Origin of the sequence: Amycolatopsis cynarae (assembly GCF_026802195.1) — a bacterium.
Classification (GTDB): Bacteria; Actinomycetota; Actinomycetes; order Mycobacteriales; family Pseudonocardiaceae; genus Amycolatopsis_E; species Amycolatopsis_E rhizosphaerae.
Window position 1 is genome coordinate 3724540 of sequence record NZ_CP113836.1, and the last position, 57671, is coordinate 3782210.

34 protein-coding genes and 1 pseudogene (2 of these 35 only partly in view) are annotated in these 57671 nt (G+C 70.4%); 25 read left to right on the plus strand and 10 right to left on the minus strand.

The window, feature by feature from the left end; all coding sequences use genetic code 11:
* The 4 genes in view from ORV05_RS17925 to nrfD are tightly spaced (at most 49 nt apart) and all read left to right on the plus strand, a layout consistent with a single transcriptional unit that may run on beyond the window.
* Positions 1-184 carry the 3' portion of a hypothetical protein gene (locus ORV05_RS17925; RefSeq protein ID WP_268759654.1) on the plus strand. Its footprint begins 116 nt before the window's first position, so 184 of the gene's 300 nt are visible here — the last part of the coding sequence; its start codon lies beyond the left edge, outside the window; its stop codon occupies positions 182-184.
* Positions 185-233: 49 nt separating this feature from the next.
* Positions 234-3515 carry a formate dehydrogenase gene (gene fdh / locus ORV05_RS17930; protein WP_268759655.1) on the plus strand — a complete coding sequence of 1094 codons (3282 nt, stop codon included), beginning with the start codon at positions 234-236 and terminating at the stop codon, positions 3513-3515.
* Position 3516: 1 nt separating this feature from the next.
* Positions 3517-4422, plus strand: coding sequence for a 4Fe-4S dicluster domain-containing protein (locus ORV05_RS17935; protein ID WP_268759656.1), 906 nt, complete (start codon positions 3517-3519; stop codon positions 4420-4422).
* A gap of 38 nt (positions 4423-4460) precedes the next feature.
* The gene (gene nrfD, locus ORV05_RS17940) at positions 4461-5402 is read left to right on the plus strand and encodes an NrfD/PsrC family molybdoenzyme membrane anchor subunit (protein ID WP_268759801.1); all 942 of its coding nucleotides are present in this window, start codon (positions 4461-4463) and stop codon (positions 5400-5402) included.
* A gap of 8 nt (positions 5403-5410) precedes the next feature.
* On the opposite strand, the gene ORV05_RS17945 is transcribed toward nrfD, so the two are convergent.
* The 5 genes from ORV05_RS17945 to ORV05_RS17965 all read right to left on the minus strand — a co-directional run bounded on the left by ORV05_RS17945 (position 5411) and on the right by ORV05_RS17965 (position 12149).
* Positions 5411-5926, minus strand: coding sequence for a MarR family winged helix-turn-helix transcriptional regulator (locus tag ORV05_RS17945; RefSeq protein ID WP_268759657.1), 516 nt, complete (start codon positions 5924-5926; stop codon positions 5411-5413).
* Positions 5927-6121: 195 nt separating this feature from the next.
* A complete protein-coding gene (locus ORV05_RS17950; protein ID WP_268759658.1) occupies positions 6122-6520 on the minus strand; it encodes a phage holin family protein in 399 nt (132 codons plus the stop codon).
* Between the two features lie 177 nt (positions 6521-6697).
* Entirely contained in the window at positions 6698-7330 is a 633-nt protein-coding gene (locus ORV05_RS17955; protein ID WP_268759659.1) for a hypothetical protein, read from the minus strand.
* Positions 7331-7350: 20 nt separating this feature from the next.
* Positions 7351-11829 carry an RHS repeat-associated core domain-containing protein gene (locus ORV05_RS17960; protein WP_268759660.1) on the minus strand — a complete coding sequence of 1493 codons (4479 nt, stop codon included), beginning with the start codon at positions 11827-11829 and terminating at the stop codon, positions 7351-7353.
* Positions 11826-12149, minus strand: coding sequence for a type VII secretion target (locus ORV05_RS17965; RefSeq protein ID WP_268759661.1), 324 nt, complete (start codon positions 12147-12149; stop codon positions 11826-11828). Before ORV05_RS17965 ends, ORV05_RS17960 begins: the two co-directional genes overlap by 4 nt.
* Before the next feature lie 209 nt (positions 12150-12358).
* On the opposite strand from ORV05_RS17965, the gene ORV05_RS17970 reads away from it, so the two are divergent.
* The 3 genes from ORV05_RS17970 (at position 12359) to ORV05_RS17980 (ending at position 15634) form a co-directional block, all read left to right on the plus strand.
* Entirely contained in the window at positions 12359-13060 is a 702-nt protein-coding gene (locus ORV05_RS17970; RefSeq protein ID WP_268759662.1) for a hypothetical protein, read from the plus strand.
* 63 nt (positions 13061-13123) lie between these two features.
* Positions 13124-14422 (plus strand): DUF1800 domain-containing protein, encoded by a 1299-nt coding sequence (locus ORV05_RS17975; RefSeq protein WP_268440576.1) that lies wholly within the window; start codon positions 13124-13126, stop codon positions 14420-14422.
* 3 nt (positions 14423-14425) lie between these two features.
* Positions 14426-15634, plus strand: a complete 1209-nt coding sequence (locus ORV05_RS17980; protein ID WP_268440578.1) for a DUF1501 domain-containing protein — start codon at positions 14426-14428, stop codon at positions 15632-15634.
* Between the two features lie 40 nt (positions 15635-15674).
* Here the strand turns inward: ORV05_RS17980 and ORV05_RS17985 are convergent, their stop codons facing one another.
* Positions 15675-17006, minus strand: a complete 1332-nt coding sequence (locus tag ORV05_RS17985; RefSeq protein WP_268440580.1) for a sensor histidine kinase — start codon at positions 17004-17006, stop codon at positions 15675-15677.
* Entirely contained in the window at positions 17003-17695 is a 693-nt protein-coding gene (locus ORV05_RS17990) for a response regulator transcription factor (RefSeq protein ID WP_268440582.1), read from the minus strand. Before ORV05_RS17990 ends, ORV05_RS17985 begins: the two co-directional genes overlap by 4 nt.
* A 104-nt stretch (positions 17696-17799) precedes the next feature.
* Here ORV05_RS17990 and ORV05_RS17995 point away from each other — a divergent pair, with 104 nt between their 5' ends.
* Both ORV05_RS17995 and ORV05_RS18000 read left to right on the plus strand, forming a co-directional pair.
* Positions 17800-18831: an LLM class flavin-dependent oxidoreductase gene (locus ORV05_RS17995; RefSeq protein WP_268759802.1), complete on the plus strand. Its 1032-nt coding sequence runs from the start codon at positions 17800-17802 to the stop codon at positions 18829-18831.
* A gap of 68 nt (positions 18832-18899) precedes the next feature.
* A pseudogene (locus ORV05_RS18000) lies at positions 18900-19168 on the plus strand (IS30 family transposase); the annotation flags it as partial.
* A gap of 270 nt (positions 19169-19438) precedes the next feature.
* On the opposite strand, the gene ORV05_RS18005 reads toward ORV05_RS18000, so the two are convergent.
* On the minus strand, positions 19439-21259 hold the full coding sequence (locus tag ORV05_RS18005) for a hypothetical protein (protein WP_268440584.1): 1821 nt from the start codon (positions 21257-21259) through the stop codon (positions 19439-19441).
* 134 nt (positions 21260-21393) lie between these two features.
* Between ORV05_RS18005 and ORV05_RS18010 the strand changes: the two genes are divergently transcribed.
* From ORV05_RS18010 to ORV05_RS18055, 10 genes are all read left to right on the plus strand, one after another.
* Complete coding sequence (locus ORV05_RS18010; protein ID WP_268440586.1) at positions 21394-21558, plus strand: hypothetical protein; 165 nt, start codon at positions 21394-21396, stop codon at positions 21556-21558.
* 170 nt (positions 21559-21728) lie between these two features.
* A complete protein-coding gene (locus ORV05_RS18015; RefSeq protein ID WP_326938063.1) occupies positions 21729-21950 on the plus strand; it encodes an MbtH family protein in 222 nt (73 codons plus the stop codon).
* A 19-nt stretch (positions 21951-21969) separates the two neighbouring features.
* Positions 21970-22308 carry a phosphopantetheine-binding protein gene (locus ORV05_RS18020; protein WP_268440590.1) on the plus strand — a complete coding sequence of 113 codons (339 nt, stop codon included), beginning with the start codon at positions 21970-21972 and terminating at the stop codon, positions 22306-22308.
* Entirely contained in the window at positions 22305-34472 is a 12168-nt protein-coding gene (locus ORV05_RS18025) for a non-ribosomal peptide synthetase (RefSeq protein WP_268440591.1), read from the plus strand. The genes ORV05_RS18020 and ORV05_RS18025 overlap by 4 nt, the downstream gene beginning before the upstream one ends.
* Positions 34469-37732 (plus strand): amino acid adenylation domain-containing protein, encoded by a 3264-nt coding sequence (locus tag ORV05_RS18030; protein ID WP_268440593.1) that lies wholly within the window; start codon positions 34469-34471, stop codon positions 37730-37732. The genes ORV05_RS18025 and ORV05_RS18030 overlap by 4 nt, the downstream gene beginning before the upstream one ends.
* The gene (locus tag ORV05_RS18035) at positions 37729-43317 is read left to right on the plus strand and encodes a non-ribosomal peptide synthetase (protein ID WP_268440594.1); all 5589 of its coding nucleotides are present in this window, start codon (positions 37729-37731) and stop codon (positions 43315-43317) included. The genes ORV05_RS18030 and ORV05_RS18035 overlap by 4 nt, the downstream gene beginning before the upstream one ends.
* A gap of 32 nt (positions 43318-43349) precedes the next feature.
* On the plus strand, positions 43350-44729 hold the full coding sequence (locus ORV05_RS18040; protein ID WP_268440595.1) for a cytochrome P450: 1380 nt from the start codon (positions 43350-43352) through the stop codon (positions 44727-44729).
* Positions 44726-45751, plus strand: coding sequence for an ATP-binding cassette domain-containing protein (locus ORV05_RS18045; RefSeq protein WP_268440596.1), 1026 nt, complete (start codon positions 44726-44728; stop codon positions 45749-45751). The genes ORV05_RS18040 and ORV05_RS18045 overlap by 4 nt, the downstream gene beginning before the upstream one ends.
* 70 nt (positions 45752-45821) lie before the next feature.
* Positions 45822-46511 carry an ABC transporter permease gene (locus tag ORV05_RS18050; protein WP_268440597.1) on the plus strand — a complete coding sequence of 230 codons (690 nt, stop codon included), beginning with the start codon at positions 45822-45824 and terminating at the stop codon, positions 46509-46511.
* Positions 46512-46568: 57 nt separating this feature from the next.
* Positions 46569-47726: a nucleotide disphospho-sugar-binding domain-containing protein gene (locus ORV05_RS18055; RefSeq protein ID WP_268440598.1), complete on the plus strand. Its 1158-nt coding sequence runs from the start codon at positions 46569-46571 to the stop codon at positions 47724-47726.
* 226 nt (positions 47727-47952) lie between these two features.
* Here the strand turns inward: ORV05_RS18055 and ORV05_RS18060 are convergent, their stop codons facing one another.
* The gene (locus tag ORV05_RS18060) at positions 47953-49176 is read right to left on the minus strand and encodes a sulfotransferase family protein (protein WP_268440600.1); all 1224 of its coding nucleotides are present in this window, start codon (positions 49174-49176) and stop codon (positions 47953-47955) included.
* 219 nt (positions 49177-49395) lie between these two features.
* Here ORV05_RS18060 and ORV05_RS18065 point away from each other — a divergent pair, with 219 nt between their 5' ends.
* The 6 genes from ORV05_RS18065 (at position 49396) to sbnA (ending at position 55945) form a co-directional block, all read left to right on the plus strand.
* Complete coding sequence (locus tag ORV05_RS18065; RefSeq protein WP_268440601.1) at positions 49396-50163, plus strand: thioesterase II family protein; 768 nt, start codon at positions 49396-49398, stop codon at positions 50161-50163.
* Positions 50164-50312: 149 nt separating this feature from the next.
* A complete protein-coding gene (locus tag ORV05_RS18070) occupies positions 50313-50441 on the plus strand; it encodes a hypothetical protein (protein WP_326938064.1) in 129 nt (42 codons plus the stop codon).
* A gap of 7 nt (positions 50442-50448) precedes the next feature.
* Positions 50449-52851, plus strand: coding sequence for a non-ribosomal peptide synthetase (locus ORV05_RS18075; RefSeq protein WP_268440603.1), 2403 nt, complete (start codon positions 50449-50451; stop codon positions 52849-52851).
* Positions 52851-53813 carry a TauD/TfdA family dioxygenase gene (locus ORV05_RS18080; protein ID WP_268440604.1) on the plus strand — a complete coding sequence of 321 codons (963 nt, stop codon included), beginning with the start codon at positions 52851-52853 and terminating at the stop codon, positions 53811-53813. Before ORV05_RS18075 ends, ORV05_RS18080 begins: the two co-directional genes overlap by 1 nt.
* Before the next feature lie 13 nt (positions 53814-53826).
* A complete protein-coding gene (gene sbnB, locus ORV05_RS18085) occupies positions 53827-54858 on the plus strand; it encodes a 2,3-diaminopropionate biosynthesis protein SbnB (protein WP_268440606.1) in 1032 nt (343 codons plus the stop codon).
* A gap of 100 nt (positions 54859-54958) precedes the next feature.
* Positions 54959-55945, plus strand: coding sequence for a 2,3-diaminopropionate biosynthesis protein SbnA (gene sbnA / locus ORV05_RS18090; protein ID WP_268440608.1), 987 nt, complete (start codon positions 54959-54961; stop codon positions 55943-55945).
* A 337-nt stretch (positions 55946-56282) separates the two neighbouring features.
* Here sbnA and ORV05_RS18095 read toward each other — a convergent pair whose 3' ends face one another.
* Positions 56283-57671, minus strand: the 3' portion of a protein-coding gene (locus tag ORV05_RS18095) for a non-ribosomal peptide synthetase (protein ID WP_268440609.1). 3597 nt of this gene lie beyond the right edge of the window; 1389 of the gene's 4986 nt are visible here — the last part of the coding sequence; its start codon lies off the right edge, out of view; its stop codon occupies positions 56283-56285.

Below are 57671 nucleotides of genomic sequence, written 5' to 3' on the forward strand. Positions count from 1 at the left end.
CGCCGACGGAAGCGACGCCCCCTCGCCAGAGGAACGGCGGCGGCGCGGGCTGCGGCTGCGAAGCCAGGATCTGGCGAACCCGCCGCACGAGAACCCGGCGAGCAGCGCCAAGGTGCACGACTGGATCGCCGAACGGGTACGCGCCGACACCCAGATGCGGGCGGCGGCCGAAGTGGACGGTTGACGGCGGCGGATCCGGGTAGACGGCGACGGGTGAAACGGAGGTGTCACGAATGGCCGTACCGCGGTGGATCGAGGGCTGGCCGGTGTACCGGCAGTTCCGGGACGGGGACGCGACCGGCCGCGGCGCCGCCGCCAAGAGCGAGCACAGCAGGACCCTCGCTCCGCGCACCGTCGAGGCCGACAAGGTCGTCAAGTCGGTCTGTCCCTACTGTGCCGTGGGCTGCGGCCAGAACGTCTACGTCCGGCAGGGCAAGGTCACCCAGATCGAGGGCGACCCGTCGTCGCCGGTCAGTCGCGGAAGGTTGTGCCCGAAGGGGGCCGCGAGCCTGCAGCTGACCACCGGCGCGGCCCGCGAGCACCGGGTGCTCTACCGCCGTCCACACGGCACGGACTGGGAGCCGCTCGATCTCGCCACGGCGATGGACATGATCGCGGAACGGACCATCGCCGCCCGCGCCAAGGGCTGGGAATGGGACGCCGGGGGCGTCCGCACCCGGCGCACGCTGGGGATCGCCAGCCTCGGCGGCGCCACCCTGGACAACGAAGAGAACTACCTGCTGAAAAAGCTGTTCACCGCACTGGGCGCGATCCAGATCGAGAACCAGGCCCGCGTTTGACACTCCTCCACGGTTCCCAGTCTGTGGACCTCCTTCGGCCGCGGTGGCGCGACGACCTTCCAGCAGGACCTGGCCAATGCCGACTGCATCGTCATCGAGGGCTCCAACATGGCCGAATGCCATCCGGTGGGATTCCAGTGGGTGATGGAGGCCAAGGCCCGCGGCGCGAAGCTCATCCACGTCGACCCCCGCTTCACGCGCACCAGCGCGCTGGCCGACCTCCACGTCCCGTTGCGGGCCGGCACCGACATCGTCTTCCTGGGCGGGCTCGTCCGCCACGTGCTCGAGGAGGAGAAGTACTTCCGCGAATACGTCGTCGCTTACACCAACGCGGCCACCATCATCGGTGAGGAGTTCGCCGACACCGAGGACCTCGACGGGGTCTTCTCCGGGCTGGACCGCGAGAACCGGACCTACGACCACCGCACCTGGCGCTACGAGGGGGCGGAAGTGCAGGCCGCGTCCGGCCACCGCGACCAGGAATGGCAGGAGCGCACCCGCGGCGGCGCGTCCGTGCGCGAGGCCGCCCGGGGCGAGGCGCACGGTTCCGGCGGCGCCGAGGTCGGCGCCGAACCGCGGACCGACGAGACCCTGCAACACCCGCGCTGCGTGTTCCAGATCCTCAAACGGCACTACGCGCGCTACACGCCGGAGATGGTCGAGGAGATCTGCGGCGTGCCGCAGGACACCTTCCGCCAGGTCTGCCGCCTGGTCACCGAGAACTCGGGCCGCGACCGGACCACCGCCTTCGCCTACGCGGTCGGCTGGACCCAGCACAGCGTGGGCGTGCAGTACATCCGCACCGCGGCGATCCTGCAGGCCCTGCTCGGCAACATCGGCCGTCCCGGCGGGGGCATCCTCGCGCTGCGCGGCCACGCCAGCATCCAGGGCTCCACCGACATCCCGACCCTGTTCAACCTGCTGCCCGGCTACCTCCCGATGCCGCACGCGCACGCCAACGAGGGCCTGGACGCCTTCGTCGAAGCCGAGGGCACGAAGAAGGGCTACTGGGGCAACATGCGCTCCTACCTGATCAGCCTGCTCAAGGCCTGGTGGGGTCCGGCGGCCCGCCCCGACAACGACTTCTGCTTCGACTACCTGCCCCGGCTCACCGGGAGCCACAGCACCTACGAAACGGTGCTCGCGCAACTCGAGGGCCGGTGCAGCGGATACTTCCTGCTGGGCGAGAACCCCGCGGTCGGCTCGGCGAACGCGAAGATGCAGCGCCTGGGGATGGCGAACCTGGACTGGCTGGTCGTACGCGACTTCTCCCTGATCGAAAGCGCGACCTGGTGGAAGGACGGGCCCGAAATCGAAACGGGCGAACTGCGCACCGAGGACATCGCCACCGAGGTGTTCTTCCTCCCCGCCGCCGCGCACACCGAAAAGGACGGCAGTTTCACCAACACCCAGCGAATGCTCCAGTGGCACCACCAAGCCGTCGAACCGCCCGGCGACGCGCGCAGCGACCTGTGGTTCGCCTTCCATCTGGGCAGGAAGATCCGGGAGAAGCTGTTCGCGGCCGCCCTGAAGGAGTCCACTTCGGACCGTCAGCGCGAGCGCGACCGGCCGGTGCTGGAGCTGACCTGGGACTACCCCACCAAGGGTGAGATCGCCGAGCCCGACGCCGAAGCCGTGCTCGCCGAGATCAACGGCTGGAACGCCGAGGCCGAACCGCTGAGCAGCTACGAACAGCTGAAACCGGACGGCTCCACCGCCTGCGGATGCTGGATCTACTGCGGGGTCTACTCGGGCGGTGTGAACCAGTCCGCCCGGCGCAAGCCCGGCAACGAACAGAACTGGGTGGCGCCCGAATGGGGCTGGGCGTGGCCGGCGAACCGCCGCATCCTCTACAACCGGGCCTCCGCCGACCCCGGCGGCGAACCCTGGAGCGAGCGCAAGGCACTGGTGTGGTGGGACGCCGAAAAGGGCAAGTGGACCGGCCACGACGTGCCCGACTTCAAGGTGACGAAACCGCCGGACTTCCGGCCGCCCGAGGGCAGCACCGGCCCGGAGGCGCTCTCCGGCACCGACGCCTTCGTCATGCAGGCCGACGGCAAGGCCTGGCTGTTCGCCCCCGCCGGGCTGGTCGACGGGCCCCTGCCCACGCACTACGAACCGCAGGAATCGCCGTTCACCAACCTGCTCTACCCGCAGCAGCGCAACCCGGTCCGGCAGATGCTCAGGCACCGGGACAACCGGTTCCAGCCCAGCGGCCGGGAACCGGGGGCGGAGGTGTTCCCGTACCCGCTGACCACCTACCGGCTCACCGAGCACCACACCGCGGGCGGGATGAGCCGCTGGCTGCCCTACCTCTCGGAGCTCCAGCCCGAACTGTTCTGCGAGGTCTCCCCGGAACTCGCGGCCGAGCGCGGGCTGACGCACCTGGGCTGGGCGACCATCGTCACCGCGCGGACCGCGATCGAGGCGAGGGTGCTGGTCACCGACCGGATCACCCCGCTGACCGTGCAGGGCCGCACGGTGCACCAGGTCGGCGTCCCCTACCACTGGGGGCCCAACGGGCTTTCCCGGGGCGACGCGGCCAACGAGCTGACCTCGCTGGCCCTGGACCCCAACGTGCACATCCAGGAGGTCAAGGCCCTGACCTGCGATATCCGCCCGGGACGGCGTCCGCGCGGGCCTGCGCGGGTGGAGCTGGTGCGGGAGTACCAGCGGCGGGCGGGCATCACCGACGAGACCGGACGGGAGAGTTGACATGAGCGCCGAACCGGATCTGGGCTACTCCGACCGCCCGCCCCGCCTGGGTTTCTTCACCGACACCACCGTCTGCATCGGCTGCAAGGCGTGCGAGGTGGCGTGCAAGGAGTGGAACGCCATTCCGGACGACGGGCTCACGCTCACCGGGATGTCCTACGACAACACCGGCGGGCTCGGCGCGGACACCTGGCGGCACGTGGCCTTCATCGAGCAGCGCAAGCCGATCGCGCGGCAGGATCCCGGCCTGCACCACGACATCGACGTGCTGGCGATGGCCGGGAACGGCTCCGCCGCCCCGCCCGCCCAGGCGGCCGGCCCCGGCGACCGGTTCCGCTGGCTGATGGCCTCCGACGTGTGCAAGCACTGCACGCACGCGGCCTGCCTCGACGTCTGCCCGACCGGTTCGCTGTTCCGCACCGAGTTCGGGACGGTGGTGGTGCAGGAGGACATCTGCAACGGCTGCGGCTACTGCGTGCCCGCGTGCCCGTACGGCGTGATCGACCAGCGCGAGGGCGACGGCCGGGTGTGGAAGTGCACGCTGTGCTACGACCGGCTGGGCGTGGGCATGGAACCGGCGTGCGCGAAGGCCTGCCCCACCGACTCCATCCAGTTCGGACCGCTGGACGAGCTCCGCGAGCGCGCCCGCGACCGGCTCGGGCTGCTGCACGAGGCCGGTGTCGCGGACGCGCGCCTCTACGGCGAGGACCCCGGCGACGGGGTCGGAGGCGACGGGGCGTTCTTCCTCCTGCTCGACGAGCCGGAGGTCTACGGACTGCCGCCCGACCCCGTGGTCACCACGCGCGACCTGCCCGCGATGTGGCGGCACGTGGCCGGGGCGGCGGTGTCGCTGGCGGCCGGGGCGCTCGCGGCCTTCGCCGGCACGATGCTCGGGAGGCGACGGTGACCCGCGACCAGGACAACCCCCGGCCCGGCCGGGAAGCCATGACCGGGGTGGCGGCCGGACGGCGACGGCGCCGCGGCGAGTTGCCGATGGTGCCCGACGCCCGTTTCACCTCCTACTACGGCAAACCCGTGCTCAAGGCCCCGGTCTGGCATTCCCCGGACATTCCCGGTTACCTCTTCCTCGGCGGCCTCGCCGGGGCCTCCTCGGTGCTCGCCGCCGGGGCGCAGGCCACCGGCCGCCACCGCCTGGCGCTGGTGGCCAAGACCGGCGCGTTCGGCGGCATCGCGCTCTCACTCGCCGGGCTCGTCCACGACCTGGGGCGGCCCGCCCGGTTCCTGCACATGCTGCGGGTGGTCAAACCGAGTTCCCCGATGAACGTCGGATCGTGGCTGCTGGCCGCCTACGCGCCGCTGGCGGGCGCGTCGGCGTTGTCCGCGGTGACCGGCAGGATGCCTCGCACCGGCGCCGCCGCCACGGCCGGTTCCGCGTTGCTGGGCCCCGCCGTCGCCGCCTACACCGGTGCCCTGGTCAGCGACACCGCCGTCCCGGCCTGGCACGACGGCTATCGGGAGATGCCCTACGTGTTCGTCGGCTCGGGCGCCGCGGCCGCCGGCGGGCTGAGCCTGATCGCCGCGCCGGAAGGCGAACACCAGCCCGCGCGCAACCTCGCCGTGCTCGGCGCCGCGCTCGAACTGGCCGCGTTCACCCGGATGGAGAAGCGGCTCGGCATGGTGGCCGAGCCCTACCGGTCCGGCCGGTCCGGCCGCTACCTGCGGACGGGCGAGATCCTGTCCGTGGCCGGGATGCTCGGCGCACTGTGCGGCAGGCGCCGACGGGTCGTCCGGGTGCTCTCCGGTGCCGCGCTGCTGGCCTCCTCGGCCGCCACCCGCTGGGGAATCTTCCACGCCGGCAAGGCCTCGGCGAACGATCCGAAGTACACGGTGGTCCCGCAGCGCGAACGGCTGCGGGAACGGACGTGAACCCGGCCTCACAGCCACCGCGTCCCGGCCTGCCCCCCGATCGAGAGGTCACCGCTCGCCTCGGCGAACGCGGTGAGCGCGCGCACCAGGCCCCGGCGCGTCCCGCCCGGCATCCGGTCAACGATCCGGGCGACCTCGGTGCGCCGCCGCCGCATCACCTCCCGTACCGCCCGCGTCCCGTCGCCGGTCAGCTTCACCACCAGTTCCCGCCGTGAGTCCGGGTTGGCCTCGCGCGTCACCAAGTTCGCCGCGACCAGCCGGTCCACCATGCGCGTCGTCGTCGACGGGTTCACCCCGAGCGCCTCGGCGAGCGCCGTGGGCTTCAGCGGCCCGCGCGCGAAGAGCACCACCAGCAGGCGGAACTGCGAGAGGGTGATCGACTCGTCCACCGACGCGATCGACCGCGCCGATATCGCCACCAGCAGCCGTGACGCGGTCAGCACGGCATCGGTCATCGCGTCGACGTCGTCGGGTGCCGGGATTGCGGGCTCCCGGGGCGGCAGGCGGGTGCGGCGGGAAGACACCTACCCCTACTACCCGCCCCGCGGGCGATACATGCTTCTCACAACGATTGCCCTGACCAAGGTTAGGCGGTGTATCGAAGTCGACGGCGTTGGTCAACCGGATTTCGCGTCATTCAATAGGAGGAGATCCCGCAACCAGGGACCGCCTGAGGTTCCGCCACCCGCACCGCTACCCAAGCCAGGTTGATACAGGCCTTAGCGGCGCTCGCCGGTATTGCGGGCCTCGAGGGCCGCGCCGAGCGCCTCGGCGGTCTCCGCCGTGGCCTGCTCAGGCACGGGCGGGACCGCCGAACGCATCCGGGCGAGCCCGAGCATCCCCGCCCCGGCGGCGGCGAGGGAAACGACCATGCCCACGACCAGGGTGGCCAGCCACTCCGGCAGCACCTTCGCCAGCAGCAGCACCGCGCCCCGCAGCATCAGTCCGCCCCCGTAGAGCGCCAGCACCACGGCCATCGCGGCGAGACCGGTGGCCACGCCGCCCTCCTTCATCTTCCGTTTCGTCTCGCCCAGCGCGATCCGCAACTCCCGGCGCGCCAGCTCGCCGATCCGCCCGCCCAGTTCGGCGGCCACCTCGTCACCGCTACCCGCCGTCATGCCCGCTCTCCTCACCTCGTGCCGTCCCCTCCCGGGGTCCGGGTACCCGGACCCGCGCCCGGCACTCCCCCGCCGGGACCCCGCGGGCACTTCCCCTGAGGGGACCCTGAACAGGGCCGGGGCGAGCCGTGAAGGGGCCTTCACGGCCAACGCCGAACGGTGGGGAGCCCGGGAGTGTCAGGCAGCCAGGCGGCCCAGCACGTGCGCGTATCGCCGGAAGCCTGCCTTGATCTCCGCGGGCGACGGGGAATCGGGGCGCAGGACGCCCGGGAGCAGGGCCGCGCGCCACAGGCGCAGGGTCTGCGACGGCGCCGTCACGTGATCCGGCCCGGCCAGCACACCCGCCAGCCGGACGACCTCCACGATGGCCGGTGCCAACTCGCCGGTCAGCTCCGCGGCCTGCGTGACCGCGGCACCCACCAGGGCATGAAGCAGGCTCGCCAGCTGCAAGTCCCCGCCCACCGCCACGACACGCCCGAGCACCTCCGGATCCGCCAGGTCCGGCGGGAAGTCCTCGATGTAGCCCGAGTGGATCGCCAGGTATCCGACGATATCGGCCACCGTCGTGTCCGCGGCGCTCACCCAGATGGCCCGGTTCCGGAAGATGTCGAGCACGGCCGGGGACAGGCCGCCGATCCGCGCCACGAGACCGAGAATGCGATCGAGTTCACCGCCGCGGGAACGCGCGAAGTCGGCCACCCTGAACTCGCCCGGTCCGCCCGGCGGCATGCTCGCGGCCGCACCCAGGTGCACGAGACCCCACAACGGCCCGAATATCTCGTAAGCCAGTGCTTCCTCGGAGACCCTCATCCTACCCTTTCCCGACCGCGTCAGAAGTTTCCGGAGAAGAAACGCATGATCGCTTCGTTCGTCGGAACGACGTCAGTTATACCCTCGTTGATCAGCTGAATTCCTTCCGGGGTGTTGACGAAGTATTCCGGCTGGTTCCGGCCCGGTCCGCCGAGCTGCCGGACCGAATCGGCGAAGTCCTCGGGCACCTCGACCCTGACGATCTTGCCGCCGACCCCGTACTGGGTGGCCGCGCGCTGGAAGTCGTCGGTCAGGTAGACCCCGCCTTCCGGCGTGTACTCCCGCTTGCCGTCGACCGCCTTGTTCAGCGAGAACTGGTCACCCTCGAAGTCCTTGGAACCGTGGTAGAGAACCTTCTTGCCGGGCGGGGCGTCCGGATTGTTCTGCGGATAGAGCCCGAACGGGTCGATCTGCCAGATCGGGTTGGACACGTAGGCGTACGGATTCGGCGACGGGGCCAGCCCGAGCGGATCACTGCTCTGATATCGCGCCGTGGCGGGTTCGTAGTAACGATGGAAATTGTAGTGAAGCCCGGTCTCGGAATCGTGGTACTGGCCAGGAAACCGAAGGTCGCATTCCGCCGGACCGACCGCGGACCGGACACCCCACAGACTGGCCGTCGCGCGTCCGGCCAGGATTCCGTCGGGGGTGACCAGTTCCGCGGGAGAGCCGCTCAGGTCGGCGACGATCGCGTAGAAGGCTTCGTCGACGCGATCCCGCTCGCCGTCGCCCGCGAACTTCCGCTCGAACTGGAGCATCGGGGTGAAACTCCCCGGTTCCAGCTCCCAGGTGGTCGTCCCGCCCTCGCGCAGCTGCTCGGCGAGCACGTTGCCATCCCAGGTGAACTCGACCCGTTCCAGCACCGTGACCCGGTCCTGCGCCAGCCTTTCCTTGGCGATCCGGCGGCCCAGCGCGTCGTACCGGTAGCGCCAGTGCTGCCCCTCCGGAGTGTCCGCCGCGGTCATCCGGCCCTTCGGATCCCAGGTGTAGTGCCAGGCCCGCCCCTCGCCGTCCGGCCGCGCGACCTCGCGGCACACGACTCTGCCTTCACGGTCGTGCCGGTAACTCACCTTCCCCGCGCGCCGGAGCAGGGCACCCGCGTATTCGCGTTCGCCCTGGGCGGCGGCGTCCGGATCGTCCCCCAGCGCGGGCCAGCTGGCCAGCACGAGGTTTCCCGCCGCGTCGTAGGCATAGCGTTCCTCCCAGCCGTCGCCCAGTACGGAGGCGACGCGGCCGTTCGCGTCCAGACCGTACTCGCGGGCACCCGCCAGCTGGTCGACGCTCCGGGTGACCCGTCCATCGGCGCGATACCGGTACGACCGGCGCTGCAGAACCCGCTCGCCTCGCTCCCGGCCACCGGGTGCGCCGGAGGTGGTGACCGATTGCGCGCGCAGCCGGTGGTTGGCATCCCAGATCTGGGTCAGTGCGACCGAACCGAGCAGGCGACGGGTTTCACGGCCGGCCCTGTCGTAGCCGAAGCGCATCCGCCGCCCGGCGGCGACCAGGCTCGACGGCCTGCCGTTCGAGCCGTATTCCCAGGTGCTCTCGGTGCCGGAAGGCGTGCGGCGGCGGATCCGGCGGCCGAGCACGTCGTAGGCCGACTCGACGGTGCGGCCGTTGACCGTCTCGGCCACCACGCGTCCCAGCACGTCCCGTTGCAGCAGGACGTCGGCGTCGGCGTTCGCCGCCCGAACCAGGCGGCCGTCCGCGTCGTAGGCGAAGGTGGTGACCGAACCCTCGCAGTGTTCCTCACGAACGTTTCCGAGGGCATCGCGCCGGAAGACGGTGACCTCGCCGTTGCCGTTCGTGTATTCGGCGATCCGGCGCGCGGCGTCGTAGCCGTAGCGGAGCTTCCTGCCGTTGAAGTCGGTTTGCTCGACCAGGTTCCCGGCCGCGTCGTAGCGGTAGCGCCAGGTCAGCCCGCGGGAATCGACCACGGCGACCCTGCGCAACTCGGTGTCGTAACGGAACTCCAGCCGCGAACCGTCGGGGCCGGTCTCCGCGACGGGGAGGTCGAAATGATTGACCTCGACGCGAGTGGTGTTTCCCAGCGGGTCGATGTGGCTGAGCGTGTTGCCCTCACCGTCATACGACCAGCGTTCCGTCGCGCCGTCGGGGAGCGTGCGGGACAGCGGCTTGCCCTCGACCGTCCACCCGAACCGCGTCATTCCGCCGAGCGGGTCGATGATCGCGGTCACCCGCCCGAACACGTCGCGGCGATACCGCGTCACGGCACCGTCGGGTGCGGTCACGGCAACCGGGAGCCCGGCGCGGTCGTTGTCGATCCGGGTGGTCTGCCCCAGCGCGTTCGTGGACGAAACGAGGCAGCCGCGCTCGTCGTAGGCGTAGCGGGTGACCGCTCCGGCCGGATCCACGGCGGCGGTGCGGTTGCCGCGGTCGTCGTATTCCTGGCGCCACCGCGCCCCGCCCGGCGCCACGATGCCGACCGGCAGGCCCTGTCCGTTGTATTCGGCGTGGGCGCGCGTGCCGTCAGGCCGCTCGATGGCGGTGAGGTTGCCGTCCTCGTCATAACGGTAACGGAAGGTGTTCCCCAGCGGGTCGGTTCTGGACAGCAGCCGGTTGTGCCGGTCCCAATCCGAAACCGTCTCCGCGCCGAGCGGATCGATTTCCCGGACTATCTGGAACTGTTCGTTCAGCTGATAAGTGGTGGTGTGGCCGAGGGAATCGGTTCGCCGGGTGGTGCGGTTCCGCTCGTCGAACTCCAGCGTGCAGTCCAGGAATCCCCCCGCACCGCGGGCCTCGATGCATCTGCCGAGCCCGTCGTAGCGGTAGCGGTACCACATTCCGTTCGTGTCTTCCCAGCCGGTGAGCCTGCCCGCCGGGTCGTAGTCGAAACGGACCGGCCTGCCCGAGGAATTGACGACCTCGACGAGCCTGCGGCCGGCGTCGTACCGGTATCGCTTGAGGCGGATGTCCCGGCCTTCCGGGTTCGCCAGACGGAGTTCGCTGATCAGGCCGTCCTCGGTCGTCACGAGAACGCGGTAGCCCGCGGAGTGCGTGATTTCGGCAAGCAGGCCGCTCGCTTCGTACCGGAAGTCGATCCGGTTTCCGTTCCGGTCGCTGATCGCACTGATCGGCAGGCGGTCCCCGCCACCGGCCGCGAAATGCAGGGTACGGCCGAGCTTGCGGTTGGTCACGGTGAAACCGCCGTCCCCGGCCCGCGCCAGCGGCCACGGGGTACCGTGCACGGGCAGCACCGGCTCCCCGGCGGCCGGAACGGGATAGGTGAGCAGCATGCCGTCGGCCGCGACGAAATGCACCACGTCCCCGGCGACCTCGATCTTCTGGTCCACAGTGGACGACCAGGTGGGCCCGAACCAGCGGCCGTAGGCATGATCCGAGCGATGCGACCGGCTGAGCACCAACGGCAGGGTCCCGGGCAGTTCCACGTCGACCTGATCCAGGAACACCCGGCCGGTGGTCAGATCGATGGGGTCGTCCGTGGCCGGTGTCTCGGCACTGGTCTTCGAAGTCCTGGGCGGCTCGCTGTTTTCCACCTTCGGCGGGTCGGAACTCCCCGAAGGCTGGGTGGAGGTGCCGCCCGAAGAGGGCTCGTCCGGCGAGGACGAGCCCGTCGTACCGTCGGAGGCCGACGACCCCGCCGAAGGTTCGTCGGTGCCGCTCGGCCTGGTGCCGTCGCCGGTGCCGGTGTGCGGTTCGTCGCCCGCGGAGGAGACGTGGGTGCTGTCGTCCCCGGCGCGCAGGTGGGGTTCCTCGCCGCCGTGGCCGTGGAGGGCGTTCATGACCTTCTTGATCGCGGCGAAGATCTCCTCCAGTTTGCTCATCATCGGCCGCAGCGCCTCGACCGAATTGATGAGCTTCTTGAGCAGCGCCCCGATCTTCTCGATCCACGCCGAAACCTGCTCCACCACCTGCGCCACCACCACCGGCGTGCCCAGCCCCAGCGAACAGACCTCTTCCAGCGCGTCCTGGATGAAATCCCCCACCGCCTGGGTGACCATGTCGCGGACCATGCCGCGCACGGCGCCGGTGATGACGCCGACGATCTGCACCACGGTGCCGATCGTCTCGGCACACGTCGCCGCCGCGCCGAGGTGATCGATCTTGTTCTTCAGCTGCGCCCGGTAGGTGTCGGCCGCCTGACCGGTCCAGTGCGCGGTGTCCCTGGTGACGGTGTCGGTGAGCTCCTTCGCCGACTTCTGCACCGCCTGCGCGACGTTCTTCCACGTCTGCGAATAGGCGGCGATCTGGTCGGCGTCACCGGCCAGCTGGTTGAGCGCGTCCTGCAAGGGCTGAACGTGCTCGATCAACCAGTTCAGTCCGTAGGAGATCAACGTGCCGACCGGGTTCATCGCCATGGTCAGCAGGTCCATGCCGGTCCCGAAGGCGGCGATACCTCCCTCGATCCAGCTCCCCGACTGCACCCCGTCGTACACGCCGGCGGCATCGTCGAGCACGTTGATCCCGGAATGCCAGGTGGTCGAATCCTGCTTCGCGGCGACCAGAGGGTTGCTCATCGCAACTCCTCACCCAATGCCTTCAGCGCCTGCGCGTGCGCCTGTTCGGTCGATTCGTAACTCGACACCGCCTTGGTCACCGCATCCGAAATCGAACCGATCGCCTGCTGCGACAACCCCAGGGTCACCAGCCCGGGCGCGGACACCGCCAGCACGATCGGCACGAACAACGGGCCGCAGATCATCCCGTAGGCCTGGATCCCCATCGTGACCTGTTCGGCGGCCGACAGCGCCTGTCCCAGCTCCCCCGCGATCCGCTGCACCGCCTGCGCGTGCGAGCTCAGCTCACCGGTTTCGACCGTATAACCCTCGTTCGTCATCCTGCGCCCCCATGATGTGCGGACCGGACCTCTTTTCCTCCGACGAGCATTACCGTTCCGGGGTTCCCGGGGCGCCGTTCTCGCGCGGAATACGGCCGAACAGACCAATACCGGAGGCCACAATTCCACCCCCTTCGAGCATTATGACCGTTTCGCCCGGACGGTCTTCCGGCGCGGCCGCTGAAGCGCGTTCCGGTAGCGTCGCCACAATGACGTGGAAGACGACGGCCAGGACGGCATCGCGTCGCCGGGTGCTCGGCCTGACCGGACTGGCGAGCCTGCCGGTCGTGACCGGCTGCGGAGCCGGGACCGGCCGGGGAAAGGCGGAAGCACCGGCCCCCGCCCCGGAGCCGGTCCACGCGGGCGACGACGTGGTCATGATCGTGCGGCATGCCGAGAAGCCGGCCGGAACCTCGGCCCCCTACGGGATCACCGCCGACGGGGTGCGCAGCGAAGGCTCACTCACCGTGCGGGGATGGACCCGCGCCGGGGCACTGGCCGGACTGTTCGCCCCTGCCGGGGACGCACCGGTCCGCGCCGGGCTCGCCCGACCCGCCGCGGTGTACGCGGCGGCACCCGACGGCGACAAGGAGCAGCGTCCATTGCAGACGGTCTCGGCGCTGGCCGCGCGGCTGGGCCTGACCGTGATCACGTCCCACGCCAAGGGGGGCGAGGCGGCGTTGGCCGCGGAGCTCGCCGTCCGGCACGGCCCCACCCTGGTTTCCTGGCAGCACGAGGACATTCCGGCCATCGCGGACGGACTGGGCCTGGTTTCCCCCGCCCCGCCCGGATCGTGGCCCGGGGACCGGTTCGACGTCGTGTGGGTGTTCGTCCGCTCCGGGCAGGGCTGGACGTTCCGTCAGGTCCCGCAGCTGCTCCTGGACGGCGACCGGCCCACGGTGATCGCCTGAGGATCCGCTTAAGGCGCCCCGCGACCCCTGGCCACGCCGCCCGCGCCCGGCGATCATGGGGGCATGGCGGTGATCTCTGAGCGCGCGGCGGTGCGCCGGCTGCACGACCGGTTCGGCTTCGGGCCGCGCCCCGGCGACCTCGACCGGGGCTTCACCGAGACGCTCAACCGGCTGTTCACCCCGGGTCGCGACGCCGGAGCCGACGCGACCCCGATCCCGCAGCCGGGCACCCCGCCCCGGGAGCCGGACAAACGGGACAAGACGGCACGGGCGGCGGCGGCACGGCAACTCCAGGCGCAGGCCACGCAGGCGGTCCTGTGGTGGCTGGACCGCATGGTGGCCGCCGACGACCCGCTCCCCGAGCGGGTCACCTGGTTCTGGCACGGGCATTTCGCCACCAGTGAGCAGAAGGTGCGCAGTCCCCAGCTGATGCTCGCGCAGAACCAGACCCTGCGCACGCTCGGCCTCGGCGGCTTCACCCCGCTGGCCCAGGCGATGGTCGTCGATCCCGCGATGCTGCTGTGGCTGGACGGCAACAGCAACAGGGCGGGCAGGCCGAACGAGAACCTGGCGCGCGAGTTCATGGAGCTGTTCACCCTCGGGGTGGGCAACTACACCGAAGCCGACGTCCGCGAGGCGGCGCGCGCACTGACCGGGTGGAGCGCCAAGCGGGACGAGCCCACCGCGCGTTTCGACCGCAAGCACCACGACGACAGGCCCAAGAACATCCTCGGCACCACGGGAAACTTCGACGCTGGGTCCTTTGTGGACCTGGTGTTGAGCAGGCCGCAGTCCGCGCCGTTCATCGCCGGGCGGCTGTGGTTCCGGCTGGTCTCCCCCGACCCGCCGCCGCCCGATGTGCTCAACCGCCTCGTCGCCGCCTACGGCAGCAACCGGGACATCAGGGCACTGCTGGTGGCGATCGCCGGTGAGGACGCGTTCCGGGACCCGGCCGCGTCACTGGTGAAGCAGCCGGTCGAATGGCTCGCCGGGTTGATGCGTGCGCTCGGGGTTCGCCCCGGCACCCTGCCGGAGAAGGACAGGGCCGCACTGCTGACCGGGTTGCGCGGAATGGGCCAGGTCCCGTTCGAGCCCCCGAGCGTGGGCGGCTGGCCCGCCGGCGGCGCCTGGCTGACCACCTCGGCCGGGCTGTCCCGGCTGCACCTCGCGCAACTGGTGGCCGCCCACGCGAACCTGGACGCGGTGGCGAGGGCGGCGGACCGGGTGGCCGCGGTCGGTGACCTGCTCGGTGTGGACGGCTGGTCCGCCCGCACCCGCACCGCGCTCGCCGGGGTCGCACACGATCCGAAGCAACTGTCCACTGTGGCCGCTTGTGCCCCCGAGTACGTGGTGAGCGGGTAGGAAATGAACAAGCTGACACGGCGCCGCTTCCTGATCGCCAGCGGGGTCACCGCGGCCGGGGCGCTCGCCGCCGGGGCGACGCAGGTCGACTGGACGCAGTTGCTGGACGCGGCCCAGCACAACCCGCTTGACCCGAACGCGGGCGTGCTGGTCGTGGTGACGCTCTACGGCGGCAACGACGGGCTCAACACGGTCGTCCCGGCGAGCGAACACGCCTACCAGGACGCGCGCCCGGAACTGGCGTACAAGCCGGAAGAGGTGCTCGACCTCGGCGAAGGGCTCGGACTCAACCCCGGCATGAAGGGGCTGAAGGGCCTGTGGGACAACAAGGAACTCGCGATCGTCCGCGGGGTGGGCTACCCGAAACCGGACCACAGCCACTTCCGCTCGATGGCGATCTGGCAGACCGCCTCCCCGGAGAGCTCGGTGCCCACCGGCTGGCTCGGGCGCTGGCTCGACGCCTCCGGCGCCGACCCGCTGCGCGCGGTCTCGGTGGAACCGGTGCTGCCCCCGATGCTCGCCGGGGCCAGGACCGCCGCGGCCTCGCTGCCGGTGAGCGGGCTCAAGCTGCCCTCCGGTGCGCTCGGGAAGTCCTTCCAGGGACTGGCCACCGCCGACCCCGGTGAAGGCGTCTGGCAGGCGAGGGCGGCCCGCTCGGTGGCCGACCTCTACCGCGCGGAACAGGTGCTCGGCAAGACCGTGGCGCGGGACCCGAAGGGCAAGCACCAGAAGGGGGCGCTCGCCGCGCAACTCGACCTCGTCGCCGGGCTCATCGAAGCCGGGGTGCCCACCCGCGTGTATTCGGTCTCGCTCGGTGGTTTCGACACGCACGCGGACGAGCGGGGCACGCAGCAGCGCCTGCTCGCCGAACTCGACGACGCGCTGACCCCGTTCGCGCAGCGCCTCGGCCGGACCGATCGGGGCAGGCAGGCCGTGGTGCTGGTGTACTCCGAGTTCGGCAGGCGGGTGGCGGCCAATGCCAGTGAGGGCACCGATCACGGCACCGCGGGCCCGGTGTTCGTGCTGGGCAACGGGGTACGGGGCGGATTCCACGGTGCCGAGCCGAGCCTGACCGACCTGGACAACGGCGATCTCAAGGAGACCACGGACTTCCGCGACGTCTACGCGACCCTGCTGGAGGGCGTGCTCGGCACCGACGCGGGAAAGGTCCTCCCTGACCACAGTGGACGGTTGGACGGGCTGCTGCCCTGAGGCGCCGCGCCCGGCTTGAAGAAGCCCCGGCGGGCGTGGGTCAGGGCGTCTCGGCCGGGGCCGGGGCCGGGGTGAGTCCGCTGAGCGTGAACTCGGCGCCGCCCCCGGCGGCCTCGCCGCATCGCAGTTCGCCGCCGTGGGCCCGGGCGAAGCCCCGGGCGATGGCCAGGCCCAGGCCCGATCCGCCGCCACTGCGGTCCCGGGACTGGTCGAGGCGGACGAGACGGTCGAAGATCCGTTCCCGCTCACTCGGCGGGACGCCGGGGCCGGTGTCCGAGACGGTGAACCCGTCACTGTGGACGGTCAGCGTGAGCGTGCCGTGCCCGGCCTGGGCCCGCAGGGCGTTGTCGACCAGGTTGGCCAGGATCTGGGTGAGCTGATCGGCGTCGCCGAGTACCCGGGCGTCCTCGCCGCGGACCGCGGCGGTCACCTCCGGTGCCAGCAGCCGGACCCGGTCGGCCTGGGCCGTGGCGAGGGCGAGCAGCGACACGGGTTCGCGCGCGGGCTGGACACCGGCGTCGAGCCGGGCCAGTTCCAGCAGGTCGCCCACCAGCTTCCCGGCCCGCCGCGATTCCCGGACCAGCAGCAGCTGCAGGCGTTCGGCCTGCCCGGCATCGGCGTCCGGGGGCAGTTGCAGCACCGCCTCGGCAGCGGCCTGGATCCCGGCCAGCGGGGTCCGCAGTTCATGCGCCGCGTCGGCCACGAAACGCCGGGTTCGCTCTTCGGAATCGCGGGCGGCCTGCTCCGCACCTTCGAGCGCGTCGAGCGCGGCGTCGAAGGCCGCGGCGGTGCGGCCGAGTTCGGTCCCGGGCCGGGCCGGGGCCAGCCGCCCGCCCCGGCCACCCGAGACGATCGAACGCGCCAGCCGCGTCATCGCGTCCAAAGGGGACAGTGCGAGCCGGACCCCGGCGAGCAGCGCGAGCGCGGTGACCACCACCGCGCCCAGTCCGGTGATCAGCAGCAGGTTCCGCAGTGTCCGTTCGGTTCCGGCGATGAGGGAGTCGTCGGCGACCAGGGTCAGCTTCGCGCCGTTGATCCGGGCAGGCCCGGACAGCGTGGCCCGCACCTGCTTGAGGCGGGTGTCGGGCGCGTCGTCCTCGACGCCGAGGGAGGTGCCGTCGGGCAGGGTGAGCCATCCCCGCACGCCCCGCGTCTCGACCCGCAGCAGCAGGGTCGGCGGGTTCACGTTCTGTTTGGCCAGTTGCTGGGCGAGCTGGACCCGCCCGGCCAGCACCCGGTTGACGTCCTGCTCGGCCTGGGCGCGGAACACCGCGTCCACCACGAACCCGACGATCACCAGCACCACCACCAGCACCCCCAGCGCGGTGACGGTCACGCGCCGGTACAGCGAGGCCGTGCGCAGGCCGGTCAAGGGCGGCCCCCGCGCAGGACGTAACCCTGGCCGCGCACGGTGTGCACCACCCGCGGCCCGTGCGCTTCGAGCTTCCTGCGCAGCGTGCTGACATTGACCTCGACGAGGTTGGGGTCGTAGTCCTCGTAACCCCACACCGCGGTCAGGATCTGGGTCTTGCTCACCACCCGGTCCCGGTGCCCGGCAAGATAGCTGAGCAGCTTCCATTCGGTGGCGGTCAGCTCGACCGGGGTCCCGCCGTGGAGCGCCATCCCCGCCTCGACGTCCACCACGAGGTCGCCGACCTCGACGGCGGGCCTGGTGCGCCCGGTGCGTCGCAACACTGCCGCCACCCGTGCGACGAGTTCGGCCAGCACGAAGGGTTTCACCACGTAGTCGTCGGCGCCGTCACCGAGCCCGCGCAACCGGTCCTCGACGCCGTCGCGGGCGGTCAGCATCACGACCCCGGCCCGGCAGCGCCGCCGGATCACGCGCAGCAGTGCGAAGCCGTCGCGACCGGGAAGCAGCACGTCGAGCACGATGAGATCGGGACGGAACCGGGACAGCTCGGCCTCCAGGTTCGTTCCGTCGGCCAGCGCCCGCACGGTGAACCCGGCGGAACCGAGGGCGGTTTCCACCGCGACGCGGATCGCCTCGGCATCCTCGACCACGAGGATTCGCGGCCCGGCCGGGCCGGATCGGGAAGGCACCGCGGCAGTGTAGCGGTGCCCCGGTGGTGCCCGGGTGAACTCCGGTGCTTCCCAACCGCTGGAACAAGGCGCCTGCCGTGGTGTCCCGCTGGCAGAATCCGCCCGTGCCGCCATCCTCGCAGCCCCTGCGGAAGCTGGGCTTTCTGACCATCGGAACCTTCGACGAGCGCGACCCCCGCGCCGGTCACGAGTCCACGCTCGGCATCATCGAACTGGGCGAGCGGCTCGGTTTCGACAGCGCCTGGGTCCGGCACCGGCACCTGCAGTACGGCATCTCTTCCCCCGTCGCGGTGCTGGCCGCGGCCACGCAGCGCACGAGCCGGATCGAGCTCGGCACCGCGGTGATCCCGCTGGGCTGGGAGAACCCGCTCCGGCTGGCCGAGGATCTGGCCACAGTGGACATCCTGTCCGGCGGCAGGCTCAACCCCGGGGTGAGCACCGGTCCGCCCCTGCACTACGACGAGGTCAAGTCGGCGCTCTATCCCGGCACCGCGGACGCCGAGGACTTCGGCTACGACCGGGTGAAGCGCCTGCTGGACTTCGTGCGGGGCGAGCCGGTGACCGCCTTCCGCGGCACCGAGGGCTTCGAAGTGTTCTCCGACCGCGTGCAGCCCCACTCGCCCGGCCTGGGACGGCGCCTGTGGTACGGGGGCGGAAGCCTGGCCTCGGCGCGCTGGGCGGGCGAGCACGGGATGAACTTCCTCACCAGCAGCGTGGTGAAGGCCGAAGACGCCCGGAATTCCCCCGATTTCGCCGCGATCCAGCTGTCGCACATCCGGACGTTCCGGGCGCATCACCCCGACGGCGAGGCCGCCCGCGTCTCCCAGGGACTCGTCGTGATCCCCACCGACTCGGCCTCCCCGGCCCAGCGAGCGAAATACGCGGAATACGCCCGGAAAAGGACACCTCGGACAACGGCGCCGCAGGGACCGGCGCGGATGCTGTTCGCCCCGGATCTGGTGGGCCCGTCCGACGAGCTCGCGGAGCGGCTCCACGCCCACGCGGCGTTCCGGGAGGCCCACGAGGTGGCCTTCGCGCTGCCGTTCACCTTCGAGCACGAGGACTACGTGCAGATCCTCACCGACCTCGCCACCCGCCTCGGCCCGGCACTCGGCTGGCGTCCCGCGAGCCAGTGACCCTGGCGCGCCTGTGTCCCACGCTCGGTCCGGGGCCGGTGCCCGCACGGCGCCGGACTTTTGCCACCATTCACACCCTGCCCACCCAACTACGCCGCTCCCTGACCTGGGACCGCGGCACCGAAATGGCCCTGCACACCGACATCACCCTGTCTACTTCTGCGACCCCCACAGCCCCTGGCAACGCGGCACCAACGAAAACACCAACGGTCTGCTCCGCCAATACTTTCCCAAAGGCACCGACCTCGCCACCGTCGCCCACCAACTCAACGGCCGCCCCCGCAAAACACTGGGCTGGGACACCCCCACCGAAGCCCTCACCCACGTACTCTCCACACACAACCCCGTTGCGCCGACCACTTTAAACCGCCGACCCCTCACGGCAGTCCTTCGACAGGGGAACGAACCGTCACGTGTTGGGGCCAGGGGCGTGCCCTCAAGGTGGCCTTGAGGGCGTTTATGACCCTGAAGGCCACCTTCAGGGCATCCCGCCCCGGCCCCAGCGTGGGACTCGCCCGGCGGACCCGAGCCGACCGGACTTTTGCCGGGACCCTGGCCTGCTTTCCTGTGAAGGGAACCCTGGCCGTATTGACCGTGAGGGGACCCCTCACGGCACCTCGCTGGCATTGCGCCGCGTCGCCGCCGTTCGGCGCGCGCCGCGCGCCGCGGCGGTGTAGAGCCAGGCGAACAGCACCCACATGCCCGCGAACAGGGACCCGACGACGGCGTAGGCCACCGTCCACAGCACCAGCGGAGTTCCGGTCTTGCGCTCCCGCTGCAGGAACTTAATCTCCGCGAGGAACTCGTGCGCCCCCGATGCCGCGGGAACGGCCGGGGCGGCCGCGGCCGGGTCGGCGGGCGCGTAGAGCGGGGCCAGCGCCATCATGCGGTTCGCCACGTGGATCCGGATCCCCGTCTTCCACTGGCCGAACACCGGCAGCGGCCGCGTGGTGCGGTACCGGCCGTCCGGCAGCCGCTCCAGCGGCGCGGAGTAGAAGTCCCCGCCCTGCCAGGAGAAACCGGTCAGCCACAGCGGATCAGCGGTCAGGTCCGGCCGGTTGAAGGTGATCGTCGCGGTGACCCAGCGGGGTTCGGCCGTGCCCCGCGGGTGCGCGACGGGCAGCCCCGGCGCGGTGTCGGCGAGTTGGACGGTCGCGGTGAATCCCGGCGGCGGCGCGGCCGGGACGGTGATCGCGGCCATCAGCGCGACCGCGCCCAGTGCACCGGCCAGCCCTCCCCAGTGCCGGGCACCGCCGCCTTCACGACCCAGCGCGATCGCCTCCACCCGCCCGTACTGCCAGGTCCCGATCAGCGCACCAGCCACCGACGCCGCGGCACCGAAGGCGAGGAAAGTGCCCGCATGCGACAGTGGCCAGGGGTCCGGCATCAACCACTGGGAGAAGGCCCATTCCCCGGCCAGGCCGAGCACGCCACTGGCGAGCCCGGCGGCCACGGCGAGCGGGTAGCCCCGCCGCCCGCGCAGCAGCAGCGCGACGGCCTCGATCACCACGGCCTCCGTGACGTACGGCAACGGCAGTGCGACGTGCAGCCCGGCGACCAGGGGCACGATCGCGAAGACGGCCCGGCTCACCAGTAGCACGGCGACGACGAGGAGGGCACCGCCCGGTCCCCAGGAAAGCCTTCCGTAGAGCAGGGTCCAGCCGCCGATCAGGCCGACCAGTACCACCTGGGCGAGCATCGGGAACTGCGGCACCCCCAGGTCGAACTCCATCAGGAACGCCGACGCTCCCATCATCCAGGCCCCGGCCAGTACCGGACCGAGCAGCCGGACCAGCGGCCCGTCCGCACCCGTCTGCCGGGACTCCGCGAGCAGCAGCTGCAGGCCGATCACCACCCCGACCCCGCCCCCGATCATCAGCACATGGGTGGGACCCCATTCCGTGACGTCCTGCCCGAACAGCCGGTGCCACACGTCGTCGAGCGGGAACCCGGCGACGCCGACCAGTCCCGTGGCCATCATCTGGACGCTGCCCATCGGCACCCGCCAGCCGGGCCCGAACGCGATGGTCCGCGCGGGCAGGCGTCCCTTGGCGAGCGCGGCGCTGAGTACGCCGCCGGCGAAGATGCCCATCAGTCCGAAGTAGATCGGATAGTGCGAGGGGTTGGCCAGCGGCCCCTCGTCGCGGCCGAGCTCCATGTGGATCGGCACGTCCCAGTAGACGCCGATCAGCGCCGACATCCCGGAAAGGAACGCGATCGCCATGGGCAGGGCGGCCCAGCGCGGCAGCCCGGACACCCGCGCGGAGAAGTCGGCCAGCCTGCCGAGCAGGGTCGGCCGCCCGGCCCGCTCGCGGATCACGAACACCGCCAGGGGCAGGAAGATCGCCACGAACATGGCGGCCGCGATGACGATCTGCCCGAAGGCGGCACCACCGGCGGGCGGACTGGGTTCCTGGGCCACGAACACGATGCGGACCTTCCTGGGACATCCGGCCGGAAGATTGTGCTACCGGAAGTAACTGTTACCGTTGGTCACAGATGTTAGAGGGAGGTACGGCGAAGGGGCAAGCGGTTCCCCGCCGGCCAGGAGAGGACGAGACCATGAGCTCACTGCTCGCCGCGACGGCGACCCTGCCCGTGATCGAGGCCCACGAGGGCGGCTGGGACGAACTCGCCGTCTTCCTCGGCCCGCTCGCGATCGTCGCCGTGCTCGTGTACGTCGCACGCCGCGGCAAGCACGCCGACCAGGACGACCACGACGACTAGAGCCCTGAAGGCCGCCTTCAGGGTCATAAACGCCCTCAAGGTCGCCTTGAGGGCGTCCCTCACGGCAGCACGGCCGCCCTCTGACCTGCGGCGCGCCCGATAACTCGGCGATAAGTGAAATCCATAGCCTCGGCCCAGGATATCGAGCCGAGGAGCCGAGGAGTGCGGTGATGACCAATCCGTTCGAGGACGAAGACGGCACCTACCTGGTGCTGGTCAACGACGAGAACCAACATTCGCTGTGGCCGTCCTTTTTGGACGTGCCGGACGGCTGGACGGTCAAGCACGGCGGGGACACCCGCCAGGCGTGCCTGGACTACATCGAGCGAACCTGGACCGATATGCGCCCGAGGAGCCTCGTCGAGTTCATGGACTCGGCGTCGCGCGACTGAGTCCACAATGGTGCCGCCCGTGGGAAACCCCGTACCGGCGGCAGGTGCCGGCCCCGGTGCCTCGCAGCCGCGGGGCCGGGCTCCCCGCTCGGCCCGCGAGGAGATCCGCTGCGAGAGGTTCGCGCAGGCGCTGGGCGTCCCGCACATCACGATCGACGACAACTTCTTCCCGCCCGGCGGCCACCCGTTGCCCGCCGTCCGGCTGATCGGCCGGATCCGTGCCACCTCCGGCGTCGTGCCGGCGCTGCGCTCCCTGTTCGAATCGGCGACCGTCGCCGCCCTCACCGGCCAACCGGCCGGGACCAGGGCAGCGCGGCCGGCACTGCGCCGGATGCCAAGGCCCGAGGAGGTCTCATGATCCCGCTGTCCTTCGCCCAGCAGCGGCTGTGGTTCCTGAGCCGGTTGGAGGGGCCGAGCCCCACCTACAACGTGCCGCTGGCGGTGCGGATGTCCGGCCCGCTGGACCGGGTGGCGCTGGTGGCCGCCCTGGGCGACGTGATCGCGCGGCACGAGTCGTTGCGGACGAAGTTCCCCGAACGGGACGGCGAGCCCTACCAGCGAGTGCTGGCCCCCGCCGACGCGCCGGTGACCCTGCCGGTGGTCGACGCCGCTCCGGACGGCCTGGACGCGGCCATCGCCGAGGCCGTCGCGCAGCCCTTCCACATCGACGCCGAGGTTCCGCTGCGGCTGCGGCTACTCACGCTCGGCGCGCAGGAGCACGTGCTGCTGGTCGTGATGCACCACATCATCGCCGACGGCTGGTCCACGCGGCCGTTGCTTCAGGACCTGTCCACCGCGTACGCGGCCCGCTGCCGGCAGGAAAGTCCACAGTGGAGCGATCTTCCCGTGCAGTACTCGGACTACGCCCTGTGGCAGCGGGACGTCCTGGGTTCCGAGACCGAGCCTGACAGCATCATCAGCCAGCAGTTGGCACAGTGGCGCGCGTTTCTGCGGGGTGCGCCGCAACTGCTGGAACTGCCCACGGACCGGCCGCGTCCCGCTGTCGCCTCCTATCGCGGCGACAAGGTCGGGCTGCACCTGGATGCTGCGGCGCACCGTGCGATGGTGCGGCTGGCCAGGGATACCGGAACCACCGTCTTCATGGTCGTGCAGGCCGCGCTCGCGGTGCTGCTGACCCGGCTGGGTGCCGGCACGGATGTCCCGATCGGCACCGTGGTCGCCGGCCGGTCCGACGAGGCCATGGAGGACCTGGTCGGGTTCTTCGTGAACACCCTGGTGCTGCGCACCGACACCTCGGGCGATCCCAGCTTCCGCGATCTGCTGGCCAGGGTGCGCAGCGTCGACCTCGACGCCTATGCCAACCAGGATGTGCCGTTCGAGCGCGTGGTCGAGGTGCTGAACCCGACCCGCAGCCTCGCCAGCCACCCGCTGTTCCAGGTGATGCTGGTACTGCAGAACGCCAGCGCCGACCGGGTCGATCTGCACGGGCTCCGTGCCGGGATCCTGCCGACGCCGGTATCCGGGGTGGCCAAGTTCGACCTGTCGTTCTCCGTGGAGGAGACGCTGACGGACGACGGGGAGGCGGCGGGCATCGAAGGCACGCTCGAGTACGCCGAGGATCTGTTCGACCGGGCGACCGCGGCCGACCTGGCCGCCCGGTTGACGCGCGTGCTGGCCTCGGCCGTCGCCGACCCGGACCGGGCCATCGGTGAACTCGACCTGCTCGATGCGGCCGAACGGCAGCGGATTCTCGTCGACTGGAACGACACCGAGCGCCCGGTTCCCCCTCTCGACGTGGCGGCACTGTTCGAGCAACAGGTGCGGCGCAACCCGCAGGCGCCCGCGTTGACGGACCGGGACGGCACCCTGTCCTACGCCGAACTCAACACCCGCGCGAACCGGCTCGCCCACCGGCTGGCCGATCTCGGCGTCGGACCCGACGCCCCGGTGGCGGTGTCGATGGAACGTTCCGCCGACCTGGTGGTGGCCATGATCGCGGTGGTCAAGGCGGGTGGCGCCTACGTGCCGCTGCATGCGAGCTACCCCCCGGCCAGGATGAGTCTGATGCTGCGCGAGACCGGCGCGTCCGTGCTGATCACCGATCGCGGCTCGGCAGGGCATCGGTTCGACCACGAAGCGACGGTCCTGCAGGTGGGCGGACAGCCGCTCGACGGACTGGCCGGTACGGACCTGTGCCTGCCGCTGACCGGCGAAAACCTCGCCTACATCATGTACACCTCGGGTTCGACCGGCACCCCCAAGGGAGTCGGCGTCACCCATGCCGGCGTGGTCAGGCTGGCAGCGGACCGGGGTTGGCAGCACGGCGGCGATCACCGGGTACTGCTGCATTCCTCGCACGCTTTCGACGCCGCCACCTGGGAGATCTGGGGGCCGTTGCTGGCCGGTCACGAAGTGGTCGTGGCACCGGAGGCCGACTTCGACGTCACCGCGCTGGCCGCCATGATCGCCGGATACCGGATCACGTCCGCACTGCTGACCACCTCGCTGTTCAACCTGGTCGCCGAGCAGGCACCGGAAATCCTCGCACCGGTCAGGGAGATCCTGTGCGGTGGCGAGGCCGCTTCCCCGTCGGCGATGGCGCGGGTACAGCGGCACTGCCCGGACACGCGACTGGTCAACGCCTACGGCCCGACCGAAGTCACCGTCATCGCGGCCTCGCACGAACTGGACCCGTCGGCCCTGGTGGAGGGTCCGGTGCCGATCGGCAGGCCCGCGGACAACATCCGGGCGTACGTACTGGACGACCGGCTGCGTCCGGTGCCACCCGGTGTCGCCGGTGAGCTGTACGTGGCCGGCGTCGGTCTGGCACGCGGCTACCTCCGGCGGCAGGCCCTGACCGCGGAACGCTTTGTCGCCGCCCCCTACGGGCGGCCGGGTGAGCGGATGTACCGGACCGGCGATCTGGTGCGGTGGAACCGCACCGGCCTGCTGGAGTACCTGGGCCGGGCCGACCAGCAGATCAAGATGCGGGGACTGCGCATCGAACCCGGGGAGATCGAGACCGCGTTGGCCGCTCATCCCGATATCGCCCAGGCGGCGGTGGTGGCCAGGGAAGACCGGCCCGGCGACCGGATGCTGGCCGCCTATCTGGTGCCCGCGGGTGACCGGCGCCCGGAGGTGACCGAGGTCCGGCGGTACCTTGCGGAGGGCCTGCCCGGATACCTGGTCCCCCAGGCGATGGTGGTCCTGGCGGAACTGCCGTTGAACTCCAACGGAAAGCTCGACCGTGCCGCGCTGCCGGCGCCGGTGCTCGGCACCGGATCGGCCGGCCAGGCCAACCGGAGCGCGCGGGAGGAGATCCTGTGCGGGCTGTTCGCCGAAGTACTCGGGCTGGACTCGGTGGGAGTCGAGGACGGCTTCTTCGACCTGGGTGGGCATTCGCTGCTGGTGACCCGGCTGATCAGCCGGGTCCGGTCGGTACTGGGTGTGGAACTCCCGGTGCGTGCGGTGTTCGAGACCCCGACCGCGGCCGGGCTGGCCGCGCGCCTGGATGCCGCCACCGCGCCACCGCAGCCCCCGTTGCGGCCGTCCGCGCGCGCCGAGGTGGTGCCCCTGTCGTTCGCGCAACAGCGACTGTGGTTCCTCCACCAACTGGAAGGGCCGAGTCCGACGTACAACATTTCGTTCTGCCTGCGGCTGCGGGGCGTGCTGAACCGCGAGGCGCTGACCTCGGCACTGCGGGATGTGGTCGCCCGGCACGAAACGTTGCGCACGATCTATCCCGAGGTCGACGGCGTCGGCCGCCAGCGGGTGGTGGACCGGGTTTCGGTCGAACCGGTGGTTTCCGACGTGAGCGCGGCGCAGCTCACCGACGCCATCGAACGCGCGGCCCGGTACTCGTTCGATCTGGCGACCGAGATTCCCCTGCGAGCCGAACTGCTCGTCACGGCACCGGAAGACTGCGCGTTGGTGCTGGCGCTGCACCACATCGCCGCGGACGGTTCGTCGATGAAACCCCTGGTGCGGGACCTGGCGTCGGCGTACGAGGCGCGATGCGCCGGGAAGGCACCGGAGTGGGAGCCACTCCCGGTGCAGTACGCGGACTACACGTTGTGGCAGCGGGAACTGCTGGGCGAAGAATCGGACGCGTCGAGCACGGCGAGCACCCAGGTGGAGTTCTGGCGCACGGAACTGCGCGGAATCCCGGAACAGCTGAACCTGCCGTACGACCGTCCACGACCGACAGTGACGTCCTATCGCGGTGACCGGGTCGAGGTGGCGCTGTCCGCGGACGGCCACCGCGCCGCGATCGCGATGGCGCGTTCGAGTGGTGTCACCGTCTTCATGGTCCTGCAAGCCGCCCTGGCGTCCCTGCTGACGCGGCTCGGCGCCGGTACGGACATTCCACTGGGCAGTCCTGCTGCCGGACGGACCGATGACGCGCTGACCGACCTGGTCGGATTCTTCGTGAACAGCCTGGTACTGCGGACGGACACCTCCGGCGAGCCGACTTTCCGGGAGTTGCTCGACCGGGTGCGCACGACCGACCTCGCCGCCTACGCGCACCAGGATCTGCCGTTCGAGCGCCTGGTCGAGATCCTCAACCCCGCCCGCTCTGCCGCACATCACCCGCTGTTCCAAGTCATGCTCGGGCTTTTCCCCTATTCGGACACGGATTTCGAGCTGCCCGGCCTCGACGTGACCACCACGGACATCAACACCCGCACCGCCAAGTTCGACCTGTTCTTCCTGCTGAACGAACAGCGGAACTCCGAGGGCGCTCCCGCGGGAATCACCGGTGTGATCGAGTACAGCACCGATGTGTTCGATCGTGCGACGGCGGAGCACCTCGCGGCTCGCTGGACCGGATGGCTGAGTGCCCTGCTGGCCGATCCCGATCGCCCCATCGGCGCCCATGATGTGCTGCTGCCGGCCGAACGCGGTCAGTTGGTCGCCTGGAACGACACGGCGGCCGAAGTTCCCCCCGAGACCATGCCGGAGATGTTCGAAGCCCGGGTGCGAGACGATCCCGGCGCGATCGCCGTCGCCTGCGGCGATGCGGAGTTGAGCTACGAGGAACTGAATGTCCGGGCGAACCGGCTGGCGCGGGTGCTGATCGAGTCCGGTGTCGGACCCGAGTCGATCGTGGCCGTCCTGATGACCCGCTCACCCGCGTTGCTGGTCACCCTGCTGGCCGTGCTGAAGGCCGGTGGCACGTATCTTCCGCTCGACCCCGAATATCCCGCTGACCGTCTCGGCTACATCCTCGGCGACGCCGGACCCGTCCTGATGGTGACCACCACGGACACCGCTGACGTGCTACCGGAATATCCGGGCACCCGCCTGGTGCTGGACCACCCGGGCACTACCGCGCGACTGGCGCGGCAGGCGGCCACGAACATCGACGACGGTGACCGTGTCCGGCCGTTGACGGTCGAGCATCCGGCCTACGTCATCTACACGTCCGGATCGACCGGCGTGCCGAAGGGTGTCGTGGTCACGCACGCGAACCTGACGAACTTCCTCACCGCGATGCGCGAGCCGTGCGGTCTGACTCCCGCCGACCGCCTGCTGGCGGTGACCACGGTCGCCTTCGACATCGCGGCGCTGGAGCTGTACCTGCCGCTGGTCCACGGCGCCCAGGTGGTCCTCGCGCAGGAGAAGACGGTCCGCGATCCGATGGCACTGGCCAACCTCGCCGCCACTCGCGGTTGCACGGTCGTGCAGGCCACGCCGACGATGTGGCAGGTGCTGCTGGGCACGACGGCGGACGCGTTCCGGGACGTGCGGATGCTGGTCGGCGGCGAAGCACTGCCCGCGGGGCTGGCCGTCCGGATGCGCGAGCGGTCGGGCGCGGTCACCAACCTGTTCGGCCCGACGGAAACCACGATCTGGTCCACGATCGCGGCGGTGCCCGACGACGAACGCACCCCGCCGATCGGTCGTCCGATCGCGAACACCCAGGTGCACGTGCTGGACGGCGAGTTGCGTCCGGCGCCGATCGGGGTCGCGGGCGAACTGTACCTCGCCGGTGACGGCCTGGCCCGCGGCTATCTCGGACAGCCGAAGCTCAGCGCCGAGCGATTCGTCGCGAACCCCTTCGGCAGGCCGGGGACGCGGATGTACCGAACAGGTGACGTCGCCCGCTGGAACCGGAACGGCGAGCTGGAATTCGTCGGCCGGGTCGACCACCAGATCAAACTTCGCGGGTTCCGCGTGGAGCTCGGCGAGATCGAGAGCGTGCTTTCGCGCCATCCCGATGTCGCGCGGGCCGCCGTGGTCGCCACCGGACAGCAGCAACTGATCGCCTACGTCACCCCGCTGGACCGGTCGCAATCGCCCGACGACGACGGGGTCGTACGGCAGCAGGTTGACGACTGGCAACAGGTTTACGACTCCGCGTACGAGGAAGAAGCGAAATCCGGAGATTTCAGCGAAAGCTTCTCGGTGTGGCGAAGCAGCTACGACGACGCGCCGATCCCGCTTTCCGAAATGCGTGCGTGGCGGGACACGACGGTAACGCGAATCCGGGGACTGCGGCCACGGCGCATCCTGGAGATCGGCGTGGGGTCCGGTCTGCTGCTGTCGAAATTGGCTCCGGACAGCGAGGCCTACTGGGCAACGGATTTCTCGCCCGTCGCCGTGGCGGCGCTGGAGGAGATCATCGCGGAAAACCCGGATCTGACGGACCGGGTCGTGTTGCGAACGCAACCCGCCGACTGCTTCGATGGCCTGCCCGCCGAGTTCTTCGACACCATCGTCATCAATTCGGTGGTGCAGTACTTCCCGAACGTGGACTATCTCGTATCCGTGCTGCGACAGGCCCTGAGCCTGGTGGTCCCGGGCGGCGCGGTGTTCGTCGGAGATGTGCGCAACCACCGTCTGCTGCGGTGCTTCCGCGCGGCCATCGAGGTGCTCCGTCATCCGGACGAGGATCCGGCGCAGTGGCAGCGATCCGTGGCACAGGCCGTGCGGCGGGAAAAGGAACTGCTGATCGATCCGGAGTTCTTTCCGGCCCTGGGTCAGGTGCTCCCCGACGTGCCGTCGGTGGAGATCGGCGTCAAGCGCGGTGTGGCACCGAACGAGCTGAGCCGCTACCGGTACGACGTCGTGTTGCGCAGCGGCTCCGGAGCCGAGTCGGCGGACGAGCCACGGGAACTGCGGTGGGGCGCCGACGTGGCCGATCTCGGGGCGCTGGAAGCCCACCTGGTCGCGTCCGGCGCAGGGGCGGTTCGGGTGACCGGCATGCCCAATGCCCGCCTGCTTCCCGAACTGGCCGCGCTGGCCGCCGTCGACGAGCGAACACCGGCGTCGCCGACGGCATCGGTCGACCCGGATGCGTTGTACGACCTGGGCAGCCGGAACGGATTCGTCACCGGCGTAGCCTGGTCCCCCGGCGCAGAAGACGGCAGTATCGAGGCCGTTTTCACCCGCGACCCGTCGAACGGCGTTGGCGCGGTGGGGATCGGGTATCCCCTCGTGGCCGGAAGCCGGCCGCTCGCGGAGTACGGGAACGATCCGGCCAGGCCGTACCAGGCCGATGCGCTGGGCCGGTCGCTGCGGTCGTACCTGCGGCACTGGTTGCCAGAATACATGGTGCCGGCCGCGGTGACCGTGCTGGACGAAATGCCGTTGACGACGAACGGAAAGATCGACCGCCGCGCACTGCCCGCGCCGGCGCTCGCCGGATCAGCCGCTTCCCGGGCGCCGCGGTCCCCCGCCGAAGAGATTCTGTGCGGGTTGTTCGCCGAGGTGCTGGGGCTGGACTCGGTGGGAATCGACGACGGGTTCTTCGACCTCGGTGGGCACTCCATCCTGGCGATCAGGCTGGCCAGCAGGATCCGGACGGTGTTCCAGCGGGAGATGCCGGTGTGGTCGATATTCGAGGCCGCGACGGTGGCGCGGTTGGCGGCTCAGCTCGACGGCGCCGACGCCGGCCGCGCCGCACTGGTGCCCGTCGAGCGTCCGCGATACGTCCCGCTGTCGTTCGGCCAGCGCCGACTGTGGTTCCTGCACAAGCTGGAAGGCCCGAGCCCGACCTACAACATGCCGATAGCGCTGCGCCTGTCCGGCAACCTTGACCAGGCGGCGCTCGAAGCGGCACTGACCGATGTGGTGCACCGGCACGAAGTGCTGCGCACGATGTTTCCCGAGCATGACGGAGTCGCTTACCAAAGCGTTCTCGACGTCGGCGAAGCGCGTCCGGAGTTCTCGGTCGTCGATGTCGGCCCGGGCGGACTGCAGGCCGCCGTGCACGAGGCGGCGAACTACGCCTTCGATCTGGCCACCGAAATTCCGATCAGGGCATTCCTGTTCCCGCTCGGCGAGAACCAGTACGTGTTGCTGCTGCTGGCACACCACATCGCCGTGGACGGCCTGTCCCTGCGGCCGTTGAGCCGGGATCTCGCTTCCGCCTACGCCGCCCGGCGGGCCGGTCACGCGCCGTCCTGGACCGGTCTGCCCGTGCAGTACGTCGACTACACCCTGTGGGAGCGGGAGATTCTGGGCGGGGAAGACGACCCGCACAGCGCGATCGGCCGGCAGGTGGAGTTCTGGCGGCGCACCCTGGCCGACTCCCCGCAGTTGATTTCCCTGCCGACGGACCGGCCTCATCCGGCCGTGCCGACGCACCGGGGCGATGATGTGCGGTTCACGGTGGACGCCGCGACCCATGCCGCCATGGTGGAACTCGCCCGCAGCCACGATGTCACGATGTTCATGGTCGCGCAGGCCGCAATCGCCGCTCTGCTGACCAAACTGGGCGCCGGCACCGACATCCTGATCGGCAGCCCGGTGGCGGGCCGGGCCGACAGCGCACTGGATGATCTCGTCGGCTTCTTCGCCAACAACCTGGTGCTCCGCAACGACACCTCGGGCGATCCGACCTTCGCCGAACTGCTGACCCGGGTCCGGAAGGCGAACATAGCCGCCTACGCCAACCAGGATGTGCCGTTCGACCGGCTGGTCGAGGTGCTCCAACCGGAGCACTCGCTGGCTCACCACCCGCTGTTCCAGATCAGTCTGGCCTATTCCAGTGGTACCGACGAGAAGTGGGAACTGGACGGGCTCCAGGTCGACATCGCCGATTTCGGTTCCGGCGGGGCGAAACTGGACCTCCAGTTCGGACTGGAGGAGACGCGCACCGCGCAAGGCCGCCCCGCCGGCATCGATGGGGTCCTCCAGTTCGCGGTCGACCTGTTCGACCGCGGTTCGGTCGCACAGGTCGCCGCGCGCCTGACACGGTTGCTGTCGGCGGTCGTGGCGGCTCCCGATCGCCGGTTGAGCGAGGTGGAGGTGCTGTCCGACCAGGAGCGTCACCGGTTGCTGACGGACTACAACGCGACGGACCGGGCGTTACCGGCGGCGACGATTCCGATGTTGTTCGCCGGACAGGTCGCGCGGAGACCGGATGACCCGGCGGTGGTGTTCGAGGACGAGACCGTGTCGTACCGGGAGTTGGACGCGCGGGCCAACCGGCTGGCGCGGTACCTGGTGGGATGCGGGGTCGGACCGGAAAGCCGGGTGGCGGTGGCCCTGCCGCGATCGAGGGAGATGATCGTGGCGGTGCTGGCGGTGCACAAGGCCGGGGCGGCCTACCTGCCGGTCGATCCCGACTATCCGCCGGACCGGATCGAATACATCCTCACGGATTCGGTGCCGTCGTGCGTGCTGACGACCAGGGCGATCGCGGAGCGGTTGCCGTCGGCACCGGGCACGGTCGTGCCGGTGGACGAGGCCGCCACCGCGGCCGCGATCGCCGGGTTGCCGGATACCGATCTCGGCGATGGCGATCGGCTCGCTCCGCTGGGCGTCGATTCCCCGGCCTGGGTGATCTACACGTCGGGTTCGACGGGTCGGCCCAAGGGCGTCGTGGTGCCGCATCGCGGGATCGCCAGCCTGGTCGCCGCCCAGATCGAGCGGCTCGGGGTAGGGCCGGGCAGCCGGGTCTTGCAGTTCGCATCACTGAGTTTCGACGCGGCCGGATGGGAAATCTGCATGGCGGTGCTGTCCGGTGGCTGCCTTGTCGTGGCTCCGGCATCCCGGCTGGCTCCGGGAGAACCACTGGCGGAACTGCTGTCTCGCCAACGGGTGACACATGCGACGTTGCCGCCGACCGCGCTGGCCGCGATGTCCGGGGAGGGATTGCCTGCCGGGATGACCCTGGTGGTCGCCGGGGAGGCGTGCGCACCGGAGTTGGTGGCCCGGTTCTCGCCGGACCGCCGGATGATCAACGCGTACGGCCCGACCGAGACGACGGTGTGCGCGACGATGAGCGCGCCGTTGTCGGCGGCGGTCGCACCCCCGATCGGCCGGCCGATCGTGAACACCCGGGCATTCGTCCTGGATGCTTCGCTCCGTCCGGTGGCTCCGGGTGTGGTGGGAGAACTGTATGTGACCGGTGCCGGACTGGCGCGTGGCTACCTCGCGCGGCCCGCGTTGACCGCGCAGCGTTTCGTGGCGTGTCCGTTCGCCGGTGCCGGTAGGCGGATGTACCGGACCGGGGATCTGGCCCGCTGGAACTCCCAGGGGCAGCTCGAATTCGCCGGCCGGGCCGACCGGCAGGTGAAGGTGCGGGGGTTCCGCATCGAGCCGGGTGAGATCGAGGCGGTGCTCACCGCGTTGCCGGATGTGACCCGCGCCGTGGTGGTGGTACGGGAGGACCGGCCGGGGCACCGGCGGATCGTGGCCTATGTGGTCACCAGTGCCGATCCGGCCGCGCTGCGCGAGCGGGTGGAGGGCCTGCTGCCGGACTACCTCGTGCCTTCGGCGTTCGTGCGGCTGGAGGCATTGCCGGTGACGCCGAACGGGAAGATCGACCATGCCGCGCTTCCGGCACCGGAAACCGACACCGGTGCGGGCCGGCGGCCGCGCGGGCACCACGAGGAGACCCTCTGCCGCATTTTCGCCGAGGTACTGGGGTTGGCCGAGGCCCATCCCGGACAGGACTTCTTCCGGCTCGGTGGCGACAGCATCCTGTCCATCGAACTGGTCGCGGGTGCCCGGCGCGCGGGGCTGGGACTGACCGTCCGCGATGTCTTCCTGCACCGCACGGTCGAGGCACTCGCCTCCGTGGCGACCAGTGGGGAGTCCGGCCGGGCCGGCCACGACGAGAACCACCGCGCGATGGATCCGACACCGATCATCGCGTGGTTGCGGGAACTCGACGGACCGTTCGACGGCTACAACCAGTCGGTGGCCGTTCGGGTGCCCGAGGGCGCTCGGATCGGTGAGCTGCGGACCGCCCTGCAGGCGGTGCTCGACCGCCATGGATCGCTGCGGTCGCAGTTGACCGTCTCGGCGGAGGGCCGCTGGAGCCTGGCGGCCTCCGGGCGGAGTTCGGCCGGGGATGTGCTGTCCCGGGTGGATGTCCACGGGCTGGCCGGTGAACAACTTGCCGCCGTGCTCACGGCGGAAGGCGAAGCGGCGCGGCTGCGGCTACGGCCGGTGGACGGTGTGATGTGCCAAGCGGTGTGGTTCGATTTCGGCGAGGACCGTGCCGGCCGGCTGCTGCTGGTTCTCCACCACCTGGCCGTGGACGCGGTGTCGTGGCGGATCCTGCTGTCGGACCTGGCATCGGCCTGGCGGAGCGCGGTGGCGGGTGAAACCCCCGTCGTCGAACCGGTGCTGACCTCGATGCCGACCTGGGCGTTGGCGCTGGCCGAAGAGGCTCGTCGACCGAGCCGGGTCCGCGAACTCGAGTTGTGGCAACGGGCGCTGGCGCCGGCCGATCCGAACCTGGGCAGCCGTCCTCTGAACCCGGCGGTCGATGTCGCGCGGACCGTCCGGTCCCTCTCGGTGAGCTTGCCGGCCGAGCAGACTGGCGCATTGCTGACCGCGGTGCCCGCCGCGTTCCACGGCGGCATCAATGACGTGCTGCTGACCGGACTCGCACTCGCGGTCAACCACTGCCGGGGAGGAAGGCCGCGCTCCGGCAGCGAGGTCGTGCTCGACCTGGAGGGGCACGGTCGCGAGGACATCGTTCCCGGCCTGGATCTCACCCGGACCGTGGGGTGGTTCACCAGCCTCTATCCGGTACGGCTCGATCCGGGACGGGTGGACTGGCAAGAGGTGCGGGCCGGTGGCCCGGCCGTCGGCCAGGCGCTCAAGGCGGTCAAGGAGCAGCTCCGGGTGCAGCCGGACAACGGTATCGGCTACGGCTTGCTGCGCTACCTCAACGAGGAGACCGCGCCGGTGCTCGCGGCGCTTCCCGGTCCCCAACTTTCGTTCAACTATCTCGGACGGTTCGGCTCGGTATCGGGTGATCACGCCGAACCCGCCGACTGGGAGCAGGTCTCGGACATCCCCCTGCCCGCGCACCGGGACGCGGAGCAACCGGTTGCGCACGTCCTCGAAATCAATGCCGCGGCGAGGCGCGACGTCGATGGTCTGCACCTGGTGGCCGACTGGTTGTGGCCGGAGGCGTTGCTGGCCGAAGACGAAGTCCGTGAGCTGGCCGAGGCATGGCTGACCGCGCTGCGCGGGCTGGTCCGGCATGTCGAGAGCCTGGCCGCCGGGGGCCACACCCCCTCGGATCTGTCACTGGCGCTGGATCAGGGCGAGATCGACGAACTGGAAGAAGAACTGGGGACGTTGCGGTGAACGAGCCGAGTGTGGTGACTTCCGAGCTGTTCGCGAGGCAGGCGGCACTGCGGGGCGCGGACGAGGCCGTGGTCTCCGACGCCGGGTCCCTGTCGTACGCGGAGTTGGAGGCGCGGGCGAACAGGCTGGCCCGGTACCTGGTGTCCTTGGGCGTGGGGCCGGAGCGGCTGGCCGGGGTGATGCTGCCGCGGTCGACGGAGCTCGTGGTCGCGTTGCTGGCGGTGCACAAGGCCGGGGGAGCTTACGTGCCGTTGGATCCGGGTTACCCGGCCGACCGGCTCGAGTTCATGGTCGCCGACTCCGCACCCGTGTGCGTGGTGACCACGCGACAGCTGGCGGACCGGCTGCCGGGGGCCACTCCCCCGGTGGTGGTCGACGACCCGGCGGTGTCGGGTGCGGTGGCCGGGCTCTCGGACGCACCCGTGCTGGACGGCGAGCGGTTGGCGCCGCTCGGTGTCGACTCGCCGGCGTGGGTCATTTACACGTCCGGTTCGACCGGGCGGCCCAAGGGCGTGGTGGTCAGCCATCGCGGCATCGGGAACCTGGTCGCCGGGCAGAGCGAGCGGTTCGCCATCGACCGCGGCAGCCGTCTGCTGCAGTTCGCCTCGCTCAGCTTCGACGTGGCGGCCGCCGAGATCTACGGAACCCTCCTTTGTGGAGGGTGTCTGGTCCTGGCGGAAGCGGGCCTGGCCGGGTTGGCCCAGGTGGTGGCGGCACGGGGGGTGACGCACGTGATGATGCCGCCGGTGGCGCTGGGGACGTTGCCGGAAGGTGCGTTGCCGCCGGGGATGACCCTGGTGGTGGGGGGTGACGCGTGTCCGCCGGAGCTGGTGGCGCGGTGGGCTCCCGGCCGGCGGATGGTCAACGTGTACGGCCCGACGGAGGCGACGGTCGTCGTGACGACGAGCGAGCCGTTGCCGCCGGGGGACGCGGTGGTGCCGATCGGCCGTCCGATCGTGGGCGCACGGGTGTTCGTGCTGGACAAGTGGTTGCGTCCGGTGCCACCGGGCGTCGTCGGCGAGTTGTACGTGGCGGGCCCGGGGTTGGCCCGCGGCTACCTGGGGCGGGCGGCGTTGACCGCGGAGCGGTTTGTCGCGTCTCCGTTCGGCCCGCCGGGCACGCGGCTGTACCGGACCGGGGATCTGGCGCGGCGGAACCAGCAGGGGGAGCTGGTGTTCGCCGGGCGGACGGACGCGCAGGTGAAGGTGCGGGGGTTCCGCATCGAACTGGGCGAGATCGAGGCGGTCCTGCTGCGGCATCCCGCGGCGGGGCAGGTCGCGGTGATCGTGCGGGAGGACCGGCCGGGAGACCGCCGGTTGGTGGCCTACGTCGTGCCGAGCGGCGAGCCGGCTCCGGCGGACGAGTTGCGCCGGCATGTCGCAGCCCGGCTCCCCGAGTACATGGTGCCCTCGGCGTTCGTGGCGCTGGACGCGCTGCCGGTGACCCCCAACGGCAAGCTGGACCGGGCCGGGCTGCCCGCGCCCGTCAACGAGGTCGAGCTCGACGTGGCCGACGGCCCGCGCGACGCCCGCGAGGAACTCCTCTGCGCTCTGTTCGCCGAGGTGCTCAACCTGTCCCACGTCAATTCCGACCAGGACTTCTTCACCCTCGGCGGCGACAGCATCATCTCCATCGAACTCGTCGGCGCCGCACGTCGCGCCGGTCTCGCCCTGACGGTGCGGGAGGTCGTCGACCTGCGCACCCCGGCCGCGCTGGCCGCGGTGGCCACCTGGGACGAACCACCGGCGGCCGAACCGGACGACGACGCCGACGGCGAGTTCGGCCCGATGCCGATCATGGGCTGGCTGCGCGAGCTCACCGACCACTACGACGGCTTCAACCAGTCCGCCGCGGTGCGCCTGCCGCGCGGCATCCGGCCCGAAGACCTCGAAACGGCGCTGCGGGCGGTGGTCGACCACCACGAGTCGTTGCGCCAGCGGCTCACCGTCGCACCGGATGGCCAGTGGAGCTTCATCGTCCGGCCGGTGGGTGAGCCCGCGGTCGCCGACCTGCTGACCCGGGTCGACCTCGCCGGGGCGACCGACGAGGAGATCGCCGCGACGACCGCGGCCGAGGCCGGGGCCGCACGGGACCGGCTGGCCCCGCGCGACGGCCTACCGCTGCAGGCGGTGTGGTTCGACCTGGGCCCGGACCGGCCCGGACGGCTGCTGCTGGTCGTGCATCACCTGTCCGTCGATGTGGTGTCCTGGCGGATCCTCCTGCCGGACCTGGCACTGGCCTGGCGGCAAGCGGCGGCCGGCGGCACGCCGCTGCTGGCTCCGGTGCCGACCTCGGCCCGGAGGTGGGCCCGAGGGCTGGCCAAGGAGTCCCACCGGCCGGACCGGGTGGCCGAGCTCGGCACCTGGCAGCGGTTGCTGGCCGGGGCCGAGCCGCCGCTGGGCACGCGGGCTCTCGACCCGGCGGTGGATGTCGCCGGCACTCTGCGCTACCTGTCCACCACGCTGCCGGTCGAGCACACCGCGCCGCTGCTGACCACGGCACCGGCGGCGTTCCGCGCCGGGGTCAACGACGTGCTGCTCACCGGGCTGGCGCTCGCGGTCACCCAGTGGCGGAACCGGACCGGCGGTGCGGTACTGCTCGATCTGGAGGGCCACGGCCGCCAGGACGTGGTGCCCGGGGCCGACCTGTCCCGCACGGTGGGCTGGTTCACCAGCATGTACCCGGTGCGCCTGGATCCCGGCCCGGCCGACTGGCAGGAGATCAGTGCGGGCGGGCCGGCGATCGGCCGCGCGCTCAGGGCGGTCCAGGAACAGCTGCGCGCCATACCCGGCCATGGCATCGGGTTCGGCCTGCTGCGCTATCTGAACCCGGAGACCGCGTCGGCACTCGCCGGCCTCCCGGTTCCGCAGCTGGGGTTCAACTACACCGGCCGGTTCGGCGTCAGCTCCGGTGACACTGCCGGTGAGGACTGGGGCCAGGTGGACGACATCGGCAAACCCCCGGTCCTCGACCCCGCCCAAGCCGTGCCGCACGTCCTGGAGATCAACGCGGCTGCGGTGGACGGACCGGACGGGCCCAGCCTCTCGGTGACCTGGGCGTGGCCCGGGGCACTGCTGGCCGAGCCGGACGTGGCCGAGCTGGCCGAGGCCTGGTTCGACGCGCTGCGGGCGCTGGCCCGGCACGCGGTGGATCCGAGCGCGGGCGGCCTCACCCCGTCGGAGCTGACGATCGCCCTCGCGCAGGCCGAAATCGACGAACTGGAAGCTGAACTGGAAGCCGAACAGGGGGCTCTGGAGTGACCAAGCTTGAGGACGTGCTGCCGCTCACGCCGTTGCAGGAGGGCATGTTCTTCCACGCCATCTACGACGAGGACGGGGTCGACGTCTACCAGGCGCAGTGCGTGCTCGCACTGGCCGGTGGCCTGGAGCCCGAAGTGCTCCGGACGGCCGCGGCCGGCCTGGTCCAGCGGTATCCGGTGCTGCGATCCGGTTTCCGGCTGCGCAAGACGGGCGAGCCGATCCAGGTGATCTACCGCGAGGTCCCGCTCGACTGGTCCGAAGTGGACTTCTCCGGCCTCGATGCCGACCGGCGGGACGAGGAACTCGGCAAGCTGCTGGCCGCCGACCGGGTGGCCCGGTTCGACCTCAAGCGACCGCCGCTGCTGCGGTTCACCCTGGTCAAGATCGCCACCGACGAGTACCGGCTGGTGCTGACCAACCACCACATCCTGGTCGACGGCTGGTCACTGGCGGTGCTGATCGACGACCTGTTCGCGCTCTACGCCAGCGGTGGTGACCCGGCCGGGCTGCCGAGGGTCACTCCCTACCGCGACTTCCTGACCTGGGTGTCCGAACAGGACCCCGCGGATTCGCTGCGGGTGTGGCAGGTGGCCCTGGCCGGAACGGACCGGCCGACGCTGGTGGCTCCGGGCACGGGCCTCGGCTCCGAGCTGCCCGCGCAGATCGACGTCCGGCCGGACCCGGAGGTGGGCGCGCAACTCCGGCAGCTCGTCCTGTCCACCGGCCTGACCGCGAACACCGTGGTGCAGGCGGCGTGGGCGAGCGTGCTCGCCGCCGTCACCGGGCGCGACGACGTGGTGTTCGGCACCCTCGTGTCCGGCCGCCCGCCGGAGATCGACAACGTGCGGAACATGGTCGGGATGTTCCTCAACACCGTGCCGGTGCGGGTCCGGCTGCGGCCCGAGGCGACCGCCGCGGACAACCTGGCCCGGCTCGCGGACGAGCAGTCCCGGCTGATGGCGCACCAGCACCTCCGGCTGACCGACGTCACCCGGCAGACCGGCCTGGCCACCCTGTTCGACACGTTCGTGGTGTTCGAGAACTACCCTGTCGACCTGTCCGCGCGGCAGATCACCCCGCGGGTGCGGCTGACCGGGATCACCGGCGACGACGCCGCGCACTACCCGCTGCGGTTGGCGGCCCGGCTGACCGGCGACCGTCTGCAGGCCGTGCTGGAGTACCGGCAGGACCTGTTCGACGACGCCACGGCGCACTGGGTCGCGGACGCGTTCGCGCGCGCGTTGCGCCGGCTGGTCCACGCGGCGGACACCCCGCTGGGACGGCCGGTCACCCTGGAGGAGGCCGACCGGGTCGCGCTGTTCGGTGACCTGGCCCGGGAATCCGCCCCGGCCCGGACCGGCGACGCGGCACCCGCGTCCCGGCCACGGGATCCGCGAGGGGAGATCCTGTGCGGCCTGATCGCCGATGTGCTCAACCGGGAACGGGTCGGGCCGGACGAGAACTTCTTCGCCATCGGCGGGCACTCGCTCAGCGCCGTCCGGTTGCTGTCCCGCGTGCGGGCCGTGTTCGGCGTGGAACTGCCGGTGCGGGCGGTCTTCGAGGCGCCGACCGTCGCCGGTCTGGTGGCGAAGCTGGATGAGGCGGACCTGGCCAGGCCGGCGCTGCGGCGGGCGGCAAGGCCGGAACGGCTCCCGTTGTCCTTCGCCCAGCAGCGGCTGTGGTTCACGCACCAGGTCGAGGGCCCCAGCGCCAACTACAACCTGCCGATGGCGGTGCGGCTGACCGGCGAGCTCGATCAGGCGGCACTGGTGGCCGCGCTCGGCGACGTGGTGGGCAGGCACGAGAGCCTGCGCACGCTGTTCGTCGAGGTGGACGGCATGCCATACCAGCGCGTGCTGCCGCCGGCCCAGACGCGCCCGGTGGTCGAGTTCGCCGAGGTCGCGGACGACGAGCTGGCCGAGGCGATGCTGCGGGCCGCGACCACCCCGTTCGACCTGGCCACCGAGTTGCCGATGCGGGCCTGGGTATTCGCCACCGGCCCGCGCGAGCACGTGCTGTTGATGGTGGCCCATCACATCGCCAGCGATGGCTGGTCCGCCGGGCCGCTGAGCCGTGACCTGGTCACCGCCTACACCGCGCGTCGCGCCGGACGACGCCCCGACTGGCCGGAACTGCCGGTGCACTACGCGGACTACACGCTGTGGCAACGGGAACTGCTGGGATCGGAGTCCGATCCGGACAGTCTGGTCAGCACCCAGCTGGAGTTCTGGCGGCAGTACCTCGCCGGGCTGCCCAGCCAGCTCGACCTGCCCACCGACCGGCCGCGCCCGGCAGCGCCGAGCTACCGGGGCGATTCGGTGGCCTTCGAGGTGGACGCCGCCGTGCACCGCCGCCTGGCCGACCTCGCGCGCGGCAGCCAGTCCAGCATGTTCATGGTGGTGCACGCGGCGATCGCCGGCCTGCTCACCTGGCTGGGCGCGGGTACCGATGTGCGGCTGTGCACGGTTGTCGCGGGCCGGAACGACCAGGTGCTGGACGAGCTGGTCGGGTTCTTCGTGAACACCCTGGTGCTGCGCACGGACACTTCGGGCGAGCCCAGCTTCCGGGATCTGGTGGGCCGGGTCCGGCAGGCCGACCTGGCGGCGTTCGCCCACCAGGATGTGCCGTTCCAGCGCGTGGTGGCGATGGCCAACCCGGCGCGATCCGCCGCGCAGCACTCGCTGTACCAGGTGATGCTGGTGTTCCAGAACAACGAAGGGCCGGCGCTGGAGATGCCCGGCCTGCGCGTGGTGGCCGAGGACTTCGGCATCGGCGTCGCCAGGCTCGACCTGTCCTTCACCGTGGCCGAGCGGTTCACGGACGGGGCACCGAACGGGATCCGCGGCACGCTGGACTACGCCACCGACCTGTTCGACGCCGAAACCGCGCAGGCCATCGCGGACCGGCTGGTGCGGCTGCTGGCGCAGGTCGCCGACAATCCGGACATCCACCTCGGCGGGCTCGACCTGCTGTCCGCGGCGGAGCGCCGCCAACTGGTGGCCGGTGGCGACGACGCCGAGGCCGAGCCGCCTGCCAGCTTGGCCGCCCTGTTCGCCGCCCAGGCCGCGAGGACTCCCGACCGCCCGGCGGTCGAGGACGGCGGAGTGACGGTCAGCTACGCCGAGTTAAACGCGCGCGCCAACCGGCTGGCGCACTACCTGATCGGCCTCGGCGTCGGGCCGGAAGACGTGGTCGCGCTGGCCTTGCGCCGGTCCGCCGAACTCGTGGTGGCCGTACTGGCCGTCACCAAGGCTGGGGCCGCGTACGCGCCGGTCGACCCGGACGATCCCGCCACGCGGTTCGACCACCTGCTCGCCGACCTCGCTCCGGCGGTGGTGCTGACCACCCGGTCCGTCGAGGGACCGGCCCCCGGAGGCGCCAAGATCGTCGAGCTGGACGATCTCGACCTGACCGGGCTGCCCGCCACCGAGCCGGCCGACGCGGTTCGCAGCGCGCCACTACGGCCCGGACACCCCGCCTACGTGATGTACCCGTCCGGCACCGCCAGGAGCTCGCGCGGGGTCGTGGTGACCCACGAAGGGCTTTCCGGCCTCGCCGCCCACCAGCGCGCGCACTACCGGATCACGCCCGAGTCCAGGGTGCTCCAGTTCGCCTCCCCCGGCGTCGACGAGTCGGTCGCCGAGCTGACCCTGGCCCTGCTTTCCGGAGCCTGCCTGGTGGTGCCGCCGCGTCAGCCGGCCGGCGCGGACCTTGCCCGCGAGCTGGACCGGCTGCGCATCACCCACGTGCACGTGCCGCCGTCGGCGATGCTCGGCGTGCCCCCGGTGTCGCTGCCGCATCTGCGTGCCTGGATCACCGGCGCCGAGCCCTGCCCCGAGAAGCTGATCGACCACTGGGCGCGGGACCGGCTGGTGGTCAACGCCTACCGGCAGACCGAGGCGACCGTGGACGTGACCTTCGCGCGGTGCCGGCCCGGCGACCGGTCCCCCGGCATCGGCCGCCCGATCCACGGCGCACGGACCTACGTGCTGGACGCGGCGCTGCGTCCGGTGCCGCCGGGAGTGACCGGGGAGCTGTACATCGCGGGCTCCGGCCTTGCCCGCGGCTATCTCGGCCGGTCCGCGCTGACCGCCGAACGCTTCGTGGCCAACCCGTTCGGTCCGCCGGGCGCACGCCTGTACCGCACCGGGGATCTCGCGCGGTGGCGGCGGGACGCCGGGCCGGAGGCGGAGGCCGCGCGGTGGCGGCTGGATCTGGTGGGGCGCGTGGACGATCAGGTCAGGATCCGTGGCTTCCGGGTGGAACTCGGCGAGGTCGAAGCGGCGCTGCGGCGGCACGACCGAGTCGCCGCAGCGGCGGTGGTGGCGCGCGAGAGCCGTTCAGGCGAGCGCAGGCTGGTCGCCTACGTGGTGCCGTCCGGCGAGCCGGCATCGGCGGATGAGCTGCGCGAGTATCTCGCCGGCCGGCTCCCCGGGTACATGGTGCCCTCGGCGTTCGTGACCCTGGCCGAGTTGCCGTTGACCCCCGGCGGACAGCTGGACCCGGCCCGGCTGCCCGCGCCGCCCGCCGACGTGCGGCCGGTCGGCCGGGCGCCGAGAAGCGTGCGGGAATACGTGCTGTGCCGGCTGTTCGCCGAAGTGCTCGGGGTGCCCGAGGTCGACCCGGAAGACGATTTCTTCGAGCGGGGCGGCAATCCCCCGCTGTGCGCCCGGTTGGCCGCGCGGGTGCGCTCGGCGCTGTCCGTCGACCTGACCGCCCGCGCGGTGGTGGATGCGCCGACCCCGGCCGCCGTCGCCGCGCTGCTGGATCGCACGGCCGGCGAACTGGACGTGTTCGGCCGGGTGCTGCCGCTGCGCGCCCAGGGCGACCTGCCCGCGTTGTTCTGCCTGCCCCAGATCACCGGGATGAGCTGGCGGTATGTCAACCTGCTGAGCGCGCTTGATCCTCGGATCCCGGTGTACGCGCTGCAATCCAAGGGCCTGGCCGGGGAGCGCCCGCTGCCGGACGGCCTCGCCGGGATCGCCGCCGAGCTCGCCGACACCATCCGCGGCATCCAGCCGGAGGGCCCCTATCACCTGCTCGGCTGGTCCTTCGGGGGCAACCTCGTACAGCCGGTCGCCCTGGCTCTGCAACGGGCCGGTCAGCGAGTGGGCCTGCTGGGGAACCTGGACGCGTATCCGCCGGAGCCCGCGCGCGTCGGACGGCACGACGAACACTACGTGCTGGCCACCATGTTCGCCGGATACGCCGAGTACTACGGCGACAAGGACGCGCCGCGGCCGGACCTCGAGGGCCTGCGTGCCCAGGTCGTCGGCTACCTCGGACGGGGCCGCAGCGAGTTGCACTACCTGTCCGTCGCCGAACGGTCCCGGGTCCTGGACGTCATGGTCGGCAACGTGCGGGGCCTGCTGGCCGAGGAGCCGGAGCGCTTTGCCGGCGACATGCAGCTGGTGGTCGTCAACCGTGGCCGCAAACCCTGGGAGACCCCGGAGAGCTGGGAGTCCCGCGTGGACGGATCGATCCGGGTGATCACCACGGTGGATTGCCGGCACGAGGAGCTGATGGACCCCGGACCGGTCGCCGAGGTCTGCGCGGCGCTGAACCCATTACTGCTGGAAAAGTGATCAGGACCATTCGGCCCCGCGGATCCGGCGGGGTGGGAAATCAGCGGCGGGGAACTTCGCCCGATAACTCGGCGATAAGTGGAATACCTAACCTTGGCGCAGGGCCTGAGCAAAGGAGCCGAGCGATGACGAACCCGTTCGAGGACGAAGACCTTACCAGTCCTCGGCGAGCACGTGCTGCTCGGGAGTACGTATCGGATCTCGGAAATCCGGATCTGTACCGAACGGACGCCCGCTTCGCGATGTGGCGGGATTATGCGGCCGCCGACGAGCCGGTATGGAGTGAACCGGGCAGCTCACCGCACGGCTTCTGGTCGGTGTTCTCCCATGAGGCGTGCCGCGCGGTTCTCGCGCCATCGGCACCGTTCACCTCCGAGTACGGAATGATGATCGGGTTCGACGCCGAGACTCCGGACCGCGCAGGCGGCAGGATGCTGGTGGTCACCGATGGCGACCACCACACCCGTCTCCGGCGGCTGATAACGCCGTTCCTGTCCCGGACGAACGCGACCACGTTGGATCAGTTCATCGACACCGAGGTCCGGAAATGCGTTTCCGACGCCCTCCGAACAGGCCGGGTCGACGTCGCCATGACCGTCGGGCCGAGACTGCCCGCCGCGGTGGTCTGCGAGATACTCGGCGTGCCGCCGAATGACCGGGAGCGACTCGTCGAACTGACCAACCACGCTTTCGGTGGCAGCGACGGGACGTTCGACAAAATGACGCCCAGTGAGGCGCATTCCGAAATTCTGATGTATTTTTACGAACTCGTGGAACGGCGGCGATCCGCCCCCGGCGACGATCTGGTGAGCACGCTGTTGTCCGACGGCCGGCTCAGCGTCCAGGACGTGTTGTTCAACTGCGACAACGTATTGATCGGCGGCAACGAGACGACCCGGCATTCGATCACCGGGTGCTTTCACGCGTTGAGCACCGTTCCCGACGCGCTGGACCGGCTGCGGGCGGATCCCGCGCTGATCCGGACGGTCGTCGAAGAAGTGATCCGGTGGACGTCACCGGCCATGCACGTGCTGCGGGTCGCCACGGAGGATGTCGAGATCTCCGGGCGGGTCCTGCCGGCCGGAAGCCCGGTGGTGGCCTGGCTGCCCGCCGCCAACCGGGACGAACGAGTGTTCCCGCAACCGCAGCGGTTCCTGCTGGACCGGCCGTCGAACAGGCATCTCGGCTTCGGCAACGGGCCGCACCACTGCCTTGGCGCGGCACTGGCACGCGCCGGCCTCACCGCGTTGTTGCGGGTGCTCGTCGAGCAGGTGCACTCGATCACTCTCACCGGCCCGCCGGAATGGCTGCGCAGCAATCTCACCCAGGGCTATCTGCACCTGCCCGTCGAACTTGATCCGATGCCGGCGGCGTTCGATCCCGGTATCGCCGCACAACGGGGACGCCGATGACCGCCGCGATCGAAGTCCAGGGGCTGGTGAAACACTTCGGTGACGTCCGTGCCGTGAACGGCGTCGACCTCGAGGTGCCTGCCGGCACCGTACTGGGCCTGCTGGGTCCGAACGGGGCCGGCAAGACCACCATGATTCGCATGCTGGCCACCCTGGTGCCGCCGGACGCGGGGCGGGCGTGGGTCGCCGGCCACGAGATCAGCGAACGGCCGGACCTCGTCCGCGAATCGATGGGTCTCACCGGCCAGTACTCCATGGTGGACATCGACATCTCCGGACGCGAGAACCTGTACCTGTTCGCCCGGCTACTGGACCTTCCGCGGCGCGCGGCATGGGCGAGAGTGGACGAGTTGCTCGAGCGGCTGGAACTGACCAGGGTGGCCGGCCGGCTCGTGTCCACCTATTCCGGTGGACTCCGGCGGCGGCTGGACTTGGCCGCCAGCCTCCTCGGCCGGCCGAAGGTGCTCTACCTCGACGAACCGACGACCGGGCTCGATCCCCACAGCCGCAACGGGCTGTGGGACATCGCGCGGGAACTGGTCGCACAGGGCACCACCGTGCTGCTGACCACCCAGTACATGACGGAGGCCGAGGAACTGGCCGACCACGTGGCGGTCATGGACGACGGTGCCGTAGTCGCCAACGGTCCGATCGCGGAGCTGTGCGCCAAGGTCGGCGGGACCGTGCTGCGGGTCCGGCCGGCACCCTCGGTGCCGCCGAACGCGGTGGCGTCGGCGTTCACCGACGCCGGGCTCGGAATGGTCAGAACCGACGAAAAAACCGGCCTGGTTTCGCTGACGATCAGCCACGACGACCAGCTCACCAGGGCGGTCCGGACGCTGGGCGAAACCGGTCTGCCGCTGGTCAGCGTCGATACGCACACCCCCGGACTGGACGAGGTTTTCCTCGCCCTCACCGGGCGCACACCGAACACCGAGACAAGGCGGAAGGCTGGCGAGGAATCGGATGGGACCTTTGCAGACCGACCTGCCCATCATGACCCCGGGCAGGTCGACGACTGATCCCCGACGGGTGCTCCGCCAGTCCTTGGCGATCTGTCGGCGCAATCTCCTGCACATGCGGGGTTCGCCGATGCAGCTGGTTTCCACGGCCGTCTTCCCGATGCTGTTCGGGATCGTCCTGATCTACGTTTTCGGCGGCGCGATCGGCAATGGCCGAATCGACTACAAGGAATACGTGCTGCCGGGCATCACTTTCCAAACCGTTGCCGTCGCGTCCAGGCTGACCGGAATATGGCTGAACCTGGACTTCACCTCCGGGATGATGGACCGGTTCCGCTCGTTTCCCATCGCGCGTTCATCGGTGCTGATCGGACGGATCGCCGCCGATGTCTGCCGCATGGTCATCGTCCTGGTCCTGATGTTCGCGTTCGGGTTCGCCATCGGCTTCCGGGCGTCCGGCGGCCCCTTGGCCGTACTCGCTTCGATGCTGCTCATGGTGGGTCTCGGCATGGCGCTGTCCTGGGTGTCGGCGTTCATCGGCCTGATGCTGCGGCGACCGCAATCCGTTCAGACGGCCGCCTCGATGTGGATGATCCCCTTGCAGTTCGGCAGCTCGATGTTCGTTCCGCTCGACACCATGCCGGGTTGGTTGCGCGTTTTCGCCGAGGTCAATCCGGTGACGCTGGTGTGCGACGCCTGTCGTGCCCTCATGGCCGGCACCGATGCCCTGATTCCGGTGACCGGTACCGTTTTCTGGATCCTCGGTACGACCGCGGTCTTCGGCCCGTTGACCGTCATGCGGTACGCCCGCCGCGTCTGAACCGCACCCACCGGTCGCTGGCATCGGATGTGCGCGAAAGAAAGGATGACCAGGACGATGCGTGTTCTCTTCCTCCCTATCCCGGCAGTCGGCCATGCCTATCCGATGGTGCCGCTGGCGTGGGCACTGCGCGCGGCCGGGCACGAGGTGCTGTTCGGCACCGCGTTGGGCGGTCTGGCCGTGGAAAGGGCGGGGCTTCCCGTCGTGGAGGTCGAGCTGGGACAGGACCGGCCGGAAGCGCTGACGAAGTCGGCCGAGAAGCTGGCCGAATCAAATCCTGGTCTCCATGCCAAACTGCGCGAGCGGGGTGACGCCGGGCTGGACTCCCTCGAGGAGGCGGTGCCGTTCTTCGCCGAGAGATCCGCCGAGTTCACCGACGTGCTCGTCGACCTGGCCCGCGCATGGCGGCCCGACCTGGTGGTGCACTCGTCGTTGTACGGCGGTGCGCTGGTGGCGGCGGCAGTGCTCGGCGTGCCCTCGGTCGAGTGTCGCGAAGGTTTCGGCCGAAGCGAGCGCCTTTCGGTCCTGATGTACCAGCACATGAAAGAGGTGTTCGCCGACTTCGGCGCCACCGGCCTACCCGAGCGGCGCGCCGGCACCGATTCCTGCCCGCCCAGCATGATCGACGGATCGCCCGGTGGCTGGCCGATGCGCCACGTTCCCTACAGCGGCGGTGCGCAGCTGCCCGCCTGGTTGGCGCCGCCGGTCGCCACACCGGACCGCCCTCGGATCGGCGTCACGCTGGGCTCGGGTTCCGGCGCCTGGCGGCTGGAACTGGCGGCTTCGATCCTGGCCGCGGCGGCGGACCTGGACGTCGAGTTGGTCCTCGCGCTCGGCGATGTGGACGCCGACGCGCTCGGCGCGATCCCGCGCAACGCCCGGGTTTTCGGCTGGGTACCGCTGTCGGCCCTGGTGCCCACCTGTACCGCGCTGATCCACCACGGTGGTGGCGGTACCACATTGACCGCGCTGGAAGCCGGTGTCCCGCAACTCGTGCTGGCCACCGGCGCGGACAACGGCATCAACGCCAGGGCGGTGCACAACCGCGGCGTCGGCATCTCGGCCAGGATCGAGGAGGTCGACACCGCCCTGGTGCGCCGACTGGTCACCGATGATGCGTTGCGCTCGGCCGCCGGGCAGGTTCAGGCGGAGATCTCCGCCATGCCAACCCCGGCCGAGGTCGTACCCAGGCTGGCAAGCCTGTGCGAGCCGTGACTCAGCCGCCAAGGCGGGCGGCCAGGGGCGTGGCGGGGTGCCCTGAAGGTCGCCTTCAGGGTCATAAACGCCCTCAAGGCCCCTTGAGGGCACGCCTCTGGTCCCGGGAGTGCCGTTCCCCTGTCGACGGATTGCCGTGAGGGGTCCCCTCACGGTCGTATTTGCTGTGAGGGGACCCCTCACAGCAGTGTCGCGCGGCCGCGTGGGACACAGAGGGGCTCAGCCCCTACCGGACCTCGATCCGCACCGGATGACGCTGGTAGTAGAAGTCGAATCGCTCGCGGAGCTCCCCCGGCTCAACCCCGAAGTCGGCTCGCAGGTCGTGGACGATCCGCTGCCTCCGATAACGGCGGTGCTCGGCGTTGAACGCGGCGATGTTTTCGCTCAGCTCATCGGTCGGTGTCAGCCCGGCGGCGGCGTAGATTTCCCGCACCGCGGACAGCTGGTCGGTGGTGAATTCGTGGAAGAGCACGTCGACGACGTGGTCGTCCGCGATGAGCGAACGGTCGCGCATCCTGGCCCGGATCATGCCCTCGATGCGATCGGTCGCCGCGGCGAAAATCGATTCGACATCCACTTCGGACGACCGTAGTCGCGCCGCGTACGCGAACATCGTGGCGAGCGACTGGACCATGGCCACCGGGTCGCGGTGGGGCATGACGAACGTGGCGTCGGGAAAATTGGCCAGCAGCAGAGGAATGTACTGGCAGTGCATCGGCGCCTTGAGCACCCAGCGATCCGGCCCGCGCTGCCACTGCAACGCCTTGAGCATGGTCGCCATATAGGCGTAGTGCGGCGCCTGGTCCTCGTCGTCGATGGGGAAATTGGAGTCCATCAACATGTTTTCCTGCGCCACGTCGTCGGGACCGAGTTGAAGTATGCTGGCCAGGTGGGGCAGCAGGTCGGTGCGCACCCCCGGCAGCACTATGCTCGACTTGTTCTGCCCGTCGTCCGAGACGGACCACATCACGCCATTGTCGGCCGCCGGCGCGGCGCCGTCCGGGAGAAACGGTTCGGCCGCTTCGCGCAGCCGAAGCGACCGAAGCCGGGAATCCGCGGCGATCGTGCCCTGGAGGTAGGTGGTTCCCGAACGTGACGGCCCCACGATGATGATCGGTTTTTCGATCTTCCGGTCGAGGATTTCCGGATGCCGGCCGAGGAGATCGTAGAACCGCAACCGGATCACCAGATTGCGCACGACCGAGCGGAACATCTCGGCACGGTCCAACGGTGTTCCGGTCGTGCCCGCGAGCTGACTGCGCAGACCGGCGCGAAACGTGTCGGGGCCGAAGTCGGCGAGCCCGGTCAACTGTCGCGCGTAGGACAGTACCGCGTCCTCCGTCAGGTCGACCGGATTGCGTTCCGCGTCATCAATCGTCCGACGCACGGCGTCGGTGAGCACGGGGTTCCGCAGGTCGTCGATTCGGATGGATTGATGGTTGGCTGGCATGATGTCGATCCAATCGAACTCAACCGTGCGCCGGACAAAACGTCTCAACTCCACTTAGCGCCGATGATACTAATTGTTTCCGATTTCGCACTGTTATCACCTCCAGACGAGCAAATCTCCACTTCGCTGTCCAACGCGATGATAACGACGGGAAAACAGCGCACCGTAGTGTCGGGCCGCCTCACCACGGGTTCCGGGGCACGAGCACGGAAGGTGATCATGACACACATCATCGATGAGCCCACCGGGTCGCTCCGCCGGTTCGGGGCGGCGCCCTCGCACGGGACCACGACCCTGCTGTGCTTCCCGCACGCCGGTGGATCGGCGAGTTTCTTCGCGCCACTGGCCGATGCGCTCGCCCCGGACGTGACGGTGCTGGCCGCGCAGTATCCGGGACGCCAGGACCGCCTGGCCGAGCCGTGCCTCGACGCCATAGGTCCCCTCAGCGACCTGATGTACCGCGCGACCAGGGCGGTACCGCCGCAGCCTCTGGTCCTGTTCGGGCACAGCATGGGCGCGATCGTGGCGTTCGAGGTGGCCAGGAGACTGGAGCTCGACGGAGGGCCCCGTCCGGTGCGGCTGATCGTCTCGGCCCGGGGCGCGCCCGGCCGGACACGGGGCGGGCAGCCGAGTTGGAACAACGACAACGCGCTGCTCGAAGAAATGCGTTCGCTGGGCGGAACCGACGTTGGTGTGCTGGACGACCCCGACCTCACCGAGCTCGTGCTGCCCGCGATGCGCGCCGATGTCAAGGCACACGAGGAATACCGGCCCGTACCGGGCGCGACGGTGTCCGTCCCGATCACCGCGCTCCTCGGCGAGGAGGATCCGACCACATCGGTCGAGGACGTCCGGGAATGGGATCAGCACACGCGGTCCGGGTTCGATCTGCACCTGTTCCCGGGCGGTCATTTCTACCTGAGCCCACCGCCGCACGCGGTGGTCGCCGCCCTGACCGAAATCGTACTCGGGCAGAACGCACGCTGACCGTTTGTGTTTTCCGCTCTGGTCGAGCCGGCGGCGGACATCGGGTATTCGCCTCCGGAGTTTCGCGCGCCGGGCAATGAAACCAATATCCCAGCGATAATCGGTCCCCCTAACCTCGACCGGGAGTATCGGTGAGAAGGAGCCAGTTCATGACGAATCCCTGTGAAGTGCACGGTGAGGACACCCGCGCCTCGTGCGTCGACCACGTCGGGCGGAACTGGACCGACCTGCGCCCGAAGAGCCTTGCCGAGCTCATGGACTCGGCGTCTCGCGGCTGAGCGTCCGATGAAGCCCACATTCGGCACCATCCCGCGCTGGGCCGCCGTTCCCGCCGAGGGGATACACGAGCACGAGACGGCGATGCCGGACGATTTCGCCACCACGCTGGCGGCCACGGCCGGACGCCTGGGTGTCCCGCCGCACGTGCTGGTGCTGGCCGCGCACACGAAGGTGCTCGCCGTGCTCACCGGCGAACAGCGCATCGTGACCGGGTACCTGGCCCCCGGGCGGGAAGACGCCGCCGCGCTGGACCTCACCGTCCGCGACGGCTCATGGCGCGAGCTGATCGCCCACCTGGATCGGGCCGAACCGAGCGAGTCGGAGGAACCGCCCACCTTCGAGACGACACTCGACCCGGTCGGCGACCGGCACTGGCCGGATGCGCTGCCCGCGGGTGTGGTGCTGGCGATCCGGTTCGAGCGGGCTTCCAACAGGCTCCGGCTGCGCTACCGGTCCGAGCTGATCGACGACGACTACGCCGGCCGGATCGCCGGATACCACCGCAGCGCCCTGGACCTGATCACCGCCGACCCCGATGCCCGGCACGGACGGGCGAAGCTGCTCTCCGAAGAGGAAATCGCCTTCCAGCTCGAAGCACTCGCCGGACCGCGGCGCAAGCGGCCGGACCGCGCCTTCCACGAACTGTTCGAAGAACGCGTGCGCGAGCAGCCGGACGCGATCGTCGCCGTCCACGGCGACGCGCGGCTCACCTACCGTGAGCTGAACCGCCGCGCCAACCGCATCGCGTGGGCGCTGCTCGCCAGGGGCACCGTCCGCGAAGACGTCGTCGCGGTGATGACCGAACGCAACCTGGACTGGTTCGCCGCGGTCCTCGCCGTGTTCAAGGCCGGCGCCGCCTACCTCCCGATCGAGCCGCGATTCCCGGCGGACCGCATCGCGACGATGCTGACCCGCTCCGGCTGCCGCCTCGCCCTCACCGAACCGGGTTCCGGCCGCGCCCTGCGCGATGCCGGGGACGTCGCCACGATGGTCATCAGCGACCTGTACACCGGGGACGGACCGGAGGGCGATCCCCACGTGCGGGTCGAGCCCGGCCAACTCGCCTACATCTACTTCACCTCAGGCTCCACCGGAGAGCCGAAGGGCGCGATGTGCGAGCACGCGGGGCTGCTCAACCACCTCTACGCCAAGGCGGACGACGTCGGGATCGGCGCCTCGGACGTGGTGGCCCAGACCGCGCCGCAGTGTTTCGACATCTCTCTGTGGCAGTTGGTCTGCGGCCCGCTCATGGGTGGCCGGACGGTGATCGTCGGGGAGGAGCTGATCCTGGACGTCGAGGGCCTGATCGAGCACCTCGTCCGGGAGCGGGTCACCGTGCTCCAGGTCGTCCCGTCCTATTTGGACGTCATCGTCTCGTTCCTGGAGAAGCACCACCGCCCGCTGGGGTCCCTGCGCCATGTGCTGGTGACCGGTGAGGAGATCAAGAAGGAACTGGTGCGCCGCTGGTTCGCCACCGTACCGGGAATCGGGCTGATCAACGCCTACGGGCTCACCGAGACCTCCGACGACACCAACCACGAGATCATGTACCAGGTCCCCGCACAGGACCGGGTTCCGCTCGGCCCGCCCGTGGCCAACGTGCGGATCTACCTCGTCGACGAGAGCCTCCAGCCCGTTCCGCTCGGCGCGGCGGGCGAAATCGTCTTCTCCGGCGTCTGTGTCGGCCGCGGGTACATCAACGATGCCGAGCGCACCCGGCTGGCCTTCGGCACCGATCCGCATTACCCCGGGCAGCGGCTGTACCGCAGCGGCGACCTCGGCCGGTGGCTGCCCGACTTCAAACTCGAGTTCCTCGGCCGGGCCGACAGCCAGGTCAAGATCCGCGGCTTCCGGATCGAACCGGGCGAGGTCGAAAACGCCCTCCTGCTCGTGCCCGGGGTGCGAGCGGGCGCTGTCGTGGTCGCCGAACGCGCCGACGGCACCCGGCAGCTGGTGGCCTTCTACCGCTCCGACACGGAGACGACCGCCGACGAGCTCCGGGCCGTCCTGAGCCGGACGCTGCCCGCGTACATGATCCCGGCCGCCTTCCATCGCCGCGACCGCCTGCCGTTGACCGCGAACGGCAAGATCGACCGGAAGGCGCTCGTCCGGCTCGCCGCGGACCTCTTCCGGCTCGGCACCCCCCGAGAGGCCGGGGCGGGCACTCCCGCCCAGCGGCAGCTCGCGCTGGCCTGGTCGCAGGTCCTCAGCATCCCGGTCGACGACATCGGCTGGTCGGACCATTTCTTCGAGCGGGGCGGCACGTCGCTGTCGGCGGTGCGCCTCGCGATCTTGCTCGACCGGCTGGTCTCACCGAAGGACATGACCGACCACCCGGTTCTCGCCGACCTGGCCACGGTGCTGGAACAGCGGTGCCGGGAAGCATCCGAGTCGGAAAGGCGGGTGTGATGCCGTCCCCATCGCTGACCGAAGTGCCGGTTCTCGAAGTATCCGCAGGCTGGCATACCGGGGCGCCCTGGGCGGAGCTGCGCGAGGCCGTCACCAGGCACGGCGCTGTCGTCGTGCGCGGGCTCGAACCCCGGGAGCGCGGCGACGCGGTCAAGCTGTGCCAGTCGCTCCCGGTCCCGCTGATGGCCGAACGGGAGCCCTTCGCCCCGCGCGACCGCCACGCCGAGGGGGTGTACTCCTCGTCGAAGTGGCCGCCCGACCAGCCCATGTGCATGCACCACGAGCTGAGCTACGCGCTCGAATTCCCCGCTTTGATGATCTTCGCCTGTGTCACCGCACCCGGCACGGGCGGCGCGACCGCCATCGCCGACTCGGCCTCGGTGCTGGCGGCGCTGCCCCGGGATCTGGTTGAGCGGTTCGAGCGCGACGGATGGCTGCTCGAGCGCACCTACAACGGTGACGTCGGCGTCTCGGTGGCCGAGGCGTTCGGTACCAGTGATCGCGGGGCCGTCGAAGCGTACTGCCGCGCCAACGCGATCGACTTCGAGTGGCGGGGGGACGGCGTCCTGCGGACCCGGCAACTGCGCCCCGCGGTCGTGCGGCATCCGGTGACCGGCGCCCGCTGCTGGTTCAACCAGATCGCCTTCCTCAACGAATGGACGATGGCCCCCGAGATCCGGACCTACCTGGTCGACGTCTACGGAGCCGATTCGCTGCCCTTCACGACGCGTTTCGGCGACGGCACGCCCGTTCCCGAGGAGGCGGTGACGGCGATCAACGGCGTGTACGACGAGCACACGGTCAGCCACCGGTGGCGGGCCGGCGACGTGATGATCACCGACAACATCCAGACGAGCCACAGCACGCAGCCGTATACGGGAAACCGCGAGATCGTCGTCGCCATGGCCGAGCCGGTGCGGCTGGCCGACCGCGCCGATCCCCTGGCCGCCCCATCGATCTGAGGGAGTCCCAGTCATGTCAGAAGCCAGCGTGCCCTCCTTCGCCGTGATCCCGGGTACGCAGGTAGCCGACGCGCTCCGCGGCCGCGAACGGCGGATCGTCGACCTCGTCGAGGAGACCTACCGGTTGCACGGCACCGGCGACACGGTCAACCCGCCGTCGTACTTCCTGCGCTTTCCCGACCGGCCGTCGGCACGGATCATCGCGCTGCCCGCCGCGCTGGGCGGGCCGGCGGCGGTCGACGGCCTGAAGTGGATCTCCAGCTTCCCGGAGAACGTGGCCGCCGGGATCCCGCGCGCCTCGGCCGTGCTGATCCTCAACGACCCGGAAACCGGATATCCGTTCGCCTGCCTGGAAAGCTCGATCATCAGCGCGACCAGGACGGCGGCGTCGGCGGCACTGGCCGCCGACCGGCTGACCCGGACCCGCTCCCGGCCGAGGACGATCGGCTTCTGCGGGACGGGGCTGATCGCCCGCTACGTGCATCGCTACCTCACCGCGACGGGCTGGTCCTTCGACGAAGTCGGCATTCACGACGTCTCGGCCGAGCACGCCGAGGGTTTCCGCTCGTACCTCACGCGGTCGGAGGCGCCGGGCAAGGTCACGGTGCACGCGAGCGCGGCGGAATTGATCCGCTCCAGCGACCTGATCGTCTTCGCCACCGTCGCCGCGGTCCCCCACATCACCGACCCCGGCTGGTTCGAGCACAACCCGCTCGTGCTCCACCTGTCCCTGCGAGACCTCTCGCCGGAGATCATCCTCGACGCCGTGAACATCGTCGACGACGTCGAGCACTGCCTCAAGGCGGGCACGTCCGCCCACCTGGCCGAGCAGGCCTCCGGCGGCCGCGAATTCCTGCTCGGCACGTTGCCCGAGGTGCTGGCGGGCCGCGTTTCCCCGCCCGCCGGCCACCCGCTGGTGTTCTCGCCGTTCGGGCTCGGTGTCCTCGACCTGGCCGTGGGCCGCTTCGTCTACGACGAGGTCAGCCACCACGGGGAGCTGCCGGTCGTCGAGGGCTTCTTCCACGAGCTGCGGCGGTACGGCTGAAGGCTCGCGCGCACGCGACACGGCCGGTGTTTCTCCCCCGTTCGCCCGCGCACCCCGCCGCAGACCCCGCTCGATCCGCCGTCGCAGGAGGAGTGCCACCGTGCCGGTCATTTCCGCTCCGCACGAATTCAACGAGGAGGACCTCTACGTCGACCTGGAACCCGTGTTCGGCACCTCGCTGTACCTCAAGTGCGAGGGGTTCAACTTCGCGGGTTCGGTCAAGCTCAAGGCCGCCGTGCGGATGGTCACCGCCGCCGAGCGTGCCAAGGCACTGGTCCCGGGGCGGCTGCTGGTCGAGTCCTCTTCCGGGAATCTCGGCGTCGCGCTGAGTGTCGTCGCGGCAAGCCGTGGCTACGAATTCGTCTGCGTGACCGACTCTCGCTGCAATCTCTCCACGCGGCGCCTGATGGAGGCACTGGGCACCCGCGTGCACATCATCACCGAACCGGAGGCCGAGGGCGGTTTCCTGGCGGCACGCCTGAGCTACATCCGGGCGCTTTGCGCCTCCGACAGCCGCTATCTCTGGCTCAACCAGTACGCCAACCCGGGCAACTGGGCCGCGCACTACACCTCCACCGCCCCGGCCATCGTCCGCCAGTTCCCGGATCTCGACGTGCTGTTCGTCGGCGCCGGTACCACCGGGACGCTGATGGGCTGCGCGCGTTTCCTGCGCGAATGGCACCGGCCGGTCCGCATCGTCGCGGTGGACGCCGTGGGCTCGCAGACCTTCGGCGGCCCGCCGGCGCGGCGCATGATCCCGGGACTGGGCACCAACGTCCGCCCCGCGATCCTCGATGAATCCTTTGTGGACGATGTGGTGCACGTGTCCGAGCCCGACACGATCCGCGCGTGTCACCGGCTGGCCAGGCGGGGGTTCTTGTTCGGTGGCTCGACCGGCACGGTGATCAGCGGTGCGATGCGCTGGCTCGCCGAAAACGACGCGAGAGGCGCCACCGCCGTCGCCATCGCGCCCGACCTCGGTGAGCGGTACCTCGACACCGTCTACCAGAGCAACTGGCTGCGCGACCTCTACGGCGAGGACGTGCTCCAGCCGGACGAGCTGCCCGCGGAGTCACTGCCGACCTGAGCCCGGGCGCGCCCTTGGCCGTTGGCCGTTGGCCGTGAAGGGGCCCTTCACAGTCGATTCGACCAGGGCCCCGGCGAAGTCGGCCCATGCGAGGGTGAGTCCCACGCTCGTGCGCTCGTGTCCCACCTTCCGGCGTTTGTGTCCCACAGTGGGGCGGGTGAGTTTACGCTCGGCTTACCTGAGGTGCCCTCACGGCAGCGCCCGACAGGGATTCAGCGCTGTTCGTGTCAAGGGTGTGCCCTCAAGGCGACCTTGAGGGCGTTTACGACCCTGAAGGCGACCTTCAGGGCACCCAACACCGGCCCGAGCGTGGAACACACCACCAAGTGGGCCGGACTCAGCCGATCTCCTCCGGCCGCGGCATGCTCCGCAAGGCGGGCCGGGCCTTCTCGGCGTGGCTGAGGTGTTCGACGAGAGACACCACGGTGGGCGACTCGAACAGCACCCGCAGGGACAGCTCCGCGTCGAAGGTGGAGCGGATCCGGCTGATCAGCCGGACAGCGAGCAGGGAATGCCCGCCCAGCGCGAAGAAGTTGTCGTCGATGCCCACCGCCGGTACTCCGAGCGCCTCGGCGAACAACCCGCACAGGATCTCTTCCTGTGCGGAGCGCGGCGCGCGGGCCGAGCTGTCACCCTCATACACCGGAACCGGCAGCGACCGCCGGTCCAGTTTCCGGTTCGGCGTCAGCGGCAGCACGTCCATCGCCACGAACGCCGACGGCACCATGTATTCCGGCAGATACCGCGCACAGCGGGCGCGCAGCGCCGCCGTGTCGACCGCCGCCGCCGGGGTGCGTTCCGCCGGGACGAAGTAGGCGACCAGTCGCCGGTCGCCGGGCCGGTCCTCGCGCACGATCACCGCGACGTGCGCCACCGCCTGATCCTGGCCGAGCACAGCCTCGATCTCACCGAGCTCGATCCGGAAACCCCGGACCTTCACCTGGTCGTCGACCCTCGCGAGGAATTCCAGCCTGCCGTCGCGGGACCGCCGGGCCAGGTCGCCGGAGCGGTACATGCGCGAGCCCGGCGGACCGAAGGGGTTGGCCACGTAGCGCGCGGCGGTCAGCGCGGGCCGCCGGTGGTAGCCGCGGGTGACGAGCTCACCGGCGATGTAGATCTCGCCCGCCACGCCCGGTGGCACCGGTTGCAGCGCCGCGTCCAGCACATACATCTGCGTGTTCCAGCTCGGGTAGCCGAGGGTCACCACCCCGGGGGGTACCGTCTCACCCGGCAGGATCCGGCAGTCCATGCACCCGACGGTCGTCTCGGTCGGGCCGTACTCGTTGAGGACGGTGACGTCCGGATGCTTGGCCCGCCATTCGTCGAGCACCTCGCCGAGCAGCGGCTCACCGCCGAGCACGAGCTGCTCGGTGGGCGAGAACCGCCCTGGCAGGGCGATCAGCAGCGGCAGATGGCTCGGTGTCGCCTTGACGAAGGTGGGCCGCGCCGGGTTCTTGCGCGCGGCGTTCTCGTCGAGGTCGATCAAGTGGACGCACCCGCCGGCGGTCAGGGTGGCGTACAACCCGGTCACCGTCAGGTCGAACGACACCGATGAGTGCACCAGCGCACGCCCGGCGACGCCGGGGTAGGCGTCACGCGCCCAGGCCAGGTAATGGTTCAGCGAATGGTGCTCGACAACGACTCCCTTCGGGCGTCCGGTCGAACCCGAGGTGTAGATCGCGAATGCCGGGTTGTGCGGCCGCAGGGCATGGGTGCGCTCGTCGTC

Coding starts and splice junctions, on each gene's coding strand:
- ORV05_RS17955 (WP_268759659.1), bottom strand. CDS start 7,330: ATGAGGGTCTCCGAGGAAGCACTGGCTTACGAGATATTCGGGCCGTTG.
- ORV05_RS17975 (WP_268440576.1), top strand. CDS start 13,124: ATGGCGGTGATCTCTGAGCGCGCGGCGGTGCGCCGGCTGCACGACCGG.
- ORV05_RS17950 (WP_268759658.1), bottom strand. CDS start 6,520: ATGACGGCGGGTAGCGGTGACGAGGTGGCCGCCGAACTGGGCGGGCGG.
- sbnB (WP_268440606.1), top strand. CDS start 53,827: ATGTCAGAAGCCAGCGTGCCCTCCTTCGCCGTGATCCCGGGTACGCAG.
- ORV05_RS18010 (WP_268440586.1), top strand. CDS start 21,394: ATGAGCTCACTGCTCGCCGCGACGGCGACCCTGCCCGTGATCGAGGCC.
- ORV05_RS18045 (WP_268440596.1), top strand. CDS start 44,726: ATGACCGCCGCGATCGAAGTCCAGGGGCTGGTGAAACACTTCGGTGAC.
- ORV05_RS18060 (WP_268440600.1), bottom strand. CDS start 49,176: ATGCCAGCCAACCATCAATCCATCCGAATCGACGACCTGCGGAACCCC.
- ORV05_RS17980 (WP_268440578.1), top strand. CDS start 14,426: ATGAACAAGCTGACACGGCGCCGCTTCCTGATCGCCAGCGGGGTCACC.
- ORV05_RS17935 (WP_268759656.1), top strand. CDS start 3,517: ATGAGCGCCGAACCGGATCTGGGCTACTCCGACCGCCCGCCCCGCCTG.
- ORV05_RS18025 (WP_268440591.1), top strand. CDS start 22,305: ATGATCCCGCTGTCCTTCGCCCAGCAGCGGCTGTGGTTCCTGAGCCGG.
- ORV05_RS18015 (WP_326938063.1), top strand. CDS start 21,729: ATGACCAATCCGTTCGAGGACGAAGACGGCACCTACCTGGTGCTGGTC.
- ORV05_RS18080 (WP_268440604.1), top strand. CDS start 52,851: ATGCCGTCCCCATCGCTGACCGAAGTGCCGGTTCTCGAAGTATCCGCA.
- ORV05_RS17965 (WP_268759661.1), bottom strand. CDS start 12,149: ATGACGAACGAGGGTTATACGGTCGAAACCGGTGAGCTGAGCTCGCAC.
- nrfD (WP_268759801.1), top strand. CDS start 4,461: ATGACCGGGGTGGCGGCCGGACGGCGACGGCGCCGCGGCGAGTTGCCG.
- ORV05_RS18050 (WP_268440597.1), top strand. CDS start 45,822: ATGCAGCTGGTTTCCACGGCCGTCTTCCCGATGCTGTTCGGGATCGTC.
- ORV05_RS18065 (WP_268440601.1), top strand. CDS start 49,396: ATGACACACATCATCGATGAGCCCACCGGGTCGCTCCGCCGGTTCGGG.
- ORV05_RS18055 (WP_268440598.1), top strand. CDS start 46,569: ATGCGTGTTCTCTTCCTCCCTATCCCGGCAGTCGGCCATGCCTATCCG.
- ORV05_RS18075 (WP_268440603.1), top strand. CDS start 50,449: ATGAAGCCCACATTCGGCACCATCCCGCGCTGGGCCGCCGTTCCCGCC.
- ORV05_RS17970 (WP_268759662.1), top strand. CDS start 12,359: ATGACGTGGAAGACGACGGCCAGGACGGCATCGCGTCGCCGGGTGCTC.
- ORV05_RS17960 (WP_268759660.1), bottom strand. CDS start 11,829: ATGAGCAACCCTCTGGTCGCCGCGAAGCAGGATTCGACCACCTGGCAT.
- ORV05_RS18070 (WP_326938064.1), top strand. CDS start 50,313: ATGACGAATCCCTGTGAAGTGCACGGTGAGGACACCCGCGCCTCGTGC.